The following is a 56,934-nucleotide window of genomic DNA, read 5'->3' as shown; positions in this document are numbered from 1 at the left end:
CAGGCCTCAACGGCGCCGCCTCTTCGCTCCGCCGCTTCGCAAATGCAGAGCAGATCGTCTTAGACCGTGCGCCCATGGCCAGCCTCGAACTCAGTCAATTCCGCCGCATCGTGGTCAAGGTCGGCTCAGCCCTGCTGGTCGATTCCGATGCCGGCGAAGTCCGGGCGTCCTGGCTCGCGGCGCTTGCGGCGGACCTCGCGAAGCTTCACCGCGAGGGGCGCGACGTCCTGATCGTCTCCTCCGGCTCGATCGCGCTCGGCCGTAGCCGGCTCAAGCTGCCGCGTGGCCCCCTGAAGCTCGAGGAGAGCCAGGCCGCAGCCGCCGTCGGCCAGATCGCGCTGGCGCGCATCTGGTCGGAGGTTTTAGGGGCCCACGGCATCGGCGCCGGGCAGATTTTGGTGACGCTCCAGGATACCGAGGAGCGCCGCCGCTATCTCAATGCGCGCTCGACCATCGGCAAGCTGCTGGAGTGGCGCGCGATCCCCGTCATCAACGAGAACGACACGGTGGCGACCACCGAAATCCGCTATGGCGACAACGATCGTCTCGCCGCGCGCGTCGCCACCATGGCGAGCGCCGACCTGCTCGTGCTGCTGTCCGACATCGACGGGCTCTACGACGCGCCGCCGAAGAACAACCCGAACGCAAAGCTGATTCCGGTGGTCGACAGCATCTCCTCGGAGATCGAGGCCGTGGCGGGAGATGCCGAGTCCGAACTGTCGCGCGGCGGCATGCGCACCAAGGTCGAGGCCGCGAAGATCGCGACCACCGGCGGCACGCACATGCTGATTGCGTCGGGCAAGATCGAGCACCCCTTGCAGGCGATCGCCGACGGCGGCCGCTGCACCTGGTTCCTGACGCCCGCCAATCCCGTGACCTCGCGAAAGCGCTGGATCGCGGGCTCGCTGGAGCCGAAGGGCACGCTGACCATCGACGCCGGCGCGGTCGCCGCGCTTCGCGCCGGCGCCAGCCTGCTGCCGGCCGGCGTCATCAAGGTCGAGGGCCAATTCGCCCGCGGCGATGCCGTGATCGTGCGCGGCCCCGACATGCGCGAGATCGGCCGCGGCCTGAGCGCCTATGACGCCGACGATGCCGAGCGGATCAAGGGCCGCTCCTCGCCGGACGTGATGGCCATCCTCGGCATTAGCGGGAGGTCCGAGATGATCCACCGCGACGATCTGGTGGTGGGCGGGTAACGCCCGGAACGCCCCGTTACGGCGGCTAGGCCATTGGCCGATCCCCGCGCGCCCCCGATAGGCACCAGCCATACCCTCCCCGCCCTTCGCAAATGCGGGATTTCCGTGCTAGGACACCGCCTTAGCAGAAGGTTGAAGTCCCATGGCCGCCCCCCTCAAAGCCCTCGACGGCACCGCCGATCGCACTGCCGATCGCACTGCCGATCTCCTGGCGCTGATGACCGATCTCGCCGCCCAGGCCCGGGCTGCGGCGCGCGTGCTGGCGCTGGCGCCGGCGGAGCAGAAGAACCGGGCGCTGGAGGCCATGGAGCGGGCGATCCGCAAGAGCGCGGTGGCCATCCTCGCGGCCAATGCCGAGGACGTCGCCGAGGCGCGCGCCGGCGGCGACGCGACAGGCGCCTTCATCGACCGCCTGACGCTGACGCCCGCGCGCGTCGAGGCGATGGCCGAGGGCATCGCCATCGTGCGCGGCATTGCCGATCCCGTCGGCGTCGTCACCGAGAGCTGGCAGCGGCCGAACGGCATGACCATCGAGCGCGTGCGCGTGCCGCTCGGCGTCGTCGGCGTGATCTTCGAGAGCCGGCCCAATGTCGCGGCCGACGCCGGCGTGCTGTGCCTGAGATCCGGCAATGCCGTGATCCTGCGCGGCGGCTCGGACAGTTTCCGCTCCTGCCGCGCCATCCACGAATGCCTGGTGCAGGGTCTTCGCGAGGCAGGACTGCCTGAGGCTGCGATCACGCTGGTGCCGACGCGCGACCGCGCGGCGGTCGGGATGATGCTTGCGGGGCTGAACGGCGCGGTCGACGTGATCGTGCCGCGTGGAGGAAAGAGTCTGGTCGCGCGCGTCGAGGCGGAGGCGCGCGTGCCGGTGTTCGCGCATCTCGAAGGCGTCAACCACGTCTATGTCGACGCGAGCGCCGATCTCGACATGGCAAAGTCGATCGTGCTCAATGCCAAGATGCGCCGCACCGGCGTCTGCGGCGCGGCCGAGACGCTGCTGGTCGATCGCGCCGGCGCCGCCAAGAGCCTGAAGCCGCTGGTCGAGATGTTGATCGACGCCGGCTGCGAGGTGCGCGGCGACGACGCCGTGCAGGCGATCGACGCGCGCGTCAAAGCTGCGAGCGAGGCCGACTGGGACACCGAATATCTCGATGCGATCATCGCGGCGAAAGTCGTCGATGGCGTCGACGGCGCGATCGCGCACATCCAGAATCACGGCTCGCATCACACCGATGCGATCGTCAGCAAGGATGAAGCCGCCGCGAAAAAATTCCTGAGCGAAGTGGATTCCGCGATCGTGCTGCACAACGCCTCGACGCAATTCGCCGATGGCGGCGAGTTCGGCTTCGGCGCCGAGATCGGCATTGCCACTGGAAGATTCCACGCGCGCGGCCCTGTCGGTGCCGAGCAGCTCACGAGCTTCAAGTACCGCGTCCACGGCACCGGACAGACGCGGCCGTGACCTCGCAGGGCGGGCATTGAGCAACAATTTCGTCGTGCCGCGCTTTGTGGCGCAAGCGTTGCCGCCTTACACCGATGGCATGCGCATCGGGCTGCTCGGCGGCTCCTTCAATCCGCCGCATCACGCGCACCGCGAGATCAGCCGCTTCGCGCTCACGCGCCTCAAGCTTGATCGCGTATGGTGGCTGGTGACGCCGGGCAATCCCTTGAAGGAGAACGGCGCGCTGCACGCGCTCGGCGAGCGCATGAAGGCCGCGCGCGATGTCGCCGACGACCCACGCATCGAGGTGAGCTGTCTCGAATCCGTCATCCGCACACGCTACACTATCGACACGATCAACTTCTTGCGCCGCCGCGCAAGCGGCCTGCGCTTTGTCTGGATCATGGGCGCCGACAACCTCGCGCAATTCCATCGCTGGCAGGACTGGCAGCGCATCGCGGCCCAGGTGCCGATGGCGGTCATCGACCGCCCGCCGCAAAGCTTTCGCGCCCTCGCCTCACCGGCTGCACAGGCCCTCGCCCGTTACCGTTTACCTGAGAACGAGGCGACGCGGCTTGCGGACCGGCAGGCGCCGGCATGGGTCTTCCTCACCGGGCTGAAGCTCAGCCTGTCGTCCACCACCTTGCGGAACCCGGATGGGAGCTGGAAGGCGGCCGATGAGGCGTGAGGCGGCTCGTGCGGGAAACAGGCTCTGGCATATTGAAACCCTTAACCCCACATGATGTAGTGTAACCAGTGAGTGCCGGATTCGGCGTTCGCGATACAGTGAAAGGAATGGTCCCTGGCCACATCTGTATTGTCCAAGTCTGTTTTACCCAAGGTTGCTAAGCCTACGCGTAAAACATCGACCCAAGCTGCGGCCTTGAAGGCGCAACCCGACGCCGACAAGACGCTGAGCCTGATCCTCTCCCGCCTCGAGGATATGAAGGCGGAAGAGACGGTCACCATCGACCTTCGCGGCAAATCGGCGTACTCCGACTACATGATCGTCACGACGGGCCGGGTTAACCGGCACGTTGGCGCGATCGCGGAAAACGTCACGAAGAGCCTCAAGGAAACCGGCATCAAGAACATCCATGTCGAGGGCTTGCCCAATTGCGACTGGGTGCTGATCGATTCCGGCGATGTGATCGTGCACGTGTTCAGACCCGAGGTCCGTGAGTTCTACAATCTCGAGAGATTGTACACGCAGGGCCCTGGGGCGGCGAAGGCGATCTAGAGGCTAGAAGAGGCCGATTTCGAATCGGCTGACGCGCATGCTAGCGTCATGCGCGCGCGTGGTGCGCGCGGGTTGAAAACGCGGCTCTCAAGACGCGGTTCTAAAGACGCGGTTCTAAAGACGTCATGCGTGTTGCAGTCATTGCGGTTGGCCGGCTGAAGCAGGGCCCCGAACGGGAGCTTGCCGATCGTTATCACGAGCGGTTTGACGAGGTTGGCCGCAAGCTCGGTTTCCGCGAGCTCACCATTCATGAAATTCCGGAAAGCCGCGCGCGCGACGCCGCGACGCGCATGGCCGAAGAGGCCGCGGCAATCAGTTCGCATATTCCCGACAGGTCGGTGATCGTGGCGCTCGACGAGCGCGGGCAAAATCTCGATTCGACCGTATTCGCACGGAATCTCGGCCGCTGGCGCGACGAGGGTAGCGTGCATACAATATTCGTCATCGGCGGAGCGGACGGACTTTCGCCCGAATTGCGCCGTAAGGCCAAGCTCGTGATCGCGTTCGGCGCGGCGACCTGGCCGCACCAAATGGTCCGCGTCATGCTTCTGGAACAGCTTTATCGGGCCGCAACCATCCTGGCCGGCCATCCCTATCATCGCGCGTGATTCGCGCCTCAACGAGCACCTTTTCCGACGCGATGCGGGCTCAGCTTTTCAACCTGTTGCTGATCACAGGCTTTGCCGGCAGCCAACTTGCGCCGGCGGCAGCACAGACTGCCAAGCCTGCGTCGCAGACTGCCGAAGTCTCGGCCGATGCGATCAAGCAGCGCGAGCAGGAGCTCGAGGCCGCGCGGCAGCGGCAGAAGAGCGCCGAGGAGGTGCAGGCCAAGCTGAAGGCCGAGATCGCCTCGCTCGGCCAGGACCGCACCCAGCTCAACCAGCAATTGATCGACACGGCCGCCAATGTGCGAGGTGTCGAGACCAAGATCGGCGAGGCCGAATCACGGCTGACCGCGCTGAGCGGGCGCGAGCAGGAGATGCGCAATTCACTCAATTCGCGGCGCGCCGACATCGTCGAGGTCTTGGCCGCGCTGCAGCGCGCCGGCCGGCGGACGCCGCCCGCGCTCCTGGTGCGCCCCGAGGACGCGCTGCAATCGTTGCGCACGGCGATGCTGCTCGGCGCCGTGGTTCCGGAACTGCGTGGCCGCGCCGAAAAGATCGCAAGCGAGCTCGGCGAGTTCGTGGTCCTGCGCAAGACCATCGCAACCGAGCGCGACCAGCTCGCCGCCGACCGCGACAAGGTCCGCAACGATCAGACGCGACTTGCCGCGCTGGTCGACGAGCGGCAGCGCCAGCAGGCCTCGCGGGAAAAGGACCTCGACGCCGAGAATGCGCGCGCCATCGCGCTCTCCAGGCAGGTGGGTGACCTCCAGGGCCTGATCGCCAAGATGGAACAGGACCTGCAAAGCGCCGCCAAGGCGGCCGAGGCCGCAAAGCAGGCCGAGGCAAAGGCGGCCGCCAATGCCAAGCCGGGGCCGGCCACCTTCAAGGACCGTTCCCGGACCAGTCCGGCGATCGCCTTCGCCTCCGCCAAGGGCCTGCTGCCGCTACCCGTGAACGGTACCAAGATCAGGGATTTTGGCGGTTCCGACGGCGTGGGCGGCGTACAAAAGGGCATTTCTTTGGTAAGTCGGCCCGGCGCCCAGGTCACGACACCCTGTGACGGCTGGGTGGTCTATTCCGGTCCCTTCCGCAGCTATGGACAACTCTTGATCCTTAACGCAGGGGGCGGGTATCATGTCCTGATCGCCGGGATGGAGCGCATTTCGGTAAACATCGGACAGTTTGTGCTCACGGGGGAGCCGGTCGCGATCATGGGGTCGACATCCCAAGTCGCCTCCATTCTCGCCACGAATGCGAGTCAACCCGTGCTCTATGTCGAGTTCCGCAAAGACGGCACTCCTATCGATCCAGGCCCATGGTGGGCCGCAAATGAAGGCGAGAAGGTTCGCGGATGATGCGCAAGACTTCAGTTATCCTCCTCAGCGCGGCAACCGGCGCGGCGCTGACGCTGTTCGTGACCCAGCCCCGCGCGGTGTTCATGGGTTCGAGCGCGCGCGCCGCGACCGCGGACACGTATCGCCAGCTCAATCTGTTCGGCGACGTGTTCGAGCGCGTGCGCTCCGACTATGTCGAGAAGCCCGACGACACCAAGCTGATCGAATCGGCGATCTCCGGCATGCTCTCCGGGCTCGATCCGCACTCCAGCTACATGGACGCCAAGAGCTTCCGTGACATGCAGGTGCAGACCCGCGGCGAGTTCGGCGGCCTCGGCATCGAGGTCACCATGGAGGACGGCCTGATCAAGGTGGTCTCGCCGATCGACGACACCCCGGCCTCGCGCGCCGGCGTCATGGCCAACGACATCATCACCAATCTCGACGACGAGGCGGTGCAGGGCCTGACCCTGAACCAGGCGGTCGAGAAGATGCGCGGCCCCGTCAACACCAAGATCAAGCTCAAGATCATCCGCAAGGGCGTCGACAACCCGATCGACGTCACGCTGGTGCGCGACAACATCCGCGTCCGTTCGGTGCGTGCGCGCGTCGAGGCCGACGACATCGCCTATATCCGCATCACCACCTTCAACGAGCAGACCACCGAGGGCCTCAAGAAGGAGGTCGCCAATCTCTCGACCCAGATTGGCGACAAGCTGAAGGGCTACATCATCGATCTCCGCAACAATCCCGGCGGCCTTCTCGAAGAAGCGGTCACCGTGTCCGACTCCTTCCTGGAGCGCGGCGAGATCGTGTCGACCCGCGGCCGCAACGCCGAGGAGACGCAGCGCCGCTCCGCCCATCCGGGCGACCTGACCAAGGGCAAGCCGGTGATCGTGCTGGTCAACGGCGGCTCAGCCTCGGCTTCGGAAATCGTCGCCGGCGCACTGCAGGATCATAAGCGCGCGACCATCGTCGGCACGCGCTCGTTCGGCAAGGGCTCGGTGCAGACCATCATCCCGCTCGGCAGCGGCAACGGCGCATTGCGGCTGACCACGGCGCGCTACTACACGCCGTCGGGCAAGTCGATCCAGGCCAAGGGTATCGTGCCCGACATCGAAGTGCTGCAGGACGTGCCGGACGAGCTGAAGTCCCGCACCGACACCAAGGGCGAGGCTTCGCTGCGCGGCCACCTCAAGAACGACGGCGACGAGAAGACCGGCTCGCAGTCCTACGTTCCGCCGGATGCCAAGGATGACAAGGCGCTCAAGATGGCCGACGATCTCCTGCACGGCATCAAGAACAGCGCCTCCGCGGCGCCCGCACCTGGCGACAACAAGGCGGCCGCCGACAAGCCCAAAGCAGCGAACTGACGCCACGCGGCAACCTAGACGTTTCGAAAGGGCGGCTCCTCGAGCCGCCCTTTTTGCTGGGAAGCTGTACCCCGGTAGACCCCCGGCCTGCCGCCGCTTGACCGCGTCGTGGTATCGTCATTGCCGAGTGATTCGGGATCTCGCATGACTGAAACGGCCGATGATCTGAGCGCCCCGCTCGGACAGGACAAGCCGCGCCGGAAACGCCGGCTGCGGTTGCCGTTCACGGGACTGCAGGTGATCGCCGGCCTGCTTCTCCTGTTCCTCGCGACCTTTGCCGGCTTTGCGATCTTCAACAAGGATCCGCTCGGCGGCGAGCCGATCACGCGCGTTGCCATCCGCGAGCAGAAGACGGCCGAGGACAAGCCGGCGGCGGCCGCGCCCGAAAGTTCGGGCCATGAGACCAAGGCGGCGCCGAAGCAGACTGCGCCCGGCGACCAGAAGACCGTCACCATCATCGACGGCTCCAGCGGCGCCCGCCATGACGTCGTGATCGGCAGCGGCGGCGAGCCTGCAGACAAGGGCGAGCCTGCCGCCGCAGCGCCGCCCATCATGTCCGGGATCGACCAGCGGCTGCTCGAGAAGTCGCGCTACGGCATGATCCCGGTCGCGGCCGCCGACCTGAAGCCGTTCACGGCCTATGCGGCGGAAGCCGACCGCGCCAAGGCGGCGAAGACGCCCGTTGTCGCGATCGTCATCGGCGGGCTCGGCGTCGGTGCTGCCAAGACCGCTGATGCGATCATGAAGCTGCCGGGCGCGGTGACGCTGGCCTTCACGCCTTATGGATCAGATCCTGGAAAACTCGCCGAGCGCGCCCGCGCCCAGCGCCACGAGATCTTCCTCCAGATCCCGATGGAGCCCTACGACTTCCCCGACAATGATCCGGGCCCGCAGACCCTGCTGACTTCGCTGAGCACCGAGCAGAACATGGACCGGCTGTACTGGCATTTGAGCCGGATGCAGGGCTATGCCGGGCTCGCCAATTTCATGGGCGCACGCTTCATCGCCACCGACGCGGCGATGCAGCCGATCGTGCGCGAGGCGGCCAAGCGCGGGCTCGGCTTCTTCGACGACGGTTCCTCGCCGCGCAGCGTCGCGCCCCAGGCCGCAGCAAGCCAGGCCATGCCGTTCGGCAAGGGTGATATCGCGATCGACGCGGTGCCGACCGGCGCCGAGATCGATCGCGCCCTGAACAAGCTCGAATCCATCGCCCGCGAGCGTGGCGTCGCCATCGGCATCGCGTCCGCCCTCCCCGTCTCGATCGAGCGGTTAGGTTCCTGGATCAAGACGCTTCCGGACCGCGGTGTCCTCTTGGTGCCATTGACAACCGCGATGTTGAAATCAAAATCCAGCTGAATCAACGGATTGGCACAACAGGTCCCACGGGGCCGAAAGGGTCGACCACGAGTGGTGAGAGGTTTGGCGGAATGACGCGTTACGAGGATCTGCCCTACCGGACCTGCGTCGGTGTGATGCTGCTCAACAAGGACGGACTGGTCTTCATCGGGCGCCGCGCCGGCGGCATCGAGCATGTTGACGAAACCCATGTCTGGCAGATGCCGCAAGGCGGCGTCGATCCCGGTGAGGATACCTGGGAAGCCGCCATGCGCGAGCTCTATGAGGAGACCAGCGTGCGCTCGGTGGAACGGCTCGGCGAGGTCGCCGACTGGCTCACCTACGACATTCCGCGCACGGTCGCGGGCCGCGCCTGGAAGGGCCGTTACCGCGGCCAGCGCCAGAAATGGTACGCCATGCGCTTCACTGGCAAGGACAGCGAGATCGACGTCGCCCACCCCGGTGGCGGCGGCCACAAGGCGGAATTCGTCACCTGGCGCTGGGAGCCGATGAAGAATCTTTCCTCGCTGATCATTCCCTTCAAGCGCCCGGTCTATGATCGCGTGGTGCAGGAATTTGCCGCGCTGGCGCACGATTAATTTGCACCGTCATTCCCGGAATGACGGAGAGAAAAGCGCTCATGACAAATCAAAAACCCTATCGTCCCAATGTCGGGATCGCGCTGTTCAATGCCGACGGCCTGGTGCTGATCGGCCATCGCTTCCGCGGTGACGGCCCCGAGATCATCCTGCCTGGCCTCGACTGGCAGATGCCGCAAGGCGGCGTCGACGAAGGCGAGAACCTGCACGATGCTGCCATGCGCGAGCTCTGGGAAGAGACCAGCGTCAAGAGTGCCGAATACCTCGGCGAGACCGACTGGCTCGCTTACGAATTTCCGCCCTATGACGGACCGCAAACGCATCGCCTGGCGAAATTCCGCGGCCAGCGGCAAAAATGGTTTGCGCTGCGTTTCACGGGGCGTGATGAGGAGATCGATCCGCTGACGCCGCGCAACGGCCAGCCCGCGGAATTCGACGCCTGGCGCTGGGAGCGTCTCGACCGTGTCGCCGATCTCGTGGTGCCGTTCCGCCGCGAGGTTTATCGCGCCGTGGCGCAGCAGTTCACACGCTTTGCGTCCCGCTAGTTCGGTCCCACCGTGAACGGGCCGATGGCGATGACGTGGCAATCGCTGTCGCGCTTGGCGCAATCGGCGAGCGCCGTATTGACGGCGCCCTGCTCGTCACTGGCTTTCAGGCCGAGGCCCGGACGTCCCGTGGTGCCGACGGCCACCGCGTTCCAGCCCCCCGCATCGCCAAGCTTGCGCACGACGTCATCGCGCGCGTCAGCCGCGATCGAGGCATTGCCTGCGGCGTGGAAGAACCCGGTGACCTTGAACAGGCTCGGAATCGGCACGACGAAATTGTCGTCGACCGCGACGATCATGCAGGCGGCACCGGCGATCGCGCCGCAGGATTCCAGTGCGCGCCGCGTCGCCTCGTCGGGCGACGACGCGCCGATATTCATGAAATACTGACCGCCGCCAGGGCCGAGCGCGAGCGCCCGCGACTTGGCCGCCGGGGCGAACATGGTCTCGAGCCGTTGCTTGCCGGGATCGCGCATCAGCGGCACGTCCTTCGACGTGAATGCACGCTCGGTCATTGCGTCATGCCGCATGAAGGGCTGCGGCGGCATCGGCGGCTTGCCGTGCGCATAGACCACGTTGTTGCCGACCGCGTAGATCTCGCAGCGGCGCGGCGATTGCGCGGTATCGGCCCGCTTCTGGCACTGTTCGATGGCGGCGTTTCGTGCGGCGTCCTCGCTCGGCTGATTGAGCGCCGCGCCGGTGAAGCCGGCAATGTTCAAGGCGAACGCTTTGTAGTCGGGCGCCGGCCCGTATTCGTTGCCGAGATAGCCACGGACACGGTCGCTGACGAACGGGACGATGTCGGCCGGAAACTTGGCGGCTGCTGAGGCAACCGGCGGCGACGGGGCCGGACTTGGTGAGGCTGCTGCGGTCGCGGTCGGGGTTGTTGTCGGGGTCGCAGTCGGCGCGCTTGCGGCTGCCTTTGCCGCCAGGCTGGCCGACGGCGCCGCGCTGGTCGGCGTGGCAGCTGTACTTGGCACCGCGCTCGAGGTCGCAACCGCCATCGACGACTGCTCCAGCTTGGTGAAATAGAGAAAGCCCGCGACGCCGATCGCGACGATGGAGACCACCGCGACCACCAGAGGCCACATCCAGTTCGGCGTCGGAGCGGCCTTCGCGCCCGGCTTCTTGACCTGCGGCGTCGAATAACTTCCGTCCTCGCGGCGCATCGCGACCATGTAGGCGTGCACGGGGGTCGGAATGTTCTTGACCTCCTGCGCGCCGATATCGGCGAACTGCACCGAGAGCTTGTTGGCGACCTGCTCGTGCACGGCGCGCGAGACGCAGATGCCGCCGACTTCGGCGAGCCCTTCGAGGCGCGCGGCGATGTTGACGCCGTCGCCCAAGAGATCGCCGTCACGCTCGACCACGTCGCCAATGGTGATGCCGATGCGGAACGACATCTGCCGGCTCGGCGGGTAGGCCATGTTGCGGGTCCGCAAGGACTCCTGGATGTCGATCGCGCAGCGCACCGCATCCACTGCACTCGGAAATTCCGCGAGAACGGCATCGCCGGCGGTGTTGAAGATACGCCCGCCGGCTTTGGCGATGAAATCGTCGACGACCGCCCGATAGGACGCCAGACGCCGCAGCGTCTCCTCTTCGTCTTCCGCGACCAGCCTGGAATAGCCGGCAATATCGGCTGCGAAGATCGCCGCGATCTTGCGTTTCATCTGCACCAGCCCCGGAACTCCAATTGCAGCGGCAGAATGCCGTTATCCAAGACGCGGTGCAATAAGGTTTCAGCGCCCGTCACTTCGATGACGAGCGCTGAATTCATTCAGAAATTTTTGTGCGAGCCCCGGAGCGGTGCCCCGGGGCTTAGTGCATCGCCGTCGTGTTGAGCTGATGCTGGATGCTCTTGTAGTGGTCGAGGCGCGCGATCGCGAGATCGAGTTCACCGCCTTCCTTCTCCGAGAGCTTCTCCTGCATCTGCGTGATGGTATCGGCGAACTGCGCCCGGTCGAGCTCGTCGATCGAGGTGGCGACGTCGGCGAGGACCGTCAGGCGATTGTCGGAGACTTCGGCGAGACCACCGGTCACGATGACCTTCTGCTTCTGGCCGCCGGCGATGATGGTCAGGATGCCCGGTCGCACCGCAGCCACGACGGGCGCATGTCCGGCGAGCACGCCGAAATCACCTTCCCAGCCGGGAATGTCGACCTGATCGACCTCGCCGGAGAAGGCGAGCTTTTCGGGAGAGACGAGATCGAAGTGGAAGGTGGCCATGATGTTTCCGCTTGCTTCGGTTGTCACCCGCGGGCTTGACCCGCGGGTCCATCCATCAAAGTTCTCTTTCGATGGATCGCCGGGTTGTTAGGTTGAAGACGCGCTTCGCGCTTTTGCCCGGCGATGACGAGTTGAGACGGCTTAGGCCGCTTCAGCGGCCAGCTTCTTGCCCTTCTCGACCGCCTCTTCGATGGTGCCGACCATGTAGAAGGCGGCTTCCGGGAGGTGGTCGTACTTGCCTTCGCAGAGGCCGCGGAAGCCCTTGATGGTGTCCGCGAGGTCGACGAACTTGCCGGGCGAGCCGGTGAAGACTTCGGCGACGTGGAACGGCTGCGACAGGAAGCGCTCGATCTTGCGGGCGCGGGCCACCGTCAGCTTGTCCTCTTCCGAAAGCTCGTCCATGCCGAGAATGGCGATGATGTCCTGGAGCGACTTGTAACGCTGCAGCACCTGCTGGACCTGGCGAGCGGTGTCGTAGTGCTCCTGCCCGACGACGAGCGGCGAGAGCATGCGCGAGGTCGAGTCGAGCGGGTCCACCGCCGGGTAGATGCCCTTTTCCGAGATCGCGCGCGACAGCACGGTGGTCGCGTCAAGATGCGCGAACGAGGTTGCGGGCGCCGGATCGGTCAAGTCGTCGGCCGGCACGTAAATGGCCTGCACCGAGGTGATCGAGCCCTTCTGCGTGGTGGTGATGCGCTCCTGCAGCGCGCCCATGTCGGTGGCGAGCGTCGGCTGATAACCCACCGCCGAAGGAATACGGCCAAGCAGCGCCGACACTTCCGAGCCGGCCTGGGTGAAGCGGAAGATGTTGTCGACGAAGAACAGCACGTCCTGGCCCTGGTCGCGGAAGTGCTCGGCGACGGTCAGACCGGTGAGGCCGACGCGGGCACGCGCGCCCGGCGGCTCGTTCATCTGGCCGAACACCAGCGCGCACTTCGACTTCACGCTCGGATCCGGATTGTGCGGATCGGCGTTGACCTTGGATTCGATGAACTCGTGATAGAGGTCGTTGCCCTCGCGGGTGCGCTCGCCGACGCCGGCGAACACGGAGTAACCACCGTGCGCCTTGGCGACGTTGTTGATCAGCTCCTGAATCAGCACGGTCTTGCCGACGCCGGCGCCGCCGAACAGGCCGATCTTGCCGCCCTTCGCGTACGGAGCAAGCAGATCGACGACCTTGATACCAGTGACGAGAATTTCAGCTTCCGTCGACTGGTCGGTATAGGTCGGCGCTTCCTGATGGATCGCGCGAATGCCCTCGGCCTTGATGGGACCAGCTTCGTCGATCGGCTCGCCGATGACGTTCATGATGCGGCCCAGCGTGCCGTCACCCACGGGAACCGAGATCGGCTGACCGGTGTCGGTCACTTCCTGACCGCGCACCAGACCTTCGGTGGCGTCCATCGCGATCGTGCGGACGGTCGATTCGCCGAGGTGCTGCGCGACTTCCAGCACCAGGCGGTTGTTGCCGTTCTTGGTCTCCAGCGAGTTGAGAATGGCCGGCAGGTGGCCTTCGAACTGCACGTCGACAACGGCGCCCATGACCTGGGTGACGCGACCGATCTGGGTGGCTGCTGTAGCCATTTACTGTCTCCTTCGATCCGAATTTCGCTTCCGGTCAGACTGCTTCTGCGCCGGAGATGATTTCGATGAGTTCCTTGGTGATCTGAGCCTGACGCGTGCGGTTGTAGACCAGCGTCTGCTTGCGGATCATTTCGCCGGCGTTGCGGGTGGCGTTGTCCATCGCCGACATCTGCGCGCCATAGAACGAAGCGTTGTTCTCGAGCAGCGCGCGGAAGACCTGCACCGCAAGATTGCGCGGCAGGAGGCGGGTGAGGATCTCGTCCTCTTCCGGCTCGTATTCGTAGGACGTCGTGCTGGCGCCGGCGGCGGGCTCCTCGACGACCAGCGGGATCACCTGCTGGGCGGTCGGGATCTGTGCAATCACCGACTTGAATTGCGAGTAGAACAGCGTGCAGACGTCGAACTCGCCGGCCTCGAAGCGCGCCAGCACCTTCTTGGCGATATCCTCGGCGTTGACGAAGCCGAGCTGGCGGACAGCGCGAAGATCCAGGTGCTCGACGATCTGCTTGTCGAACAGGCGACGGAGCTGCTCATAGCCCTTGCGACCGACGCAAAAGAATTTGACTTCCTTGCCCTCGTTCTGGAGGGCCAACGCGCGCTCGCGCGCCAGACGCACGATCGAGGAGTTGAATGCGCCCGACAGGCCGCGCTCGCCGGTGCAGACCAGGAGCAGGTGGACCTGATCCTTGCCGGTGCCCGTGAGCAGCGCAGGCGCGCCGGGCGAGCCCGCCGCGGCGCTGGCGATATTGGCGATCACGGCAGACATCTTGTCCGCATAGGGCCGCGCCGCTTCGGCGGCACTCTGGGCGCGGCGCAGCTTCGACGCCGCCACCATCTGCATGGCCTTGGTGATCTTCTGCGTCGCCTTGGTGGAGGCGATGCGGACCCGCATGTCTTTGAGAGACGCCATTCTTCGTTCACCCCGACGGTCCGACTTCTAGTCCAACCGCAACCCTATCCATTCGTCATGCCCGGGCTTGTCCCGGCCATCCACGTCTTGCTCTCCACGCGGAAGCGCGTGGATGGCCGGGACAAGCCCGGCCATGACGGCTTTTTGTTAGGCGAAGGACTTCGCGAAGCCTTCGACCACGCCTTTCAGCTTGGCCGCCGTGTCGTCCGAGAGGTCACGGCTGTCGCGGATCGCATTGAGGATCTCGACGTTCTTGCCGCGCAGCAGCGACAACAGGCCGTCCTCGAACGCCCGCACCTTGTTGATCGGCAGCGGATCGAGATAGCCGTTGGTGCCGGCCCAGATCACGCAGACCTGCTCTTCCATCTTCAGCGGCGAGAACTGCGGCTGCTTCAGAAGCTCGGTCAGGCGCGAGCCGCGGTTGAGCAGGCGCTGGGTCGAGGCGTCGAGGTCGGAGCCGAACTGCGCGAACGCCGCCATTTCGCGGTATTGCGCGAGCTCGCCCTTGATCTTGCCGGCGACCTTCTTGGTGGCCTTGGTCTGCGCCGAAGAGCCGACGCGCGACACCGACAGACCGACGTTCACCGCGGGGCGGATGCCCTGGAAGAACAGATCGGTTTCCAGGAAGATCTGGCCGTCGGTGATCGAGATGACGTTGGTCGGAATGTAGGCCGACACGTCGTTGGCCTGGGTTTCGATGACCGGCAGCGCCGTCAGCGAGCCCGAGCCCTGGTCCTTGTTGAGCTTCGCCGCGCGCTCGAGCAGGCGGGAGTGCAGGTAGAACACGTCGCCCGGATAGGCTTCGCGGCCCGGCGGGCGGCGCAGCAGCAGCGACATCTGGCGGTAGGCGACGGCCTGCTTGGACAGATCGTCATAGATGATGACGGCGTGCATGCCGTTGTCGCGGAAGTACTCGCCCATGGTGCAGCCGGTGAAGGGGGCGATGTACTGCATTGGCGCCGGATCGGAGGCGGTGGCGGCGACGACGATCGAATATTCCAGCGCTCCCTGCTCTTCCAGCACCTTCACGAACTGGGCGACGGTCGAACGCTTCTGGCCGATCGCGACGTAGACGCAGTAGAGCTTGATGTTCTCGTCGGGCTGCGCGTTGAGCGGTTTCTGGTTCAGGATGGTGTCGAGCGCGATCGCGGTCTTGCCGGTCTGGCGGTCGCCGATGATCAGCTCGCGCTGGCCGCGGCCAATCGGGATCAGGGCATCGATCGCCTTGAGGCCGGTCGCCATCGGCTCGCTCACCGACTTGCGCGGAATGATGCCGGGCGCCTTGACGTCGACGCGCATGCGCTTGTCGGCCTGGATCGGACCCTTGCCGTCGATGGGATTGCCGAGCGCGTCGACGACGCGGCCGAGCAGACCCTTGCCGACCGGCGCGTCCACGATGGCGCGGGTGCGCTTGACGGTCTGGCCTTCCTTGATCTCGCGGTCGGCGCCGAAAATCACGATACCGACGTTGTCGGTTTCGAGGTTCAGCGCCATGCCGCGGGTGCCGTTCTCGAACTCAACCATTTCACCGGCCTGGACGTTGTCCAGACCATAGACGCGGGCGATACCGTCGCCGACGGACAGCACCTGTCCGACTTCGGAGACTTCAGCTTCCTGGCCGAAATTCTTGATCTGGTCCTTGAGGATCGCGGAAATTTCCGCGGCGCGGATGTCCATCAGCCTGCCTCTTTCATCGCGTGCTTGATCGAATTGAGTTTGGTGCGAAGCGAACTATCGATCATTCGGCTGCCAAGCTTGACGACGAGGCCACCGATGATCGAGGGATCGACTTTCACGTTGAGCGCGACGTCCTTGCCGGTCACCGATTTGAGGGCGGCCTTGAGGGCGTCGAGATTCTTGTCCGAGAGCGGCTCCGCGACGGTCACGTCGGCAGAGGCCTCACCTTTATATTTGGCGACCAGCGCGCCGTAGGCGCGGATGACGTCGGCCACCGCGAACAGCCGGCGGTTGGCGGTCAGCACCTTGAGGAAATTGGCGGAAATGCCTGATATGCCGGCCTTGTCCAGCACCGCGGACAGCGCCTTGGACTGGCTGTCTGCCGAGAACACCGGGCTGCGGACGAGGCGCTTCAGATCGGCGCTGTCGTTGAGCATGGTGCCGAACCGGTCGAGATCGGCTTTGACCGCATCGACCACATTCTGGTCGCGGGCCAGTTCAAACAAGGCCGTTGCATAACGGCCGGACACACCTGAAACGGACGTATCTTCTGCAGCCACAGACGCGCTCTTTATAGCTGTCAAACTCGCAAGGGAAAAACCGTCGCCACGAAGCGGCGCCTAGCGATCCAAGCCCTTGGAATTCAAGCGGGACTTCGATTTTCGACCGACACAGGGAAGTGCCGGGCTCGTTAAAATCGCGGCTTTGCTAACATAGCAGGGGCGCAGGTGCAACATGACGCCAAATTAAAGGCTGCGGCTCTCCGTCCCTGCTGTGGGCACGGTCACAGCGCGCCACCCGGCACCACGCCACCATCCTGCACCCACCCAAAAGGGGTCGCCCGGTCGGTCCGACAGGAATTAGTTCCTGCCTTTTTCGCATACCGGCCATGAACACAGCTCGCAGAGACGTGAGGTCGGTCGCCGCCGCTTCACTTGGTCAATTACTTATCAAATTCTCAACGCGTCGGTTGAAAACTTGGCTTTACAGTATTTACAAGTAATCGTTTGGTTAACCAATCGTTAAAGGCGGCGATAACAAAATATCCGACGAAAATCCGATCGGATAACAAGATGTCTCATCCGGACACATGACGAAATTACTGCCCAATTCATGCCGCATTGCGACGTGAAACGCGCAATCGCTCACAAACTGATGGGGGCTCCACTAGCCACATATGTGGCAATACTAGCGTAGGGACCAATAAATGTTGTCATTGAACACGGGGTGCGCAACCCGACCGCGGACGGCGATCGCTTTCGTCGCTGCCACTCTCGTCATCGGTGGAACTGCCACCGAAGCTTCCGCCAAATCCCGGCATCACCATTATCGGCACCACCACCATCACGAGGCCAGCACCAGCGACACGTCCAATACGGGTTCCTGGATGAACGCCAACGCCTCCGTGGCGCCCTCTTCGGGTTCCGGCCACACATTCTCGGGCATGGCCTCCTATTACGGCAATGAGTCCGGCAGCCGCACAGCGTCGGGCGCACGCTTCAACCAGAACGCCATGACCGCGGCGCACCGTTCGCTGCCGTTCGGCACCAAGGTGCGCGTCACCCATGGCGGCCAGAGCGTCATCGTCACCATCAATGACCGTGGCCCGTTCGTTCGCGGCCGTGTCCTCGACCTCTCTACCGGTGCTGCCCGCGCCATCGGCCTGACCGGCGCCGGCGTCGGCCGCGTAACCGCCGAGGTCGTCTCGTAACATTCGACGCGCGAAGCGCGCGAAAAACAGCCCGCCGTCTTGGGGGACGGCGGGCTTTTTCTTTTGCTGTCACTGCGAGCGCAGCTGCCGCCTCACCCTCCGCAGTCATTCCCCGCGAAAGCGGGGAATCCAGTACGCCGCGACCTATCGATTGAACAATTGCTGCTTCGGAATACTGGATCGCCCGATCAAGTCGGGCGATGACAGTTGAGCATGCTGCGCCCGCAACGACGGGAATGGAGTCGCGCGCGTCGCTACAAAAAGCTCTGCGGGTCGACGTCGGTCTCGAGCTTGAGATTGCCTTTCGGCTTCGGCGCCACGGCAAGCCAGTTGCGCAAATAGTCCGAGAGATCGAAGCCGCGCGCGGATTTCACCAGGATCCGGAAACGGTAACGGCCCTTGATCACGGCGAGCGGCGCTTCCGCAGGTCCCAGCACCTTCACGCGTTCGTCGCGCGGCGCCACCGCAACGAGCCGGCGCGCAAATCCTTCCGCACTCGGGCGGTCGCCGGCGGAAATGATCAGGCCCGCGAGCCGCCCGAACGGCGGGTAGAGCGTGCGCTCTCGCAGCTCGATCTCGCTGTTGTAGAACGCCTCGCGATCGCAGGCGATCAGCGCCTTCATCACGGGATGCTCGGGCTGATGGGTCTGGAGATAGCCGACGCCACGGCCCTGCTCGCGGCCGGCACGGCCGATCACCTGGTTGAGCAACTGCCAGGTACGCTCGGCTGCGCGCGGATCGCCGTTGGAAAGGCCGAGATCCGCATCGACGACGCCGACCAGATTGAGCCGCGGAAAATTGTGGCCTTTTGCCACGAGCTGCGTGCCGATGATGATATCGACACGGCCCTCGGCAATGTCGTTCAGCTCCGAGCGCATGGTCTCGATCGAGGTGATGAGATCGCTCGACAGCACCATGGTGCGGGCTTGCGGAAACAGCGACGCCGCCTCCTCCTGCAAGCGCTCGACGCCGGGCCCGACCGCGACCAGCGATTCCTCGGCCGCGCAATGCGGGCAGACGTTCGGCCGCGGCATCGAGAAACCACAGTGATGGCAGACCAGCCGCTGGCGGAATCTGTGATCGACCAGCCAGGCATCGCAGATCGTGCAGGAAAAGCGATGGCCGCAGGCGCGGCATAGCGTCAGCGGCGCGTAGCCGCGGCGATTGAGGAACAACAGCGCCTGCTCGCGCCGCTCGATCGCGGCCTTCATCTCGCCGGCGAGCCGCGGCGAGATGAAGCGGCCGCGCGCCGGCTGCTCGCGGCGCAAATCGATCGCCTCGATATGCGGCATGTGCTGGCCGCCGAAGCGCGAGGGCAGCGCGATGCGCTGGTAGCGTCCCTTGCGCGCGTTGACCTCGGATTCGACCGACGGCGTCGCAGAGGCCAGCACGATCGGAATTTTTGCGATATGCGCCCGCACCACCGCCATGTCGCGGGCGTGATAATGCACGCCGTCATCCTGCTTGTAGGCCTGGTCGTGCTCTTCATCGACGACGATGAGGCCGAGATTGGCGTAGGGCAGAAACAGCGCCGAGCGCGCGCCGACCACGACCGGCGCGCTGCCTTCCGAGATCGCCGCCCAGTTGCGCGCGCGGGTGCGCGGGGTGAGCTCCGAATGCCATTCCAGCGGTCGCACGCCAAACCGTTGCGCGAAGCGGTCGAGGAACTGGCCGGTGAGCGCGATCTCCGGCATCAGGATCAGCGACTGCTTGCCGCGGCGGATGGTCTCGGCGACCGCCTCGAAATAGACCTCGGTCTTGCCGGAGCCGGTGACGCCATCGAGGAGGGCGACATGAAAGGTGCCGTTGGCCGCGAGCGCGCGCATCGCATCGACCGCGGCGCGCTGGAGGTGCGTGAATTCCGGCTGTCCGTAGGCGGGATCAGGCGCCGGGGGCGGAGGCGGCGGCGGCAACGGCTCGACCGTCAGCGTGCCTTCGTCGACCAAGCCGTCGATCACCCCGGCCGAAACACCTGCCTCCTTCACGACATCGGATTTGCCGTGCAGCAGACGGTCCGACAACACCTCGATCACACGCTGCCGCGCCGGCGTCAGGCGCCTTGGCGGATCGCCGACCAGCCGCACGCCGGCGCGCGTCCGCTCGGGCCCGAGATTTTCGCCCATGCGCAGGCACATGCGCAAAACCATGCCGCGCGGACCGAGCGTGTAGTTGGCGACCCAGTCGACCAGCGCGCGCAGCTCGCCCTTGAGCGGCGAAACGTCGAGCTTCTCGCTGACGTCCTTCAGACGGTTGTGCAGGCGCGGATCCGGATTGGCGTTCTCCGCCCACACCACCGCCAGCACCTCGCGCGGGCCGAGCGGCACACTGAGGAGATCGCCCGCCTTCAACTCCATGCCGCGCGGCACGCGGTAGGAATAGGTCTGGTCGAGCGCGACCGGCACCAGCACGTCGACCATGCGGGTCGAAATGGCCTGGGGAGCGGTCGTGCTGCGCGACGAATGATCCATGGACGGAGAATCGGAACCTAAAGGCCTTGAAGCTAGCGCCGTGGGGCGGCCTTAGCGAACAGTAAACGGGTGTGATGCGATATACTGAGCGGAACCATTACGTCCAGAGCGCATGAGCAAAGCGGCCGCCCCGAAAATCGAGCTCGCCAGCGCCGATCCTGACATCGCGCAGGAGATGATGCGCTGGCTGTCGCATCTCGGCGCCGAGCGGCGGCTGTCGCCGAAGACGCTGGAGGCCTATTCCCGTGACCTCAGGCAGTGCCTGGATTTCCTCTGCACGCATTGGGGCGAGCGCGTGACGCTGAAGCGCTTCGCCGCGCTCGAGGCCAGCGACATCAGGGCCTTCATGGCGATGCGCCGCGCCGACGACGTCGCCGGCCGCTCCCTGATGCGCGCGCTTGCAGGCCTGCGTTCGTTCGGCCGCTTCCTGGAGCGCGAAGGCAAGGGCAAGGTCGGTGCGCTCTCGGCGATCCGCGCGCCGAAGGTGGCCAAGAGCCTGCCGAAGCCGCTGCCGATGGTTTCAGCCAAACGCGTCACTGACGCCGACGAGCGCGCCGGCGAAGAGCGCGAGACCTGGATCCTGGTGCGCGACGCCGCCGTGATGGCTCTCTTGTACGGCTCGGGCCTGCGCATCTCGGAAGCTCTGGGGCTGAAGCGACGCGACGTGCCGCGCCCCGGCGAAGGCGATGTGCTCGTCGTCACCGGCAAGGGCAACAAGACGCGCATGGTGCCGGTGCTGCAAAATGTGCTGGCGCTGGTCGCCGAATATGTCGCGATGTGCCCGCATCCGCTTGCAGCCGAAGGACCGATCTTCGTCGGCGCGCGCGGCGGGCCGCTGAGCCCGCGCATCATCCAGCTCGCGATGGAGCGACTGCGCGGCGCACTTGGCCTGCCCGACAGCGCCACGCCACATGCGCTGCGGCATTCCTTTGCCACGCATCTTCTGTCACGCGGCGGCGACTTGCGCGCGATCCAGGAATTGCTCGGCCATTCCTCGCTGTCGACCACGCAGATCTATACCGGCATCGATTCCGAACGGCTGCTCGAAGTCTACGCCAGCGCACATCCGCGGCGCTGAGCATTTATTTCTGATTATTTCCAAGCAGCCTTGTTCGTCGAAATGCGGCATTGCGACAACAGATGCACAAAAGTCACATCAGCCCGTCACACTTGGCTTGATGGACAAGATTTAAGGTTACGCCTTGTGGTGGAATGCTACGTTCCGTAGCTGACGGTGGTGCCGGCACGTTCTGGCCGCCGCTGCAGTGATGGGGCGTTCAATGAAGAACAAAAACTCTCCTGTGGTCATCGTGGGACTCCTGGCCGGCCTTGCCGTGCTGATGCCGACCAGCGCTTACGCCTATCTGGATCCCGGCACGGGCGCCTTCGCCGTACAAGGGCTGATCGCCGGCATTGCCGGTGGCATCATCGCCGTCCGCTCCTATGGAAAGCGGATCCTGGGCTTCTTCGCCCGCTCCAAGACACCGCCGGAGGTTTGGTCCAACGGATCCCCCGACCGTGATGCGTGATCCAGGCTCGTTCCGCGATCCCTCCGGATATATCTTCTCGTCAGGCGATCGCATCTTTCGCGCGGTCAATGACGAGGCCCATCGAAATTTCCTGCTCCTGAAATCGTCCGGCGCCTACGACGACCTGATCGAGAAGGGATGGATTATCGGAGCCGAGGAAGTCAGCCCCGACGAGGCTGCGGCGAACAAGCCCCCCGGAGCTTGGCATCTTCTGGAGCATCCAAGACTTCCGTTCGTCTCCTACCCCTATGAATGGCCGTTCGCGCTGCTCAAGCGCGCTGCGCTGTTGCATCTCGACATTCATTTGCGCGCGCTCGAGTTCGATCTCACGCTCTCGGATGCGAGCGCCTACAATGTTCAGTTCTTCGGCGTCAGGCCCGTGTTCATCGATATTCCGTCCTTCGTGCCGTACCGGAACGGCGACTACTGGATCGGCCAGCGCCAATTCGTCGAGCAGTTCGTCAACCCGCTGCTGCTGCGCGCCCTGTTCGGCATCTCGCACAACGCATGGTATCGCGGCGCTCTGGAAGGCATCCCGACCAGCGAGATCGTCGCGCTGATCAGTTGGCCGAAGCGCTGGCTGGCGCCCGATGTGCTGACCAACATCACGCTGCCCGAGCTGTTGCAACGGCGCGCGCGGCGACGCGCAGACGGTCCCTCGCGCGAGGGGAAGCCGTTGCCCAAGGCCGCGCTGCAAATGGTGCTGCGGCGCCTGCGCGGCTGGGTCGCCGGCCTTGTCCCGAAAGACGTCGGGCCCACCGAGTGGCAGCAATATGAGAGTGCGAACACATCGTATGCGGACGACGAGGAGGACGGGAAGCAGGAATTCATCGGCTGCTTCTCGCGCCGGCATGCTCCGCTGCACGCATGGGATGTCGGCTGCAACACGGGCCGGTATTCGCAATCGCTGCTCCAGAACCAGACGCGCTCGGTCATCGGGCTCGACGCCGACCTCAATGCGCTGGAATCCGCGGTCCTACGCGCGACCGACGCCGGCCTATCCTTCCTGCCGCTCTTCAGCGACGCGGCGAATCCCAGCCCCGGCCAGGGCTGGGCGGAGACCGAACGATCGGGCCTGACGTCGCGACGCGGCGCGGACGCGGTGATCGCGCTTGCCATCGTGCATCACCTTGCGATCGGCCGGAACGTGCCGCTGTCGTCGGTGGTCGAATGGCTGGTCACGCTCGCGCCACGCGGCGTGATCGAATTCGTCCCGAAATCCGATCTGATGATCCAGCGCATGTTGCGGCTGCGGCGCGACGTTTTCGACCGCTATGACAGCGGTCAGTTCGAGCAGGCCCTCGGCCGCCACGCCCGAATCGTGCAGCGCCTCGAGCTCACGCCCTACGGCCGCACGCTATACGAATTCGAAAGACTTGCGAGCTGAACCGGCATGCCGCTGCACCTCCAGGAAAAATCCAATCTGCTGCGCGCGTTGCTGACTGCGACCATCCTGTCGACCTTACCGCTGCTCGACTTCTACGCCGCGAACATGGCCGAGCTGGCGAGCCCCTGGCGGGTGCTGCACTACGCCGCCGGCACGCTGGCCGCCGCTGCAATCCTCGCGACGGGCCTTGCGCTGTTGCTGCGGAAGATTCCGCTGTGGCGGATCCTGCTTGCGACCGGGCTGATGGTCTTCATGTTCTTCGCCTATGATGTCAACCTGATCCAGCACGAGCTGAAGGCCCATCTCGGCGACTGGGCGCCCGCGGCCTGGACCGCGGTGGCGATCGGCACCGGCGCCCTCGCGCTGCGCTTGCTGCGCGAGACTGTGGCCATCACGATCTGCCTTGTCGTATCGCTCGCATTTTCGGCGCCGGCGCTTGCCCGCATCGCGACGATCCTGACGCGGGAGCACCGCGCCCAGGCGCACACCGCTGATAGTAGCGAGCCGGCGGCGGCCAGGTTCAGGATCTCGCCCAATATCTATTGGATCGTGCTGGACGGCTATCCACGGGAGGATGTCCTCAAGGAGGAGTTCGCGTTCGACAACGGCGACTTTATCCGGTCGTTGGCCGCGCTCGATTTCGTCGTGCTCGGCAAGAGCCGCTCCAATTTCCCTTCCACCGTCAACTCGATCTCCAGCACGCTCAATTCCGACTACACCGTCACGGGTGAAGGCGATGCGCTCGAGCCGCTTGCGGTGGAGACGATGCAAGCCATAGTGCGCGGCAAGAGCCGGACGGTGTCTCGCCTCACAACGGCCGGATACAACTATGTCCACTTCGAGAACGGCTACGACTACCTGACCGAATGCGCACCTGACGCGCCGAAATGCGTCCGCGGCAATCTCGGGCTCGACGAGCTCGACATCGCCATCCTGTCCAACACGCCGATCGTCGATCTCATCCTCGAACACCAGCAATCGGCGCCATTCGCCTGGGGCGGCGTGAACGACCTGACCGCGAAACTCGACGCCGTCCGCGCGACGCCGTCACCCTTCTTTCTATATGCGCATGTGCTGGCGCCACATCCGCCGATCCGCTTCACGGCAGACTGCGGCTTTCGCGCCGGCGATCCCGACCTCCAGCACTGGATTCCGACGAAACGTCCGGCCTTCATCGATCAGCTTCGCTGCACCAATTCGCAGACGCTGACGTTGTTGCAGAAGATCGTCCAGTCCGATTCCGACGCGCTGATCATCCTCCAGTCGGACCATGGCACCGCGTTCCGCGGCCAGCTCAAGCGGCCGCCGACCGACTGGTCCGATGCCGACCTGCATGAAAGATTCGGCGCATTGAACGCGATGCGACTGCCTGCGCAATGCCGCGCGGCGGCAGCCGACGACCTCACGCTCGTCGATACATTTCCGCTGGTGTTCTCCTGCCTTGCCGGCAGCACGTTCGAGCGGCATTCTCCGCGATTTTTTGTAACGCCGTATGACGACAACGCGGATTTCGGCCGCGCCGTCGAATATCCGTCCGAACGAGTGAGATGAACGGTGGATAGCGTGGGCAGCCGCGGACATGCGGCGATGTTCGGTGCGGCTTTACCTCTTGCGCAGCTCGCGCGGTTCGGTCAATCGTACCGGCGGATCCAGGAGGGACATTATGAGCGCACACGAAAGCATGGAGCACGCGGAGCATGCCGAGCACGCATCCGGCGAGAACAAGAAGATCGCCCTTCTGATCGCGGTGCTGGCGCTGTTCCTTGCGATCTCGGAGACGCTCGGCAAGGGTGCGCAGACCGAGGCGATCAGCAAGAATGTCGAGGCCGCCAATCTCTGGGCGTTCTTCCAGGCCAAGAGCATCCGCCGCACCGTGGTGCAGACCGCGGCCGAGCAGGGCAAGCTCACGCTGGGCACGGCGTCCGACGACGCCAACAAGGCGGCTATCCAGAAGCAGATCGAGGACTGGCAGAAGACCGCGGCGCGCTATCGCTCCGAGCCGGAGACCGGCGAGGGCACCGAGCAGCTTGCCGAGAAGGCCAAGCACGCCGAGCACGAGCGTGACGAGGCGACGGCAAAGTACCACCACTTCGAGCTGGCCTCGGCCGCCTTCCAGATCGGCATCGTGCTGGCCTCCGCCACCATCATCACCGGCATCATTGCGCTCGCCTATGTCGGCGGCATCCTGACGCTCGCCGGCATGGTGATGACCGCGCTCGGCCTGTGGTGGCCGCATCTGTTGCATTTGCACGGGTAAAGGGGCGGGCGCGAGACGCGTACCACACATACCGCTGGCATGCCCCGGCTTGACCGGGGTATCCGGAGCGGCGCCCCCTCGCCGCTCATCGTCGATGTCTCTGAGATACTGGATTGCCCGCTTTCGCGGACAATGACACCGAGTGCATGGCGGATAGCTACCGCGCCTCGTGCACGCTCTTGCGGAAACGCTGGATCAGGCGGAGCGCCCGGGAGGACCATCCCTCGCCATTGCCGGTGAGGGCATTCTTGATGCGCAGCTTGATCGGCTCGACCAGCGCCGTCGATTTGGCGCGGATCATCATCACGAAATCATAGAGCCGCTCGAACCACGCCATCTCCAGCAGCTTGTCGCGCGTCACGTCGAACACGAAGGCGGTGACGCCGACGCCGAGCAGTTTGGCGAACAGGATCGTGAACACCGCGCTCATCCAGTATTCGTGGGTGAGCAGCCAGAGCCCGACCAGCTTGAGCGGAAACAGCGGGATGATCGGTACGGCGAAGACGATCAGCGTCATCGCCGGCGATAGCGCATCGACTCGTTCGGTCAGCCATTGCTTGAACTGCGCGAGCGGGATCGCGGCGACGACACGCGCCACGATCGGCTCGAGATGATCCCACAGCCAGGCTTCGATCAAAAAGATGATCGCCAGCAGGACCCAGACCGGTTGAAGAAGGCGGCGCAGCATGTCTTTCCCGCCCGATTCGGCTCGGCGCGTCGCCTACATATGGATGGCCCGCTTGCCGACTGCAAGCGCGGCTTCCTTGACGGCCTCGGAGCGGGTCGGATGCGCATGGCAGGTACGGGCGAGGTCTTCCGCGCTGCCCCCAAACTCCATCAGCACACACGCCTCGTGGATCATTTCGCCGGCTTCACGGCCGATAATGTGCACGCCAAGCACGCGATCGGTCTTCGCATCTGCGAGAATTTTCACGAACCCGTCGGTGGTCTGGTTGACCTTGGAGCGGCCGTTGGCGGTAAAGGGAAACTTCCCGACGGTGTAGACCACGCCCGCTTGCTTCAGCTCTTCCTCGGTCTTGCCGACGGAGGATACTTCCGGCGTGGTATACACCACACCTGGGATCACGTCGTAGTTCACGTGACCAGCCTGGCCGGCGAGGATCTCCGCCACCGCAACGCCTTCGTCCTCCGCCTTGTGCGCGAGCATCGGGCCGGCGACGACGTCGCCGATGGCATAGACGCCCTTCAACGTGGTCGCGAAATGGGCATCGATCTGGACGCGGCCGCGATTATCAAGCGCAACGCCGGCTTCCTTCAGCCCGAGACCGTCGGTGTAGGGCACACGGCCGATGCAGACCAGCACGACATCAGCCTCGATGGTCTCGGCCGCACCGCCCGCGGCCGGCTCGATCTTCGCAAGCAATGCCTTGCCGTTGGATTCGACGCCGGTGACCTTCGAGCCCAGCTTGAACGCGAATCCCTGCTTTTCAAGGATGCGTTGAAATTGCCGTGCGACTTCGCCGTCCATGCCCGGCAGGATGCGATCGAGGAATTCGACGACCATGACTTCGGACCCGAGCCTGCGCCACACCGAGCCAAGCTCGAGCCCGATCACGCCGGCGCCGATGACCAGCAACCTGCCCGGCACCTTCTCCAGCGACAGTGCGCCGGTCGACGACACGATGCGCTTCTCGTCGATCTCGATGCCCTTCAGCCGCGCGATGTCCGAGCCGGTGGCGATCACGATGTTCTTGGTCTCGATGACCTGCGACTTGCCGTCCGCGGAGACCTCGACCTTGCCGGTGCCCAGGATCTTGCCGCTGCCCTTGAGCACGTCGACCTTGTTCTTCTTCATCAGGAATTCGACGCCCTTGACGTTGCCGTCAATGCCCTGCTGCTTGAAGTTCATCATCGCCGGAAGCTCGAGCTTCGGCGTCGAGACCGACACGCCCATCTTGGCGAAGGAATGTGCGGCTTCCTCGAACATCTCCGAAGCATGCAGCAGGGCCTTCGATGGCATGCAGCCGATGTTGAGGCAGGTGCCGCCGAGCGTGGGGTTCTTTTCGACCACGGCGACTTTCATGCCGAGCTGGCTCGCGCGCACCGCGCAGACATAACCGCCCGGTCCGGTGCCGATGACGACGAGATCGTAGGTAGCCATGAGAGGAAGTCCCGTAATTTAGCGTGAGAAGACGTGTCAGCGTCCGCCGGACACGTCGAGAATGGCTGAGGTGACGTAGGAGGCATCGTCGGACATCAGCCAGACGATGGCATTGGCGATTTCCTCGGCGGTGCCGACGCGCTTCATCGGCACCATATGGGCCAGACGATGGGCGCGGTCGGGCTCGCCGCCGGCGGCGTGGATTTCGGTATCGATCAGGCCCGGGCGGATGCCCGCGACGCGAATGCCTTCGCCGGCGACCTCGTAGCCGAGGCCGACGGTGAAGGAATCGATCGCGCCCTTGGAGGCGGCATAGTCGACATAGGTGTTCGGCGAGCCGAGCTTGGCAGCGACCGACGACAGGTTGACGATCACGCCGCCCTTGCCGCCATGCTTGGTCGACATGCGTTTGACCGCCTCGCGCGCGCAGAGGATGGAGCCGGTGACGTTGACCGCCATCACACGCTGGATGCGCTCGGCCGACATCTCGTCGACGCGCACCCCGCTCTTGCCGACAATGCCGCCATTGTTGACGAGAGCCCCTAACGTGCCGAACTGGTCGGCGGCCTTGAACAGCGCGAGGATATCGCTTTCCTCGGCAACATCGCACTTCACCGCGATTGCCTTGCCGTTCTTGGCTTCGATCGCGGCTACGACCTCGTCGGCAGCCTGCTTGTTGCTTGCATAGCCGACGACCACGCGAAAGCCGCGCGCCGCCGCTGCCAGCGCAGTGGCGCGGCCGATGCCACGGCTGCCGCCGGTGATGATCGCAACCTTGTCCGTCACGCTCGCCTCCATCCTTGCGCACAGGCCGTCGCCCCTGCAGGCGACGGCACTTTCAAGACTTTGGGTGTCAGAGGTCCAGCACCAGCCGCGCCGGATCTTCCAGGCTCTCCTTGACACGGACCAGGAATGTCACGGCTTCCTTGCCGTCGATCACGCGGTGATCATAGGACAGCGCCAGATACATCATCGGGCGGACCTCGACCTTGCCGCCGATCACCATCGGCCGCTCCTGGATCTTGTGCATGCCGAGGATGCCGGACTGCGGCGCGTTCAGGATCGGCGTCGACATCAGCGAGCCATAGATGCCGCCATTGGTGATGGTGAAGGTGCCGCCCTGCATCTCCTCGATCTTGAGCTGGCCGTCACGCGCGCGGCGACCGAAATCGGCAATGCCCTTCTCGATGTCGGCGATCGACTTCTGATCGCAGTCGCGGACAACGGGAACGACAAGTCCCTTGTCGGTGCCGACCGCGACGCCGATGTGATAGTAGTTCTTGTAGATCAGGTCGGTGCCGTCGATCTCGGCGTTGACCGCCGGGATGTCCTTCAGCGCCTGCACCACCGCCTTGGTGAAGAAGCCCATGAAGCCGAGCTTGGAGCCGTGCTTCTTCTCGAACACGTCCTTGTAGTGCGCGCGCAGCGCCATGACGTTGGTCATGTCGACCTCGTTGAAGGTCGTCAGCATCGCAGCCGTGTTCTGCACGTCCTTGAGGCGCCGCGCGATGGTCTGGCGCAGGCGGGTCATCTTGACGCGTTCCTCTCGCGCGGCGTCGTCGGCGGGCGACGGCGCACGGACCTGCACGGCAGCGGCCGGCTGGTTGACCGGGGTCGGCGCGGAGGCGGCGCGCTCGATCGCGGCGAGCATGTCGCCCTTGGTGACGCGACCGTCCTTGCCGGAGCCCGGAACGGTCGAGGCATCAATGCCGGTCTCGGCCGAGAGCTTTCGCACCGACGGGGCGAGCGGCGCATCGGCGGGCGCGGCCTTGGGCGCTGCAGGTGCAGGAGCCGCGGCCGGCGCGGCGGCAGCGGCAGGCTTGGCGGGAGCGGCAGCCGGCTTGGCGGCGCCGGCGCCACCCGTGATCTGTCCGAGCAGCGCACCCACCGCAACGGTCGCACCGTCAGCAGCGATGATCTCGCTGAGCGTGCCGGCCGAGGGCGCGGGCACTTCGATGGTGACCTTGTCGGTCTCGAGCTCCACCAAGGGCTCGTCGACGGCGACGGGATCGCCGGCCTTCTTGAACCAGCGCCCGATGGTGGCTTCGGTGACGGATTCGCCGAGCGTCGGCACACGAATTTCAGTCATGGTCTTTTCCTTAAGGAGATCGCTTGTGCGGTCATGAATTGGGATGTCACCGTCGCGCGAATGCGAGCGACCCACTACGCCGCAACCCTCGTCAGAACGAACGTCGCGGAGCACTGGATACCCCGCTCTCGCGGGGCATGACGCAGTCCAAAATTGTTTAGCTCAACGCTTCGTCGAGGAACGCCTTGAGCTGCGCCTGGTGCTTCGACATCAAGCCGGTCGCGGTCGCGGCGGAGGCGGCGCGGCCGACATAGCGCGGACGCCGGCTTACGCCGTTCACCTGGTTGAGCACCCATTCGAGATAGGGCTCGATGAAGTGCCACGCACCCATGTTGCGCGGCTCCTCCTGGCACCAGATCACCTCGGCCTTCTTGAAGCGAGCGAGCTCCTGAACCAGCGCCTTCAGCGGCACCGGATAGAGCTGCTCGACACGCATCAGGTAGATGTCGTCGATGCCACGCTTCTCGCGCTCCTCGTAGAGGTCGTAATAGACCTTGCCCGAGCACAGCACGAGGCGGCGGATCTTCTCGTCCGGCACCAGCTTGGTGGCCTCGCTCGGCTGCATCTGGGCGTCATCATAGAGGATGCGGTGGAACGTCGTGCCCTTGGCGAGCTCGTCGAGCCGCGACACCGCACGCTTGTGCCGCAACAGCGACTTCGGCGTCATCAGGATCAGCGGCTTGCGGATCTCGCGATGGAGCTGGCGGCGCAAAACGTGGAAGTAGTTCGCCGGCGTGGTCGGATAGACCACCTGCATGTTGTCTTCCGCGCACATCTGCAGGTAGCGCTCGAGGCGCGCCGAGGAGTGCTCGGGTCCCTGGCCCTCATAGCCATGCGGCAGCAGACAGACGAGGCCCGACATGCGCAGCCATTTGCGCTCGCCGGAGGAGATGAACTGGTCGAACAGCACCTGCGCGCCGTTGGCGAAATCGCCGAACTGGGCTTCCCACAGCGCCAGCGCATTCGGCTCGGCCAGCGAGTAGCCGTATTCGAAGCCGAGCACGGCTTCTTCCGACAGCAGCGAGTTGATGACCTCGTAATGACCCTGCTCGACGCCGAGATGGTTGAACGGCGTGTAGCGGCTCTCGTCCTCCTGGTCGATCAGCACCGAATGGCGCTGCGAGAAGGTGCCGCGCTCGCAGTCCTGGCCGGACAGGCGGACATGACGACCTTCCTCCAGCAGCGAGCAGAACGCCAGCGCCTCGCCGGTCGCCCAGTCGATACCGACGCCGTTGTCGATGGCCTTGGCGCGGTTATCGAGGAAGCGCTGGATGGTGCGGTGAACGCGAAAACCGTCCGGCACCTTGGTGATCTTGCGGCCGATGTCCTTCAGCGTGGCGGTCTCGACGCCGGTGACGCCGCGCCGCGCATCCTCTTCCTGGTCGGCGATCTTGAAGCCCGCCCACTTGCCGTCGAGCCAGTCGGCCTTGTTCGGCTTGTAGCTGGTGCCGGCCTCGAACTCGGCATCGAGCCGGGCGCGCCAGTCGGCTTTCAGCTTGTCGACCTCACCCTCGGTGACCACGCCTTCGGCGATCAGGCGCTTGGCGTAGAGCGTGAGGGTCGAGGGATGGGCCGCGATCCGCTTGTACATGACCGGCTGGGTGAAGGCCGGCTCGTCGCCCTCATTGTGGCCGTAGCGGCGATAACACCACATGTCGATGACGACAGGCTTGTGGAACTTCTGCCGGAATTCGGTCGCGACCTTGGCCGCGAACACCACGGCTTCCGGATCGTCGCCGTTGACGTGGAAGATCGGCGCGTCGATCATCTTCGCGACGTCGGACGGGTAAGGCGACGAACGCGAATAGCGCGGATAGGTGGTGAAGCCGATCTGGTTGTTGACGATGAAGTGCACCGAGCCACCGGTACGATAGCCCTTCAGATCAGACAGGCCAAAGCATTCCGCCACCACGCCCTGGCCGGCGAACGCCGCGTCGCCATGCATCAACAGCGGCATCACCGAGATGCGCATGTCCGGCGGATCGCCATGCTGGTCCTGCTTGGCGCGCACCTTGCCGAGCACCACGGGATCGACGATCTCGAGATGCGAGGGGTTGGCGGTGAGTGACAGATGGATGCGGTTGCCGTCGAACTCGCGGTCCGAGGACGCGCCGAGGTGATACTTGACGTCGCCGGAGCCTTCGACTGCGTCGGGATTGGCCGAGCCACCCTTGAACTCATGAAACAGCGCGCGGTGGGCCTTGCCCATGACCTGGGTCAGCACGTTGAGGCGGCCGCGATGCGGCATGCCGACGACGATCTCCTTCACGCCGAGATTGCCGCCGCGCTTGATGATCTGCTCGAGTGCAGGGATCAGCGACTCGCTGCCGTCGAGACCAAATCGCTTGGTGCCGGTGAACTTGGTATCGCAGAACTTCTCGAAGCCTTCGGCTTCGACCAGCTTCGTGAGGATGGCGCGGCGGCCTTCGGGAGTAAAGGAGATCTCCTTGTCCGGCCCCTCGATGCGCTCCTGGATCCAGGCCTTTTGCGCGGCATTGCTGATGTGCATGAACTCGACGCCGAGCGTCTGGCAGTAGGTGCGCTCGCAGATCGCGACGATCTCGCGCAGATTGCCGTATTCGAGGCCAAGCACGTGATCGAGGAATATCCTGCGGTCGAAATCGGCCTCGCTGAAACCGTAGGTGCGCGGGTCGAGCTCCTCGCGGTTGCGCTGCGCCTCGATGCCGAGCGGATCGAGCTTGGCATGGAAATGGCCGCGCATGCGGTAGGCGCGGATCAGCATCAAGGCGCGGACCGAATCGCGGGTAGCCTGGAGCACGTCGGCCGAGGAGAGATCGGCCCCCTTGGCCTGCGCCTTGGCGGCGATCTTGGCGCCAACCGTCTTCTCGACCTGGGCCCAGTTGCCGTCGAGCGCCGAGGTCAGATCGTCCTGGGGCGTGACCGGCCAGTTGTCCCGGGCCCAGGACGGCCCTTCCGCATTCTTGCGGACGTCGGCCGGCTGGTCCTTCAGGCTCTGGAAGAATTCCTGCCACTCGACGTCAACCGAGGCGGGGTCTTGCTCGTAGCGGGCGTAGATTTCGTCGATGTAGGTGGCGTTGGTGCCCTGCAAAAAAGATGAGAGGGCAAAGGCTGCGTTCGCGTCCTGGCGAGACATACTTGAGTTCCTGGCGATTTCGGTTCGCGCAAATGAAAACGGCGCTGACCCCGATCCTCCGGCAGCGGATCGGCGTATCAGGCACCGTTTACCCTATCTGTTGCGAACTTTCGCCCGGAAAAGCACCAAGAACTGAATTAGCTTTTCAACTTTTCGGCAAGGGTATGTCCGAGCCGTGCGGGGGACGGAGAGACAGTAATCCCGGCCGATTTCATTGCTTCGGTCTTGGAACCGGCGTCGCCCTTGCCGCCCGAGATGATCGCGCCGGCGTGGCCCATGCGGCGACCCGGAGGTGCGGTAACACCAGCGATGAACCCGACCATCGGCTTCTTGCGACCGCGCTTGGCCTCGTCTTTGAGGAACTGGGCGGCGTCCTCCTCGGCGGAACCGCCGATCTCGCCGATCATGATGATCGACTCGGTCTTGGGGTCGGCCAGCAGCATTTCCAGGACGTCGATGAACTCGGTGCCCTTGACCGGGTCGCCGCCAATGCCGACCGCGGTGGTTTGGCCGAGGCCTTCCTGCGAGGTCTGGAACACGGCTTCATAGGTCAGGGTGCCGGAGCGGGAGACGATGCCCACGCTGCCGGTCTTGAAGATATTGGCGGGCATGATGCCGATCTTGCATTCGCCGGCAGTCATGACGCCCGGGCAGTTCGGCCCGATCAGGCGCGACTTGGAGCCGACGAGCGAGCGCTTCACGCGCACCATGTCAATCACCGGAATGCCCTCGGTGATGCAGACGATCAGCGGGATCTCGGCATCGATGGCCTCGCAGATCGCGTCCGCTGCGCCCGGCGGCGGCACGTAGATCACCGACGCGTCGGCGCCGGTCTTCTCGCGCGCCTCGCGCACGGTGTCGAACACCGGCAGGCCCAGATGCGTCGCGCCGCCTTTGCCGGGCGAGGTGCCGCCGACCATCTTGGTGCCGTAGGCAATCGCGGCCTCGGAATGGAAGGTGCCGTTCTTGCCGGTGAAGCCCTGGCAGATGACCTTGGTGTTCTTGTCGATCAGGATGGACATGAGGTCTGCTTTCGCGAACTAACTTTAGTGGATGCGACGATAGACGCCGGTGAGCACGTCGGCCCAGCCTTCCGCGTCCGGCGAGAACTGGATCTTCAACGAGTAGGAATTGTCGTCGATGATCTCGTAGACGTGGCGCGCATTGCCGCGCAGCGAGCCGCGCACCAGCGTCAGGGTCTTGCCGACCCAGCCGCCGGAGGCGGGCGAGGGCGGCGTGTAGCCGAGCGAGTCGTACCAGAACAATTTGTAGGTCCGGTCGTCGCGGTCGTAGGTGAAGATGCCGTGGGTGGCAAAGATCTCCTTGCCATCGCGCATCTGGACACCGTCCTGGATCAGATAGAAGCCGTTGAGATCCATGCGCGCCACCGTGCGCGAGGTCGCCGGCCCGCCGGCATTCCAGCGCGACGGGTAGACCATCTCCTCGCCATCCCATTCACCGGCGAACGCAGCGAGACGCGCGTGTTCCGGCAGCGGAGATGATTGAGCGAGATGATCCTGGGGCATGGCCTAGCCTCCCTTGACGGCCTTCACGATCTTCTGCGCGGCGTCATCGAGATTGTCGGCCGGCACGACGTTCAGGCCTGATTCACGGATGATCTTCTTGCCGAGCTCGACATTGGTACCTTCGAGGCGGACCACCAGCGGGACGCTGAGGCCGACTTCGCGCACCGCAGCCGTGACGCCTTCGGCGATCACGTCACACTTCATGATACCACCGAAGATGTTGACCAGAATGCCCTTCACGTTCGGGTCGGCGGTGATGATCTTGAAGGCGGCGGCGACCTTTTCCTTGCTGGCGCTGCCGCCGACGTCGAGGAAGTTGGCCGGCGCCATGCCGTAGAGCTTGATGATGTCCATCGTCGCCATGGCAAGGCCGGCGCCGTTGACCATGCAGCCGATATTGCCGTCGAGCGTGACGTAGTTGAGATCGTATTTCGAGGCCTCGATCTCCTTGGCGTCCTCTTCGGTCTCGTCGCGCAGCGCCACCACTTCGGGATGACGGAACAGCGCGTTGTCGTCGAAGGAGACCTTGGCGTCGAGCACGCGAAGCTGGCCCTGCTTGGTCACGACCAGCGGGTTGATCTCCAGCATCGACATGTCCTTGGCGACGAAGGCGGCAAAGAGCTGCGCGGTGAGCTTTTCCGCCTGCTTGGCGAGATCGCCGGACAGGTTCAGCGCCTTGGCGACGGTGCGGCCGTGATGGCCCATGATGCCGGTCGCCGGATCGACCGAGAAGGTGACGATCTTCTCGGGCGTGTTGTGCGCGACGTCCTCAATGTTGACGCCGCCTTCGGTCGACACCACGAAGGAGACCCGCGAGGTCTCGCGGTCGACCAGGATCGAGAGGTAGAATTCCTTGTCGATGTCGGAGCCGTCCTCGATGTAGAGGCGGTTGACCTGCTTGCCGGCGGGGCCGGTCTGCACGGTCACGAGCGTGGCGCCGAGCATCTGCTTGGCGAACTCGGCAACTTCACCTGCCGACTTGGCGATGCGGACGCCGCCCTTGTCGCCGGCCGAAGCCTCCTTGAACTTGCCCTTGCCGCGGCCGCCGGCATGGATCTGGCTCTTCACCACCCAGACCGGGCCCGGGAGAGCTTTCGCCGCCGCCTCCGCGTCAGCCGCCTTCAGGACCGGAACGCCCTTGGAGATCGGCACGCCGAACTCATTCAAAAGCGCTTTGGCCTGGTACTCATGGATATTCATCTGGTCGCTCCCTGAACCCGCGCGTGGTGACCTCGGGGGTTCACCTCTACTTGCCGTCTGGCATACCATATACCAGCACGACTGCAACCCGGAATCTTCTGGACTCTGGACTGCCGGACCCGGGAACCGCCCGAACGGGGCCCCGGACATGAAAGCGCCGAGGATCGGGTCCGATCCTCGGCGAGATTTTTTCCGATCAGCGGCCCAGAAGGTCGGGCGCGATCTTCTTGCAGGCGTCGACCAGGCCGGACACCGCGCCGACCGACTTGTCGAAGGCCTCGCGGTCCTTGCCGGCGAGCTCGATCTCGACGACGCGCTCGACGCCCTTGGCGCCGATGACGACGGGCACGCCGACATACATGTCCTTCACGCTGTATTCGCCGTTGAGATACGCGGCACAGGGCAGCACGCGCTTCTTGTCCTTCAGATAGCTCTCGGCCATCGCGATCGCGGAAGCCGCCGGCGCATAGAAGGCCGAGCCGGTCTTCAGCAGGTTGACGATCTCGGCGCCGCCGTTGCGGGTGCGATCGACGATCTCGTCGAGGCGCGCCTGCGAGGTCCAGCCTATCTTGACGAGGTCGGGCAGCGGAATGCCGGCGACGGTGGAGTACTTCACAAGCGGCACCATGGTGTCGCCGTGGCCGCCGAGCACGAAGGCGGTGACGTCCTCGACGGAGACGTTGAACTCGTCGGCCAGGAAATAGCGGAAGCGCGCCGAATCCAGCACGCCGGCCATGCCGACGACCTTCTTGTGCGGCAGGCCGGAAGCCTTCTGGAGCGCCCAGACCATCGCGTCGAGCGGGTTGGTGATGCAGATGACGAACGCGTCGGGGGCGTACTTCTTGATGCCGGCACCGACCTGCTCCATGACCTTGAGGTTGATGGAGAGGAGGTCGTCGCGGCTCATGCCGGGCTTGCGCGGCACGCCGGCGGTGACGATGCAGACCTTGGCGTTGTCGAGCGCCTCGTAGGAGTTCGCGCCGGAATAGCGCGCGTCGAAACCGTCGACCGGCGAGGACTGTGCGATGTCGAGCGCCTTGCCCTGCGGCACACCCTCGGCGATGTCGAACATCACCACGTCGCCGAGTTCTTTCAGGCCGATGAGATGAGCCAACGTTCCGCCGATCTGACCGGAGCCAATCAAAGCAATCTTGTCGCGCGCCATGTGAACCTGTCCTTTAGACACGTAAGGAGGGGAAAACTGAGACGGGTGGTTATCCCTTTCGCCTCCCCCGTTCAAGTCGCCGAATGCTCAATTGTCGGGCTTGCCGAGAATCGGGGCGCGCAACGATAACGCCGTCATTCCGGGGCGTCCGCGCCATTGCGCCGGCCAACCCGGAATCCCGAAGTTGTGGTGCGGGACTCCGGGTTCGCGCTGACGCGCCCCCGGGGAATGACGGCGTGGTGAAATAGGACTTAAGTCTCGACCAGGCCCTTGGTGGAGCCGCTGGCGGTGGAATCCTTGCGGCCGTGCGGCTGCGCCAGATAGGATTCCGAGCTCATCTCGATCAGGCGCGAGGACGTCCGCTTGAATTCGTTGGCCTCGTTGCCTTCGTTCGCCAGGTACAGCGACACCGGATCGGCTTCCGCCGAGGCCATCAACTTCACGGCATTGTCATAGAGCGCGTCGATCAACGTGATGAAGCGCTTGGCGGCGTTGCGCTCGGCGACGTCCATCACTGGAATATGGTCGACCAGGATGGTGTGATAGTCGTGCGCGAGCCTTAGGTAGTCGGATGCGCCAAGCGGCTTCTCGCAGAGGTCGGCGAACGAGAACCGCGCCACGCCGTGCGCCGAACACGGCACGTGCAGGATGCGACCCTTGATCGAAATATCGCGCGACTTGCATTTGGCATGGCCGGTCATCTTCGCCCAGGCGCGATCGAGCGCGGCATCGGCGTCGGCATCGGCCGGCACCAGCCACATCTTCACGCCCTGAAGTTTCTCCAGCCGGAAATCGGTGCGCGCATCGAGCCGCAGCACGTCCATGTGATCATTGATCTGCGCGATGAACGGCAGGAACAGCGCGCGGTTGAGTCCGCCCTTGTAGAGATCGTCGGGAGCGACGTTCGACGTTGCAACCACCACCGTGCCGAGCTCGAACAGTTTTGCGAACAGCCGGCCCAGGATCATCGCATCCGCGATGTCGGTGACGTGGAATTCGTCAAAGCAGAGCAGCCAGCTCTCCTCGAAGATCGCGTTCGCCGTCAGCGCGATGACATCTCCATCGGCGATCTCGCCGCGCGCGATGTTCTGGCGATAGCCGTAGATGCGCTCATGCACCTCGGCCATGAATTCGTGGAAATGCGCGCGGCGCTTGTGCGCGACGGCGGAGTGCTGAAAGAACAGGTCCATCAGCATCGTCTTGCCACGCCCGACCTCGCCATGGATGTAGAGCCCGCGGGGCGCATCGTCCTTGTCGCCGTTTTTGAAGAGACGGCCGAACAGGCCCTGCTTGCGCTGCGGCTTGTAGTTCGCAAGCCGCTGGTCCAGCGCCGCATAGGCCTCTACGACTTCGGCCTGGGCAGCATCCGGCTCGATCGCGCCAGAGGAGACCAGCGCCTGGTATTCGCTTCGGAACGATGAATTGGGGGTGGAGAGCATGGCCCCTTACCGCCAGAGACCGGCCGAAAATGCAAGCCGAGAATTGGTGCCAGGGGGTATGCGCTGGTGGGGTTACGGCGCCGTTAAGGCGCCGTATTCTGGAATGCCAGCGTCAACGGAGGCTTCCGGCGGCGTCGACGGCCTACGCGCACAGGTCGTAGGAATCCTCGACGATGTACGGCCCGCCGCCGGTGGATGCGCGCGAGGAGAACAGCACGAAACGTTCGGCCGTGAACACCTTGCTCGGGAAATAACCGCGCAGCGAGAGATAGTCCGCGACGTCCTGGTCCGAGGCATCGTGCAGCCGCGCCAGCGTGACGTGCGGGATGAATTTGCGCCCCTCCGGATCGAGGCCGATGCGCTGCATCATCCGCTCCAGCTCGGCCTGCAATTCCATCAGCGGCTTGCTCGGCGCGATGGTTGCGACCACCGCGCGCGGCTTGCGGCCGCCGAAGCTCGTGAGCCCCTGCACCTTCACCTCGAACGGCTTGCGGTCGACGCGAAACAGCATCGAGGCGATCTCGTTGGCGGAAATGCCGTCGATGTCGCCGATGAAGCGCAAGGTGACGTGATAATTTTCGGGATCGATCCAGCGGGCGCCGGGAAGGCCGCCCCGCAAGTTGGAAAGCGTCTGACCGACCTCGGCCGGGATTTCCAGACCAGTAAACAAGCGTGGCATCGTTGAGCACTCCCGATGCTTGGACATGCGCCTTGAAAAGGACCATATCCAAATTAGAGCCGGTGACGAATCACCGGTAACCTGATTCCTATCGCAGTTATGTGACTCTGCGAAGCAGTGCGCGGGCTACCCCGGGAAAACCCTGGGAATTAGGGTTAGTATTGCCTGCTTTTCAACGCCGTTGCCCGCTTATCGTGCCGAGGAATGCCTCGACGGTAGGCATCATGTTCTTGACGATGATGTCGACGCCCGCAGCGGTGGGATGAATGCCGTCGGCCTGGTTGAGCTTGGCATCGGCCGCGACGCCGTCGAGGAAGAACGGATAGAGCGGCACCTCGAATTTCTTCGCCAGATCCGGATAAATCGAATTGAAGCGCGCGGCATAGTCGGCCCCGTAGTTCGGCGGCGCCAGCATGCCGCACAGCATCACCGCGACGCCGCGCGCCTTCAGCCGCGCCACGATGTCGCTGAGCGCTGCGCGCGTAACGTCGGGGTCGAGCCCGCGCAGCGCATCGTTGGCGCCGAGCTCGACGATGACCCCTTCGGTTCCCTCCGGCACCGACCAATCGAGCCGGTCGCGGCCACCGGACGAAGTGTCGCCGGACACCCCGGCATTGATCATATCGACGGCTACACCCTTGTCTTGCAAGGCCTTTTGGAGCTTCATGGGAAATGCGTCCTGGCCCTGCAGGCCGAGGCCGGCGCTCAAGGAATCGCCGAGCACGACGAGCTTGACCGGCGGTTTGGCCTGCGCATCGGCGCTGGCAATCCCCGTCATCAAACCGATCATCAACACGGCTATGTGCATGAACAATCCGTAACGCCTCTCGACCGGATGTGCGGAGTTGCCATATGACCGGACCATGGACAGTCGCATCGAATCCTCTTCGCTGGCCGGCACGACGCCGGACACCATCTCCATCGCCAACGTCAATCTCTCACTGGGTACGGGCGCGGCACGCGTTCACATTCTCAAGGATATCAGCCTTCGGGTCGGCCGTAGTGAAGCGATCGGCCTGATCGGCCCGTCAGGCTCGGGCAAATCCACGCTACTGATGGTGATGGCGGGGTTGGAGCGTCCTGATAGCGGAGAGGTGGTGGTCAGCGGCACGCCTTTCAATGCCCTCGACGAGGACGCGCTCGCCCGCTTCCGCGGCCGCGAGGTCGGCATTGTCTTCCAGTCGTTTCACCTGATCCCGACCATGACGGCGCTGGAGAACGTCGCGGTGCCGCTCGAGCTCGCCGGCAATCCGGATGCGGCCAAGCGCGCCGCGCAGGAGCTGCAATCGGTCGGGCTCGGCGATCGCCTGCATCACTATCCCTCGCAACTTTCCGGCGGCGAGCAGCAGCGTGTCGCGCTCGCCCGCGCGCTGGCGCCGGACCCTGCGATCCTGGTCGCCGACGAACCCACCGGCAATCTCGACGAAGCGACAGGCAAGCAGATCGTCGATCTCATCTTCGGCAAGCATGCCGAGCGCGGCATGACCCTGGTGCTGGTGACCCATGATTCCTCGCTCGCGCATCGCTGCGATCGCGTGATCCGCCTGCGCTCCGGGCGCATCGATACGCAATATTCCCAGCCATGACCCTCGCCGCCGAACCGTTCGCGCCAAAACCGTTCGCGCGAAGCGGCGCGGCCGCGCTGTCGCTGCGCTATGCGCTACGCGAACTGCGTGGAGGCCTGCGCGGCTTCTACGTCTTCATCGCCTGCATCGCGCTCGGCGTGATGGCGATTGCCGGTGTCGGCTCGGTCGCGGCGAGTCTCAGCGAGGGCTTGGCGCGCGAGGGACGTACGCTGCTCGGCGGCGACGCTTCGTTCGTGCTGTTCCAGCGCGAGGCAAAGCCAGAGGAGATCGCTTTCCTGCGTTCGCGCGGCACGGTGTCGACCGCCGCAACCTTGCGCGGCATGGCGCGCGCGGCCGACGGCAAGCTCGCGCTGGTCGAGATGAAGGCGGTCGACGGCAATTACCCGATGCTCGGCCAGTTGACGCTGACGCCGCAATTGCCGCTGTCCGATCTTCTGGCGCAGCGCGACGGCGCGTTCGGTGCCGCCGCGGATCCGACGCTGCTGGCGCGGCTTTCCCTTGGGAACGGCGACCACGTCACCATCGGCAATGCGACCTTCCAGATCCGCAGCGCGGTCGAGGCCGAGCCCGACAAGCTCGCCGGCGGCATCGGCTTCGGCCCGCGTTTCCTGATCAGCGAGCAAGCCTTGCGCGCCACCGGCTTGATCCAGCCCGGCAGCCTGGTGCGCTGGGTGTATCGCGTCAAACTGCCTGACAGTGCCAACAGCGAGCGCGCCACCGAGGCGTTTATCAGCGACGCCCGCAACGCGGCGCCGCAGGCTGGCTGGGAGATCCGCAGCCGCTCCAATGCATCGCCGCAACTCGAGCGCAATATCAGCCGCTTCACCCAGTTCCTGACGCTGGTCGGCCTCGCCGCCCTCTTGGTCGGAGGCGTCGGTGTCGCCAATGCCGTGAAGAGCCATATCGACCGCCGGCTCGAGGTCATTGCCGCGTTCAAGGCCGTTGGCGCCACCGGACGCGACGTGTTCGGCATTTATTTTGTGCAAGTCATCCTGCTCGCCGGGATCGGCTCGATGATCGGGCTCGCACTTGGCGCAGCGCTTCCCTTCGCCATCGTCGGCCTGTTCGGAAAGCTGTTGCCGCTGCCGGTGATTCCGGCCGTGCATGCCGACGAGCTGGCGCTCTCCTTCGTCTATGGCCTGCTCACCGCGCTCGCCTTCGGCTTGTGGCCGCTCGGACGCGTCCATGACGTGCCGGTGGCCGCGCTGTTTCGCGACACGATCAGCGCCGAATGGCACCGGCCGCGCTGGCGCTATCTCGCCTTCATGGCCGTGGTGGTCGCGCTGCTCGTCGCGGTCGTGATCGGGCTCTCCTTCGACAAGCGCATCGCCACGGTGTTCGTGCTCTCGTCTGTCGTGGTGTTTGCGGTGCTGCGCGGCATTGCAGGCCTCTTGATGACGATCGCGCGGCGATTGCCGCGCACACGGCTACCGATGCTGCGGCTCGCGATCGCCAACATCCACCGTCCCGGCGCGCTGACCCCGTCGGTGGTGCTGTCGCTGGGGCTGGGGCTCGCCGTGCTGGTCACCATCACTCAGATCGACGGCAATCTGCGCCGGCAGTTTCTCGCGGCGCTGCCGGATCGGGCGCCATCGTTCTACTTCATCGACATCCCGAGCGCGCAGGCCGAGCAGTTCGACGGCTATCTGCGCCAGATCGCGCCGGGGGCGAAAGTCGAGGACGTGCCGATGCTGCGCGGCCGCATCGTCGCCGCGCGCGGCGTCAAGGCCGAGGAGCTGAAGCCCGCGACCGACGCCGAATGGGTGCTGCAGAGCGACCGCGGCCTGACCTATACCAGCGAGCTGCCGAAGGGCTCCAAGGTGGTCGAGGGCGAATGGTGGAGCGCCGACTATTCCGGCCCCCCGCTGGTCTCGATGGAGAAGAAGATTGCCGACGGGCTCGGACTCAAGCTTGGCGACGAGGTCGTCGTCAACGTGCTCGGCCGCGACATCCCGGCGAAGATCAGCAATTTGCGCAACATCGACTGGCAGGGGCTCGGCATCAATTTCGTTCTGGTGTTCTCGCCCAATGCCTTCAAGGGCGCGCCACATACCCACATCGCGACGCTGACCGAGCAGGGCGGCGATGCCGCCGGCGACGGCAGGATCATCAAAGAGGTCGCCGACGCCTATCCGATGGTGACGAGCGTGCGGGTCCGCGAGGTCATGGAGACGGTCGGCTCGGTCGTCACCAATCTCACGCTCGCGATCCGCGGCGCCAGCGCGGTGACGTTGATCTCCGCCATCCTGGTGCTGGGCGGCGCGCTCGCCGCCGGCCATCGCCACCGGGTCTATGACGCCGTGATCCTGAAGACGCTGGGTGCAACGCGGCTGCGGCTGCTCGGCGCCTATGCGCTCGAATATCTCCTGATCGGGCTTGCCACCGCCGTGTTCGGCGTCATTGCGGGCAGCATCGCGGCCTGGATGATCGTGACCCGGCTGATGACGCTGAGTTTCGTCTGGCAGGCCGGCAGCGCGGCCGGCGTGGTCGCCTCCGCGCTCGTCGTCACGGTCGGACTCGGGCTTGCCGGCACGCTGCTGGCGTTGAACCAAAAGCCCGCCACGGTGTTGCGGAATTTGTGACAATTTGAAGCGGGTGGCTGCGCGGTACCCCAATCCCCCGGATTTTCGGGGTTAACGACGTCCGCGCGCCAGACTTGCGCCATGGCGACATTCAGCCGCGCGTGAACGCTTGCAGCGAATGTGTTAGTTTCCCACATATCGAGTGGGTGCGGATGCCCGATTGTTAGCCAAAATTAATGTCGGCAGGCATGGGTATCCGGGATAGAATTTTGACGACCCGGCGGCATCAACCCTTGTGCCGGCCGGCCAACCAATGGGAATTCGACCATGTCGGACCTAGACCGCAACTACGCTTCTCCTTTCGGCAGGGCCGCCGGGCGTGTCGACGCCGCGACGGTCGATGCTGGCCTGCGCGCATACATGCTGCGCATCTACAATTACATGAGCATCGGTCTGGCCATCACCGGCCTCGCCGCGCTCGGTGTCTACATGGCGGCCGTGACCAACGACCCGTCGGGCGCCGCCGCCAAGATCGGCAACGCGTTCCTGACGCCGTTCGGCTACGCGATGTTCGTCAGCCCGCTGAAATGGCTGTTCATCCTGGCGCCACTCGCCATGGTGTTCGTGATCTCGGCCGGCATCAACCGCCTGGCCCCCTCGACCGCCCAGATCCTGTTCTGGGTGTTCTCGGCGCTGATGGGCATCTCGCTGTCCTCGATCTTCCTGGTGTTCACGCACACCTCGATCGTGCGGGTGTTCTTCATCACCGCGGCCACCTTCGGCGCGCTGAGCCTCTACGGCTACACCACCAAGCGTGACATGACCGGGATGGGATCGTTCCTGTTCATGGGGCTGATCGGCATCATCATCGCAAGCCTCGTCAACCTGTTCCTGGCGAGCTCGGCGCTGCAGTTCATCGTGTCGGTGGGCGGCGTGCTGGTGTTCGCGGGCCTCACCGCCTGGGACACCCAGCGGCTGAAGAACGACTACATCTACGGCTACGCCTCGGCCGGCGGCGACATTGCCGAACGCGCGGCGATCACCGGTGCGCTGTCGCTGTATTTGAACTTCATCAACCTGTTCACGCTGCTGCTGCAGCTCCTCGGCCAGCGCGACTAGGCTCTGAGACGAGTGAACGACACGAACCCCGGCCGCAAGGCCGGGGTTTTTGTTTGGCTAGGAGCACGCCACACACCCACTGTCATCACCCGCGAAAGGCGAAAGCGGCTTCGCTCTTTCGGCAAACGCGCGGAGCCTTTAAGCTACCTCCATGTCCGCACCTGAAATCAGGCCCACAACCGAGGCCGACCTTCCCGCCATCACCGCCATCTACGAGCACGCCGTGCGCCACGGCACCGCGACGTTCGAGCTCGAACCGCCCGACCTCGCCGAGATGACGCGCCGCTACAAGGCACTGACGGATGGCGGCTATCCCTATTTCGTCGCCGAGCTCGATGGCCGCATCGCCGGTTACGCCTATGCTGGCGCCTACCGGCCGCGGCCGGCCTATCGCTTCACGGTGGAGAACTCGATCTATCTCGAGCCGTCATTCCATCGCCGCGGCATCGGCTCGGCGCTGTTGCAGCGGCTGCTCGTCGAATGCGAGGCGCGCGGCTTCCGCCAGATGATCGCCGTGATCGGCGATTCCGCCAATGCCGGCTCGATCGGCGTGCACACCAGCGCCGGCTTCAAGATGATCGGCACGCATCCCAATGTCGGCCTGAAGTTCGGCCGCTGGCTCGACACGGTGATGATGCAGCGCGACCTCGGCGAGGGCGCAACGAGCGTGCCGGAGAAGTAGGCCCGGATTCGTAGGGTGGGCAAAGCGGAGCGTGCCCACCTCTGGTGTCAAAAATCCGGGAGACAGAACTGGTGGGCACGGCGCAAGAGCGCCCTTGCCCACCCTACGCAGCAACGCTACGGCGGCTGCACGAGCGGCTAAACCACCGCGAGCTTCCGATCTATCACCAGCAACACGCGATCGAGCTCGTGGCCGCGGCGCAGGATCAGGCCGGTCGCCGAGATCACGCTGTACATGCCCTGCTTGCGCGCGAGCCGCGGGTCTTTCTCGATGCGGTAAAGCGGCACTTCGGAGGCGCGGCGATAGACCGAGAACACGGCGCGGTCTTTCAGGAAGTCGATGGCATAGTCCCGCCACTCGCCGTCGGCGACCATGCGGCCATAAAGGTTGAGGATGCGATGCAATTCGAGCCGGTTGAACGTCACCCGGCTCGGTTGGGAACCCGCAGCGGCGCTACGCGCCACTGCGCGCTGCTCGCTCGGATCGGCATCCTCCGACATCAGACTCATGCGAAGCGCCTCCTGTGGCGTTGACGGATGACCGGCGGTCGCGAAAGCGTCCTCGCCCCGCGGATCATGACAGTTACATGATTGCGCCAACCGCGGCCGGCCGCAAGAGGCGCCAACCGCGCGGCTGCACATCGCGCCGCAAACACACCTCCTGGCTGTGGAACTCGCTCGCGACATACCGTCACGGGATCGTTAGCAGGAATCATAGTCTCGCCTCTTTTCCGCCTAGCGCCTGCCGCCCTGCATTGCGAAAAGATTCGTGTGCGTTGGCCCGGTCCTTTCGGTTCCGGATTCCTCAGCCCCCAGCCCCCCGGGGTCGTCGGGATCGGGCCTGTTCGCACGAAGGAAGGACCAACGCGAGTTGGTCCTTTTTTGTTGTGTCGGGATGGTTCTGCGTTCCCTCATCCTGAGGAGCCGCGCCTTGCGCGGCGTCTCGAAGGATGAAGGCCCGGGTGCGGCAGCGCGGCCTACATGGTTCGAGACGGCGCTGGCGCGCCTCCTCACCATGAGGATCCAGAGAGACCGCTTGTCAGGAAAAATTCGAAGCTACGAGATCAATGCAGCGACGTGTACGCTGCGCCCAGCATGGGCCCGGGCTTCTCGCGACTGCCATCCTGGACATAGACCACCGCGCCGTCGACGCCCTCGCGCGATAGGTTCTCCAGCGGCACAGTCCAACTTTCCGAAGTGCCGTTCCAGTCACCGACCTTCAGCAGGTTACGCACCACGTTGTGGTAAGTGATCTGCTGCCCGCGGTTTTCGCCGCGTCCGATCGAGATCGGCACCGCTTTGGTGATCGAGCAGATCCAGACTTCACCATGCGAGACCGCTGCCTCCTTGCTCGCCGCCACCGAGACGTTGAGCTGCTTGCCTGCGAGAGACATCGACACCGGCACGCTCATCACGGTGTCGCTTTTCGCAGTCTTCGCGATCGCGCTCTCGATGCCGGCGCGGTCGCTGCCGATGACATGCGCCGAGCCGTTGACCACGACCTGCGGCGTGTAAACCTCGCGGTCGCCGCGCATGCGCGAATAGGCCCGCTGTCGCGCCGAGAAGCGTGAATCCGCCAGCGTGTCCTTCCAGCCGAGATAATCCCAGTAATCGATCGGCATGCTGAGTGCGATGATCGAGGGATCGTTCGAGAGTTCACCGATGATCTTGTCGGCGGGCGGACAGGACGAGCAGCCCTGAGAGGTGAAGAGTTCGACGACCGCGCGGGGATCGGCGTGGGCAGGACGGATGACCGCGATGATCGCGCAGACGCCCAGTGCACCTGACCAGATCGCACCGGACCATCGCGAAATCAGATTAGAGGCCATCATTGTCATGTTGAACGCTGCACACTTTAGCTGATGTCGAGGGGAAATCTCATTGCGAGTTGGTCACCGTAGTCTTACGGACAAATCCTGCGCGCGCAGTGCGCTCCGCATCGTCCGAGACGAAGATCTCTGCCCGGACGAGCCCATCTGGAACATACCGCAAACGAACAAAGGCGGCCCTTGATAGGCCGCCTTCGCTTAACGTTCTACTCACTTCGCAGTGAGCCATAGTTCACAAATCCGCGCTTACGCCGCGAGTTTGCGCAGGACGTAGTGCAGGATACCGCCGTTGCGATAGTAGTCGAGCTCGTCCAGCGTATCGATGCGGCAGAGCAGCGAAACGCGCTGCAGCGAGCCGTCGGCCGAGACGATCTCTGCGGTCAGCTTCTGGCGCGGCTTGAGGTCGCCGACGAGGCCGCGCAGCGTGACCTTCTCATCGCCCTTCAGGCCAAGCGACTGCCAGGAAGTGCCTTCCTCGAAGGTGAGCGGCAGCACGCCCATGCCGACCAGGTTGGAGCGATGGATGCGCTCGAAGCTCTGGCAGACCACGGCGCGAACGCCGAGCAGACGTGTGCCTTTCGCCGCCCAGTCGCGCGAGGAGCCGTTGCCGTATTCGGCGCCGGCGAACACCACCAGCGGCACGTTCTCCTGCTGATACTTCATCGCGGCGTCGTAGATCGACATCTGCTCGCCGTCGGGCCAGTGCTTTGTCAGGCCGCCTTCAGGGATGTTTCCATCCGCGCCCTTGAGCATGAAATTCTTGATGCGGATGTTGGCGAAGGTGCCGCGCATCATCACTTCATGATTGCCGCGCCGCGTGCCGTACTGGTTGAAGTCGGCGGGGCGCACCTGATGCTCGCTGAGATACTTGCCGGCCGGAGAAGTCAGCTTGATCGAGCCCGCCGGCGAGATGTGGTCGGTGGTGATCTTGTCGCCGAACATCGCGAGGATACGCGCCTCGACGATGTCGGTGACCGGCTCCGGCTCCTTCTTCATGCCTTCGAAGTACGGCGGATTCTGCACGTAGGTCGAGCTCATGTTCCAGCGATAGGTCTCGCTCTCGACCGTCTTGATCTTGCGCCAGTTGGTGTCGCCCTTGAACACGTCCGCATACTTCTTCTTGAAGATCGACGCGGTCACGAACTTCTTCATGAAGGCGTTGATCTCCTTGGTCGTCGGCCAGATGTCCTTGAGGTACACCGGCTTGCCGTCCTTGCCTTCGCCGAGCGGCTCGGTGGCGAGGTTCTTCGTGACGCTGCCGGCGAGCGCGTGGGCGACGACGAGCGGGGGCGAGGCGAGATAGTTCGCCTGCACGTCCGGCGAGACGCGGCCTTCGAAGTTGCGGTTGCCGGAGAGCACGGCGGCCGCGACGATGCCGTTGTCGTTGATCGACTTCGAGATCTCTTCCGGCAGCGGACCGGAATTGCCGATGCAGGTGGTGCAGCCGAAGCCGACCAGGTTGAAGCCGACCTTGTCGAGATCGGCCTGCAGGCCCGAATTGGCGAGATATTCGGCGACGACCTGGCTACCCGGCGCGAGCGAGGTCTTCACCCAGGGTTTTGCCTTCAGGCCCTTCTTGGCCGCGTTGCGCGCCAGCAGGCCCGCGCCGATCAGCACACTCGGATTCGAGGTGTTGGTGCAGGAGGTGATCGCCGCGATCACGACGTCGCCATGACCGAGCTCGAAGTTCTTGCCCTCGACTGCGTAGCGCTTCTCGGCATCATCGCCCTTCTTGTACTCGTTGGCCATCGCGAGGCTGAAGCCTTCCGACACGGAGGGCAGCGCGATGCGGCCTTCGGGACGCTTCGGACCGGCCATCGATGGCACGACGTCGCCGAGATCGAGCGTCAGCGTCTCCGTGAACACCGGATCCGCCGACTTGGCGGTGCGGAACAGGCCCTGCGCCTTGGCATAGGCCTGCACCAGCGCGACGCGCGGTGCGGCACGGCCGGAGGTCTTGAGGTAATCGATCGCGGCGGCATCGACCGGGAAGAAGCCGCAGGTCGCGCCGTATTCGGGCGCCATGTTGCCGATCGTGGCCTTGTCGGCGACCGAGAGGTTATCGAGGCCGGGACCGAAGAACTCGACGAACTTGCCGACGACGCCGAGCTTGCGCAGCATCTGCGTGACCGTCAGCACGAGATCGGTCGCGGTGACGCCTTCCTTCAGCGAGCCCTTCAGCTTGAAGCCGACCACGTTCGGCAGCAGCATCGACAACGGCTGGCCGAGCATGCAGGCCTCAGCCTCGATGCCGCCGACGCCCCAGCCGAGCACGGCGAGGCCATTGACCATGGTGGTGTGGGAATCAGTGCCGACCAGCGAGTCGGGATAGGCCACCTCGAACGTGCCGGTCTTCTTGCCGACCGTCATCTTCTCTTTCTTGGTCCAGACGGTCTGGGCGAGATATTCGAGATTGACCTGGTGGCAGATGCCGGTGCCAGGCGGCACCACGGAGAAGTTCGAGAACGCCTTCTGGCCCCACTTCAGGAATTCGTAGCGCTCCTGGTTCTGCTTGTATTCCTCGGTGACGTTCTTGGCGAAGGCCTTGTTGTCGCCGAAGAAGTTCACGATCACGGAGTGGTCGATGACGAGATCGACCGGCACCAGCGGGTTGATCTTCTCGGCATCGCCGCCGAGCTTCTGCATCGCGTTGCGCATTGCGGCGAGGTCGACCACCGCCGGAACGCCGGTGAAATCCTGCATCAGCACGCGGGCCGGGCGGAAGGCGATCTCATGCTCCAGCGATTTTTTGCGCAACCACTTCGAGACGGCGACGATGTCCTCTTTCTTGACCGAACGGCCGTCCTCGTTGCGCAGCAGGTTCTCGAGCAGGACCTTCATCGAATAAGGGAGCTTGGAAATCCCCTTCAGACCATTCTTCTCGGCGGTCGGCAGGCTGTAATAGACATAGGTCTTGGCGCCGACCTTGAGGGTCTTTTTGCATTTGAAGCTGTCGAGCGAGGTCATGTAGGAAATCCCAATTGTTAGTTATACCCGGCAGAGGGTACTTTAACACCGTCAGCGAATCCGGCTGGGTCGCTTGCAGGAGCGAGTGGAGTGCTGCATCAAGTTCCGGGCTTATAGAAGCTTTCTAACCGCACCGCCACAAGGACGATCGTGCCGCAGCAATCCGGGAGCCTCAAATTCTGCTGCGCTACCCCAAGTTTTCTTGAGGGCCACCGGTGAAGGGGGCGACCAGAGGTGACATGCAGCTCTCAGGGCGTGGCATCAGATGCGTGCGGGGCGGCCGCGAGGTGTTTGCCGGCCTCGATTTTGTGGCCGCCTCCGGCGAGGCGCTGGCGGTTGTAGGGCGCAACGGCTCCGGCAAGACGTCGCTGCTGCGGCTGATTGCGGGGCTGCTGATTCCGGCCGGCGGCACGATCGAGCTTTCCGGCGGCGACACCGAGCTGAGCCTGGCCGAACAGTGCCATTATCTCGGCCACCGCGACGCGCTGAAGCCGGCGCTGAGCGTGGCGGAAAATCTCGCATTTTGGGCCGACTTTCTGGGCGGCGAGCGCTTCGACGGGGCGATGAGCCTGTCGACCGTCGGCCTCGACCATGCCACCCATCTGCCGGCCGCTTTCCTCTCTGCCGGCCAGCGCCGCCGCCTGTCACTGGCCCGCCTGCTGACGGTCCACCGCCCGGTCTGGCTGCTGGACGAGCCAACCACCGCGCTCGATGGCGCCGGCCAGGACATGTTTTGCGGGTTGATGAGGCAGCACCTGGAGCGCGGGGGAATGATCATCGCCGCCACTCACATGCCGCTGGGGATCGACTCACGGGAGCTGCGGATCGGGGGTGCGGCGTGAGGATGGCCGACCCTCAGCTTTTCGAACGGCCGGGCGCGGCTCTCGCACCCGGGAAGCAGCCGTCGCCGCGGGCTCCCTCGCCTCTCCCCCTTGCGGGAGAGGTCGGCGCGCAGCGCCGGGTGAGGGTTCTCTCCTCTGGGGGAGTCTCCGTTGTCGAGACACCCTCTCCCCGACCCTCCCCCGCAAGCGGGGGAGGGAGCGCACCGCCTTTGGGGTACGATGGGAGCCGCCCATGACCGCCCTCTCCGCCCTGATCCGCCGGGACATCCGCATCGCGCTCCGCGTCGGCGGCGGGGCGTTGATTGGAGTGCTGTTTTTCCTGACCGTGGTGGTGCTGATGCCGTTTGCGGTGGGGCCCGATCTGGCGCTGTTGTCGCGGCTGGGGCCGGCGATCCTGTGGCTCGGGGCGCTGCTCGCGAGCCTGCTGACCCTCGACCGTCTGTTCATGGCCGACCACGAGGACGGCTCACTCGACCTGATCACGATGAGCCGGACGCCACTGGAACTCGCCTGCGCCGCCAAGGCGCTGGCGCATTGGCTGGCCGCGGGCCTGCCGCTGATCGTCGCAACCCCCGTGCTCGGCCTCCTGCTCAATCTCGACATGGTCGCAACCGGCGCGGTGGCCCTGACGCTGCTGGCGGGAACGCCGGCCCTGACCTTCACCGGCATGATCGGCGCGGCACTGGCGGTGACGCTGCATCGCGGCGGGCTGCTGATGGCCGTTCTCGTGCTGCCGCTGTCAATTCCGGTGCTGATCTTCGGCGTCGCGGCCTCCCAGGCGGTGATCGTCGGGCCAATGTCATTCGGCGCGCCGTTCTCGATCCTGTGCGCGCTGTCGCTGGTCAGCCTGGTGATCGGCCCCTTCGCGGCCGCCGCAAGCCTCCGGCACGGGCTGGACTGATCTTGACCCCGATCAACTTTCGCTTCGCACTTTCGTGCTGATTGCCTGCGGCCCCTCGCCATGATTATCAGGTGACCATGACACTGATCGACCTCGCCAACCCCTCGCGGTTCCTTGCGCTGACGGCGCGCGTGCTGCCGTGGCTTGCGGCGGCGACCGTGATCCTGCTCGCGCTTGGCCTCTATCAATCGGCGCTGGCGCCCGACGATTATCAGCAGGGCGCTACCGTGAAGATCATGTTCATCCACGTGCCCAATGCGTGGCTGTCGATGTTCGTCTGGGGCGTGATGAGCGTGGCCTCGCTCGGCACGCTGGTGTGGCGGCACCCGCTCGCCGACGTCGCCGCGAAGGCCGCCGCGCCGATCGGCGCTGCCTTCACGTTCCTCGCGCTGCTGACCGGCTCGCTATGGGGCCGGCCGATGTGGGGCACCTATTGGGAATGGGACGCACGGCTGACCTCGGTGCTGATCCTGTTCCTGATGTATCTCGGCCTGATGGCGCTGTGGCGCGCGGTCGAGGATCCCTCGCGCGCGGCGCGCGCCGCTGCGGTGCTGACACTGGTCGGCGCGATCAACCTGCCGATCATCAAATTCTCAGTCGATTGGTGGAATACGCTGCATCAACCCGCCTCGGTGATGCGCATGGGCGGCTCGACGCTCGACAAATCGTTCCTGATTCCCTTGCTGGTGATGGCGGTCGCGTTCACGTTTTTGTTCATCACGCTGCACCTGGCGGCGATGCGCAACGAGATCCTGCGACGCCGCGTCCGCTCCCTGCAAATGATGCAGGCGAGCCGCATAGCGTTTTCGAACGAGTTGAGCACCGGTTCGCGTGAAGGAAACGCGTCAAACGAAATTGGGGCCGCATAACATGGCGCTCGGCCCCTACGCATCCTTCATCGTGACATCCTATCTCGCCGCAGCCATCGTGGTGGCGATCCTGATCGGCTGGATCCTGATCGACTATCGCAACCAGACAGAGCGCCTGCGCGAGCTCGAAAAGAGCGGCGTCATCCGACGCTCGGGCCGAAGCGCGACGGAGTTGCGATGAGCGAGCAGTCGACCTCGGCCACGCCGGCGCGCAGCGCCTTCCTGGTGATGCTGCCGCTGATCGCCTTCATCGGCCTTGCGCTGCTGTTCTGGGTCCGGCTCGGCAGCGGCGATCCCTCGCGCATTCCCTCTGCACTCATCGGCCGGCCGGCGCCGCAGACCACGCTGCCGCAGCTCGACGGCCTGCAAGTGGGCGGCGCGCAGGTGCCGGGACTCGACCCGGCTGCGTTCATCGGCAAGGTCAGCCTGGTCAATGTCTGGGCCTCCTGGTGCGTGCCCTGTCACGACGAGGCGCCGCTCTTGACCGAGCTTGCCAAGGACAAGCGCTTCCAGCTCGTCGGCATCAATTACAAGGACACGCCCGACAATGCGCGCCGCTTCCTCGGCCGCTACGGCAATCCGTTCGGCGTCGTCGGCACGGATGCCAATGGCCGCACCTCGATCGAATGGGGTGTCTACGGCGTGCCGGAAACCTTCGTCGTCGGGCGCGAAGGCAAGATCGCCTACAAGCTGGTCGGCCCGATCACGCGGGAGAATTTGCAGAGCGTGCTGCTGCCGCAGCTCGAGAAGGCGTTGAAGACGGGAAGCTGACGCCGTCGTCAGTGCGAGTGAGAATCCAACCCCGCATACCCGCTGTCATGCCCCCGGCTTGAGTGATCTGTCCGGTCTAAACACTTGACCGGACCATCCAGTACGCCGCGGCTTATCGATTCACCACGGACGTCTCAGAGTACTGGATCGCCCGATCAAGTCGGGCGATGACGGTTGAATGTGTGGCCAGCCTACCGCTTCCGCACATCTCCCGCTTCGGCCTCGCTCGCCTCCAGCGACACTGGCGCAATGTGGTAACGCTTGGTCAGCGGCATCTGCGCGATCGCGAAGATCATCGTCAGCGGCGTCACGCCGAAAACCTTGAAGTTGACCCAGAAGTCCGTGCTCTGGGTGCGCCAGACGATTTCGTTGAGCACCGCCATGCCGGCGAAGAACAGCGCCCAGCGGAAGGTCAGGATGCGCCAGCCCTGCGGCGTCAGGTTGAACATCTGGTCGAACATGATGGCGATGAAGGAGCGGCCGAACAACAGTCCGCCGCCGAGCACCGCTGCGAACAGGCCGTAGATGATGGTCGGCTTGACCTTGATGAAGGTCTCGTCGTGCAGCACCAGTGTCAGCGTGCCGAACACCAGCACGATCGCGCCGGTGACCAGCGCCATGATCGGCACGTGGCGAGTCACCACGTAGGAAGCGATGATCGCCGCCACGATTGCGACCATGAACGCGCCGGTCGCCGCGAACAGGTTGAATCTTGAATTCACGAAGAAGAACACGAGCAGCGGGCCGAGCTCGGTTGCCAGCTTGAACAGCGGATGCGGCTGGGTCTTGTCCATTTCAACTCTCAATTCCGGCGATCGCGCGGGCAAAATCGCGCGCGGTGAACGGCGCGAGATCGTCGACGCCTTCGCCGACGCCGATGAAATGCACCGGCAGTTTGAATTTCTCGGCGAGCGCCACCAGAATTCCGCCGCGCGCGGTGCCGTCGAGCTTCGTCATCACGAGCCCCGTGACCCCAGCGGTGCGGTGGAACGCCTCGACCTGCGACAGCGCGTTCTGACCGACGGTGGCGTCCAGCACCAGGAGCACCGCATGCGGCGCCGAGCTATCTACCTTGCGGATCACGCGCACGACCTTTTCAAGCTCGTTCATCAGCTCGGCCTTGTTCTGCAAGCGGCCTGCGGTGTCGATCAGGAGCACGTCAGTTCCCTGCTCCTTCGCCGCCGTCAGCGCATTGAAGGCGAGGCTAGCCGAATCCGAACCTTGCGCGCCTGATATGACCGGCGTCCTGGTGCGCTCGCCCCAGATCTTGAGCTGCTCGATTGCGGCTGCACGAAACGTATCGCCGGCCGCCAGCATCACCTTGCGGCCTTCGGAGGCGAATTTCGCGGACAGCTTGCCGATGGTCGTGGTCTTGCCGGAGCCGTTGACGCCGACCACGAGGATGACGAAGGGCTTTTTCACCGCATCGATCTCGAGCGCTTTTGCAACCGGAACCAGCACCTTCTCGACCTCGGTGGCGACGACGTCCTTCACCTCATCCGCCGAGATCGCCTTGTCGTAGCGTCCCGCACCGACCGCGTCCGCGATGCGCACCGAAACCTCGGTGCCGAGGTCGGCGCGCAGCAGCACGTCCTCGATGTCGTCGAGCATGGCGCGGTCGAGCTTGCGCTTGGTGACGAGGTCGGCGACCGCGGTCCCGAGCGAGGCCGACGTGCGCTTGAGCCCGTTGGACAGGCGGCGCCACCAGCTCAGTTTGGGGGTGTCGGTGGTATCGTTCATGATGGCGTGTTAGCCGTTCCGGCTCCTAAACGAAAGTCTCCAACGAAAGTCCTGATATTGCTCGATGTTCCCGAGTTGACCGCGGATGAAATTCTGGCGCGCGTGCTTCACCGCGACGGGCTGATGCTGGTGATCGACAAGCCGGCAGGCCTCCCCGTGCATCGCGGCCCCAAGGGCGGGGCCAACCTGGAAGCTTCCTTCGATGCGCTGCGATTCGGCCTGCCACGGCCGCCGGTGCTGGCCCACCGGCTGGACAAGGACACCTCGGGCTGCCTGGTACTTGGGCGCCATCGCAAGGCCACCGCCTCGCTCGGCCTGTTGTTCAAGCACGGCAAGATCGGCAAGACCTATTGGGCCGTGGTCGAGGGCGGGCCGGCCGAGGACGAAGGCACGATCGACTTACCTCTCGGCCGCCTCAATGCCGAGCGCGGCTGGTGGCAGAAGCCGGACCCGGAAGGCCAGAAAGCGATCACCAACTGGATGGTGATGGGCCGCGGCGAGGGCCTGACCTGGCTCGCCATGGAACCGGTTACCGGCCGCACCCATCAATTGCGGGTACATTGCGCGGCGCAGGGCTGGCCGATCGTCGGCGACAACATCTACGGCAATGGCCCGCGCTTCGGCGAGCCACGGCTGCATCTGCATTCGCGCGAGATCGTGGTCCCGATCTCCCGCAACAAGGAGCCAGTGCACGTCCTCGCGCCGGCGCCGCCGCACATGCAGGAGCGGCTCAGGACCTGTGGCTGGAACGGGGAAGGGGAATAAGCGCCCCGGTCGTTCACCTCTCCCGCTTGCGGGAGAGGTCGGCGCGGAGCGCCGGGTGAGGGCTCTCTCCTCTTGGGGGTTCACGATTGCGGAGACACCCTCTCCCCACCCCTCTCCCGCAAGCGGGAGAGGGAGCGCAGTTCCTCCGCGGCGACATCTCGCTGAAGCTACTCGGCCGCAGCCATCCCACCGATGGTTTACGAAACGTTCAGTGCTCGCCTCTAATGATAGCGGTTGCTTAGAACAAGCTTCTTCGAACCGGCTCAGGACGAGCAACGCTTCATGCCGCAGGCCCAGCCATCGATCATCGACGAAGTCGAAGGTGCGATTCGCGCCGGCTCGGACGAGAAGCGTCTGGAAACGGCGCGGCGCGTCACCGACCTGTTCCTGTCCTCCGCCGGCAGCTTCAATGACGAGCAGATTGCGCTGTTCGACGACGTGCTCGAGCGGCTGATCAAGACCATCGAGCTGCGCTCGATCGCCGACATGGGCGCGCGCGTCGCGCTCGCCGAGATCAGCGCGCAGCTTGCACCGGTCGCACAAGCGCCGCCGTCCGTGATCCGCCGCCTTGCCGGCAATGACGAGATCAGGATCGCCGGCCCCGTGCTTCAGGAATCGGCCCGCCTCGACGAGGCCGAATTGCTCAACATTGCGGCCACCAAGGGCGAGCAGCATCTGCTCGCGGTCGCCGGCCGCTGGTGGCTGAAGGAAATCGTCACCGACGCGCTTCTGGCACGCCGCTATCCGAGCGTCAGCCGACGCCTTGCCGCCAATCCCGGCGCCCGGCTTTCTGCGAGCGGCTTTGCCGTCATCGTCGGGCAGGCCGAACAGGACCCCGAACTGACCGTGAGCGTCGGCGTGCGCGTCGATCTGCCCTCGGACCTGCGCCGACAATTGCTGCGCTCGGCGACCGACGCGGTTCGCACGCGCCTGTTGTCACGCGCCCCGCCGCATCTGTTCGAAGAGATCCAGAACGCCATCGCGAGCGTCGCCACCGGCGTCGATCGCGAGATGTCGGGGATCCGTGATTTCGTCGGCGCCAGACGCGCCGTCGCAAAGCTCAAGGAGACCGGCCAGCTCAACGAGGCAACACTGCTCGGCTTTGCCGCGCAGCGACGCTATGAGGAAACCGTCGCTGCGCTGGCAGCATTATCCGGCTCCACCGTCGAGGTGATCCGGCCCTTGATGCAGAGCCTGCGCGATGACGGCCTGCTGGTGCCCTGCCGAGCGGCGCTGCTGAGCTGGGAGACCACCAGCGTCGTGCTGGAAAGCCGCTACGCCACCGGCAAGATGAAGCCCGCCGATCTTGCGAAGGCGAGGGGCCATTTTGGACGAATGACACCGGAGAATGCCCGGCGTACCCTGAGATTCTGGCAGGTGCGGGCGTCGTAGGCCGGGCATTTGGCAGCGCGTTGCGTCGAATCTTCGGTGTCGTGCTGGCGAAAGCCAGGACGACGTTGGGAATGTAGGCGATCACCAACGTCGACGGTGTCATCACCCGGAAAGCGGGTGATCCAGATGCTATGGGGTAAGCGGCGACTGGGGTAAGCGGCGGTGAGGGTGTGGACACCCCTCGAACGCCGTGAT

51 protein-coding genes are annotated in these 56,934 nt (G+C 64.7%); 27 read left to right on the top strand and 24 right to left on the bottom strand.

What is annotated here, in order from left to right; all coding sequences use genetic code 11:
- The first annotated feature begins 74 nt into the window (after positions 1–74).
- From proB to SO180_RS20255, 10 genes are all read left to right on the top strand, one after another.
- Positions 75–1,196, top strand: a complete 1,122-nt coding sequence (gene proB / locus SO180_RS20300) for a glutamate 5-kinase (RefSeq protein WP_449380612.1) — start codon at positions 75–77, stop codon at positions 1,194–1,196.
- 142 nt (positions 1,197–1,338) lie between these two features.
- Positions 1,339–2,658: a glutamate-5-semialdehyde dehydrogenase gene (locus tag SO180_RS20295; protein ID WP_449380611.1), complete on the top strand. Its 1,320-nt coding sequence runs from the start codon at positions 1,339–1,341 to the stop codon at positions 2,656–2,658.
- A 16-nt stretch (positions 2,659–2,674) separates the two neighbouring features.
- Positions 2,675–3,325: a nicotinate-nucleotide adenylyltransferase gene (locus SO180_RS20290; RefSeq protein ID WP_449380610.1), complete on the top strand. Its 651-nt coding sequence runs from the start codon at positions 2,675–2,677 to the stop codon at positions 3,323–3,325.
- Between the two features lie 195 nt (positions 3,326–3,520).
- A complete protein-coding gene (rsfS, locus tag SO180_RS20285) occupies positions 3,521–3,877 on the top strand; it encodes a ribosome silencing factor (RefSeq protein ID WP_092289999.1) in 357 nt (118 codons plus the stop codon).
- Positions 3,878–4,002: 125 nt separating this feature from the next.
- Entirely contained in the window at positions 4,003–4,485 is a 483-nt protein-coding gene (gene rlmH / locus SO180_RS20280; protein WP_449380609.1) for a 23S rRNA (pseudouridine(1915)-N(3))-methyltransferase RlmH, read from the top strand.
- Positions 4,486–4,517: 32 nt separating this feature from the next.
- Positions 4,518–5,837 carry a murein hydrolase activator EnvC family protein gene (locus SO180_RS20275; protein WP_449380608.1) on the top strand — a complete coding sequence of 440 codons (1,320 nt, stop codon included), beginning with the start codon at positions 4,518–4,520 and terminating at the stop codon, positions 5,835–5,837.
- The gene (locus SO180_RS20270) at positions 5,834–7,189 is read left to right on the top strand and encodes a S41 family peptidase (RefSeq protein WP_449380607.1); all 1,356 of its coding nucleotides are present in this window, start codon (positions 5,834–5,836) and stop codon (positions 7,187–7,189) included. The genes SO180_RS20275 and SO180_RS20270 overlap by 4 nt, the downstream gene beginning before the upstream one ends.
- Positions 7,190–7,333: 144 nt before the next feature.
- Positions 7,334–8,545, top strand: a complete 1,212-nt coding sequence (locus SO180_RS20265) for a divergent polysaccharide deacetylase family protein (RefSeq protein WP_449380606.1) — start codon at positions 7,334–7,336, stop codon at positions 8,543–8,545.
- A 71-nt stretch (positions 8,546–8,616) separates the two neighbouring features.
- Positions 8,617–9,123 carry an RNA pyrophosphohydrolase gene (locus SO180_RS20260; protein ID WP_449380605.1) on the top strand — a complete coding sequence of 169 codons (507 nt, stop codon included), beginning with the start codon at positions 8,617–8,619 and terminating at the stop codon, positions 9,121–9,123.
- A 41-nt stretch (positions 9,124–9,164) separates the two neighbouring features.
- Positions 9,165–9,668: an RNA pyrophosphohydrolase gene (locus tag SO180_RS20255; protein ID WP_449380604.1), complete on the top strand. Its 504-nt coding sequence runs from the start codon at positions 9,165–9,167 to the stop codon at positions 9,666–9,668.
- Here SO180_RS20255 and SO180_RS20250 read toward each other — a convergent pair.
- The 6 genes from SO180_RS20250 to SO180_RS20225 form a co-directional block, all read right to left on the bottom strand.
- Complete coding sequence (locus tag SO180_RS20250; RefSeq protein WP_449380603.1) at positions 9,665–11,341, bottom strand: adenylate/guanylate cyclase domain-containing protein; 1,677 nt, start codon at positions 11,339–11,341, stop codon at positions 9,665–9,667. The two genes, SO180_RS20255 and SO180_RS20250, sit on opposite strands and share 4 nt — an antisense overlap.
- Positions 11,342–11,489: 148 nt before the next feature.
- Positions 11,490–11,897 (bottom strand): F0F1 ATP synthase subunit epsilon, encoded by a 408-nt coding sequence (locus SO180_RS20245; protein WP_449380602.1) that lies wholly within the window; start codon positions 11,895–11,897, stop codon positions 11,490–11,492.
- A gap of 141 nt (positions 11,898–12,038) precedes the next feature.
- Positions 12,039–13,481, bottom strand: coding sequence for a F0F1 ATP synthase subunit beta (gene atpD, locus SO180_RS20240; RefSeq protein WP_284272803.1), 1,443 nt, complete (start codon positions 13,479–13,481; stop codon positions 12,039–12,041).
- A gap of 34 nt (positions 13,482–13,515) precedes the next feature.
- A complete protein-coding gene (locus tag SO180_RS20235) occupies positions 13,516–14,391 on the bottom strand; it encodes a F0F1 ATP synthase subunit gamma (protein WP_449380601.1) in 876 nt (291 codons plus the stop codon).
- 147 nt (positions 14,392–14,538) lie between these two features.
- Positions 14,539–16,068 carry a F0F1 ATP synthase subunit alpha gene (gene atpA / locus SO180_RS20230; RefSeq protein ID WP_449380600.1) on the bottom strand — a complete coding sequence of 510 codons (1,530 nt, stop codon included), beginning with the start codon at positions 16,066–16,068 and terminating at the stop codon, positions 14,539–14,541.
- Positions 16,068–16,628, bottom strand: coding sequence for a F0F1 ATP synthase subunit delta (locus SO180_RS20225; RefSeq protein WP_449380599.1), 561 nt, complete (start codon positions 16,626–16,628; stop codon positions 16,068–16,070). Before SO180_RS20225 ends, atpA begins: the two co-directional genes overlap by 1 nt.
- Positions 16,629–17,275: 647 nt before the next feature.
- On the opposite strand from SO180_RS20225, the gene SO180_RS20220 reads away from it, so the two are divergent.
- Positions 17,276–17,779 carry a septal ring lytic transglycosylase RlpA family protein gene (locus SO180_RS20220; protein WP_449380598.1) on the top strand — a complete coding sequence of 168 codons (504 nt, stop codon included), beginning with the start codon at positions 17,276–17,278 and terminating at the stop codon, positions 17,777–17,779.
- A gap of 254 nt (positions 17,780–18,033) precedes the next feature.
- On the opposite strand, the gene SO180_RS20215 is transcribed toward SO180_RS20220, so the two are convergent.
- Positions 18,034–20,247, bottom strand: coding sequence for a primosomal protein N' (locus SO180_RS20215; protein WP_449380597.1), 2,214 nt, complete (start codon positions 20,245–20,247; stop codon positions 18,034–18,036).
- Positions 20,248–20,359: 112 nt separating this feature from the next.
- Between SO180_RS20215 and SO180_RS20210 the strand changes: the two genes are divergently transcribed.
- The 5 genes from SO180_RS20210 to SO180_RS20190 all read left to right on the top strand — a co-directional run bounded on the left by SO180_RS20210 (position 20,360) and on the right by SO180_RS20190 (position 25,420).
- The gene (locus tag SO180_RS20210) at positions 20,360–21,325 is read left to right on the top strand and encodes a tyrosine recombinase XerC (RefSeq protein WP_449380596.1); all 966 of its coding nucleotides are present in this window, start codon (positions 20,360–20,362) and stop codon (positions 21,323–21,325) included.
- Positions 21,326–21,527: 202 nt separating this feature from the next.
- On the top strand, positions 21,528–21,776 hold the full coding sequence (locus SO180_RS20205; RefSeq protein ID WP_449380595.1) for a hypothetical protein: 249 nt from the start codon (positions 21,528–21,530) through the stop codon (positions 21,774–21,776).
- The gene (locus tag SO180_RS20200) at positions 21,769–23,163 is read left to right on the top strand and encodes a class I SAM-dependent methyltransferase (RefSeq protein WP_449380638.1); all 1,395 of its coding nucleotides are present in this window, start codon (positions 21,769–21,771) and stop codon (positions 23,161–23,163) included. Before SO180_RS20205 ends, SO180_RS20200 begins: the two co-directional genes overlap by 8 nt.
- Before the next feature lie 6 nt (positions 23,164–23,169).
- Positions 23,170–24,714, top strand: a complete 1,545-nt coding sequence (locus SO180_RS20195; RefSeq protein ID WP_449380594.1) for a sulfatase-like hydrolase/transferase — start codon at positions 23,170–23,172, stop codon at positions 24,712–24,714.
- 112 nt (positions 24,715–24,826) lie between these two features.
- The gene (locus SO180_RS20190; RefSeq protein WP_449380593.1) at positions 24,827–25,420 is read left to right on the top strand and encodes a DUF4337 domain-containing protein; all 594 of its coding nucleotides are present in this window, start codon (positions 24,827–24,829) and stop codon (positions 25,418–25,420) included.
- A 157-nt stretch (positions 25,421–25,577) separates the two neighbouring features.
- Here SO180_RS20190 and SO180_RS20185 read toward each other — a convergent pair whose 3' ends face one another.
- From SO180_RS20185 to SO180_RS20130, 12 genes are all read right to left on the bottom strand, one after another.
- Positions 25,578–26,108 carry a hypothetical protein gene (locus tag SO180_RS20185; RefSeq protein ID WP_449380592.1) on the bottom strand — a complete coding sequence of 177 codons (531 nt, stop codon included), beginning with the start codon at positions 26,106–26,108 and terminating at the stop codon, positions 25,578–25,580.
- Positions 26,109–26,141: 33 nt separating this feature from the next.
- Entirely contained in the window at positions 26,142–27,542 is a 1,401-nt protein-coding gene (gene lpdA, locus SO180_RS20180) for a dihydrolipoyl dehydrogenase (RefSeq protein ID WP_449380591.1), read from the bottom strand.
- Between the two features lie 36 nt (positions 27,543–27,578).
- Positions 27,579–28,340: an SDR family oxidoreductase gene (locus tag SO180_RS20175; RefSeq protein WP_449380590.1), complete on the bottom strand. Its 762-nt coding sequence runs from the start codon at positions 28,338–28,340 to the stop codon at positions 27,579–27,581.
- A 55-nt stretch (positions 28,341–28,395) separates the two neighbouring features.
- Entirely contained in the window at positions 28,396–29,631 is a 1,236-nt protein-coding gene (gene odhB, locus SO180_RS20170; protein ID WP_449380589.1) for a 2-oxoglutarate dehydrogenase complex dihydrolipoyllysine-residue succinyltransferase, read from the bottom strand.
- Positions 29,632–29,788: 157 nt separating this feature from the next.
- Positions 29,789–32,746: a 2-oxoglutarate dehydrogenase E1 component gene (locus SO180_RS20165; protein ID WP_449380588.1), complete on the bottom strand. Its 2,958-nt coding sequence runs from the start codon at positions 32,744–32,746 to the stop codon at positions 29,789–29,791.
- 137 nt (positions 32,747–32,883) lie between these two features.
- Positions 32,884–33,768 carry a succinate--CoA ligase subunit alpha gene (gene sucD / locus SO180_RS20160; RefSeq protein ID WP_449380587.1) on the bottom strand — a complete coding sequence of 295 codons (885 nt, stop codon included), beginning with the start codon at positions 33,766–33,768 and terminating at the stop codon, positions 32,884–32,886.
- A gap of 24 nt (positions 33,769–33,792) precedes the next feature.
- On the bottom strand, positions 33,793–34,272 hold the full coding sequence (locus SO180_RS20155) for a DUF1579 family protein (RefSeq protein ID WP_449380586.1): 480 nt from the start codon (positions 34,270–34,272) through the stop codon (positions 33,793–33,795).
- Between the two features lie 3 nt (positions 34,273–34,275).
- Entirely contained in the window at positions 34,276–35,472 is a 1,197-nt protein-coding gene (gene sucC / locus SO180_RS20150; protein WP_449380585.1) for an ADP-forming succinate--CoA ligase subunit beta, read from the bottom strand.
- Positions 35,473–35,668: 196 nt separating this feature from the next.
- Entirely contained in the window at positions 35,669–36,637 is a 969-nt protein-coding gene (mdh, locus tag SO180_RS20145) for a malate dehydrogenase (RefSeq protein WP_449380584.1), read from the bottom strand.
- A 251-nt stretch (positions 36,638–36,888) separates the two neighbouring features.
- Entirely contained in the window at positions 36,889–38,076 is a 1,188-nt protein-coding gene (gene zapE, locus SO180_RS20140) for a cell division protein ZapE (RefSeq protein WP_449380583.1), read from the bottom strand.
- A 142-nt stretch (positions 38,077–38,218) separates the two neighbouring features.
- The gene (thpR, locus tag SO180_RS20135; RefSeq protein WP_449380582.1) at positions 38,219–38,755 is read right to left on the bottom strand and encodes an RNA 2',3'-cyclic phosphodiesterase; all 537 of its coding nucleotides are present in this window, start codon (positions 38,753–38,755) and stop codon (positions 38,219–38,221) included.
- A gap of 172 nt (positions 38,756–38,927) precedes the next feature.
- Positions 38,928–39,563 carry an arylesterase gene (locus SO180_RS20130; RefSeq protein WP_449380581.1) on the bottom strand — a complete coding sequence of 212 codons (636 nt, stop codon included), beginning with the start codon at positions 39,561–39,563 and terminating at the stop codon, positions 38,928–38,930.
- A gap of 55 nt (positions 39,564–39,618) precedes the next feature.
- On the opposite strand from SO180_RS20130, the gene SO180_RS20125 reads away from it, so the two are divergent.
- From SO180_RS20125 to SO180_RS20110, 4 genes are all read left to right on the top strand, one after another.
- Positions 39,619–40,341: an ABC transporter ATP-binding protein gene (locus SO180_RS20125; RefSeq protein WP_449380580.1), complete on the top strand. Its 723-nt coding sequence runs from the start codon at positions 39,619–39,621 to the stop codon at positions 40,339–40,341.
- Positions 40,338–42,923 carry an ABC transporter permease gene (locus tag SO180_RS20120; RefSeq protein WP_449380579.1) on the top strand — a complete coding sequence of 862 codons (2,586 nt, stop codon included), beginning with the start codon at positions 40,338–40,340 and terminating at the stop codon, positions 42,921–42,923. The genes SO180_RS20125 and SO180_RS20120 overlap by 4 nt, the downstream gene beginning before the upstream one ends.
- Before the next feature lie 267 nt (positions 42,924–43,190).
- Complete coding sequence (locus SO180_RS20115) at positions 43,191–43,982, top strand: Bax inhibitor-1/YccA family protein (protein ID WP_449380578.1); 792 nt, start codon at positions 43,191–43,193, stop codon at positions 43,980–43,982.
- A 151-nt stretch (positions 43,983–44,133) separates the two neighbouring features.
- Positions 44,134–44,664 carry a GNAT family N-acetyltransferase gene (locus SO180_RS20110; protein WP_449380577.1) on the top strand — a complete coding sequence of 177 codons (531 nt, stop codon included), beginning with the start codon at positions 44,134–44,136 and terminating at the stop codon, positions 44,662–44,664.
- A 137-nt stretch (positions 44,665–44,801) separates the two neighbouring features.
- Here SO180_RS20110 and SO180_RS20105 read toward each other — a convergent pair whose 3' ends face one another.
- From SO180_RS20105 to acnA, 3 genes are all read right to left on the bottom strand, one after another.
- A complete protein-coding gene (locus SO180_RS20105) occupies positions 44,802–45,173 on the bottom strand; it encodes a DUF2794 domain-containing protein (protein ID WP_449380576.1) in 372 nt (123 codons plus the stop codon).
- Positions 45,174–45,727: 554 nt separating this feature from the next.
- Positions 45,728–46,501: a DUF1223 domain-containing protein gene (locus tag SO180_RS20100; protein ID WP_449380575.1), complete on the bottom strand. Its 774-nt coding sequence runs from the start codon at positions 46,499–46,501 to the stop codon at positions 45,728–45,730.
- A 237-nt stretch (positions 46,502–46,738) separates the two neighbouring features.
- Positions 46,739–49,459 carry an aconitate hydratase AcnA gene (gene acnA, locus SO180_RS20095; protein ID WP_449380574.1) on the bottom strand — a complete coding sequence of 907 codons (2,721 nt, stop codon included), beginning with the start codon at positions 49,457–49,459 and terminating at the stop codon, positions 46,739–46,741.
- Positions 49,460–49,698: 239 nt separating this feature from the next.
- Here acnA and ccmA point away from each other — a divergent pair, with 239 nt between their 5' ends.
- The 5 genes from ccmA to SO180_RS20070 all read left to right on the top strand — a co-directional run bounded on the left by ccmA (position 49,699) and on the right by SO180_RS20070 (position 52,842).
- Complete coding sequence (ccmA, locus tag SO180_RS20090) at positions 49,699–50,301, top strand: heme ABC exporter ATP-binding protein CcmA (protein WP_449380573.1); 603 nt, start codon at positions 49,699–49,701, stop codon at positions 50,299–50,301.
- A 232-nt stretch (positions 50,302–50,533) separates the two neighbouring features.
- Positions 50,534–51,202 carry a heme exporter protein CcmB gene (gene ccmB, locus SO180_RS20085; protein ID WP_011083299.1) on the top strand — a complete coding sequence of 223 codons (669 nt, stop codon included), beginning with the start codon at positions 50,534–50,536 and terminating at the stop codon, positions 51,200–51,202.
- Positions 51,203–51,279: 77 nt separating this feature from the next.
- Positions 51,280–52,071 (top strand): heme ABC transporter permease, encoded by a 792-nt coding sequence (locus SO180_RS20080; protein ID WP_449380572.1) that lies wholly within the window; start codon positions 51,280–51,282, stop codon positions 52,069–52,071.
- Position 52,072: 1 nt separating this feature from the next.
- A complete protein-coding gene (ccmD, locus tag SO180_RS20075) occupies positions 52,073–52,252 on the top strand; it encodes a heme exporter protein CcmD (RefSeq protein ID WP_449380571.1) in 180 nt (59 codons plus the stop codon).
- Positions 52,249–52,842: a DsbE family thiol:disulfide interchange protein gene (locus tag SO180_RS20070; RefSeq protein ID WP_449380570.1), complete on the top strand. Its 594-nt coding sequence runs from the start codon at positions 52,249–52,251 to the stop codon at positions 52,840–52,842. The genes ccmD and SO180_RS20070 overlap by 4 nt, the downstream gene beginning before the upstream one ends.
- 191 nt (positions 52,843–53,033) lie before the next feature.
- Here the strand turns inward: SO180_RS20070 and SO180_RS20065 are convergent, their stop codons facing one another.
- Together SO180_RS20065 and ftsY are read right to left on the bottom strand one after the other, a co-directional pair.
- Positions 53,034–53,636 (bottom strand): septation protein A, encoded by a 603-nt coding sequence (locus SO180_RS20065; protein WP_027523529.1) that lies wholly within the window; start codon positions 53,634–53,636, stop codon positions 53,034–53,036.
- Between the two features lies 1 nt (position 53,637).
- Entirely contained in the window at positions 53,638–54,582 is a 945-nt protein-coding gene (gene ftsY, locus SO180_RS20060; RefSeq protein ID WP_449380569.1) for a signal recognition particle-docking protein FtsY, read from the bottom strand.
- 57 nt (positions 54,583–54,639) lie between these two features.
- Here ftsY and SO180_RS20055 point away from each other — a divergent pair, with 57 nt between their 5' ends.
- Together SO180_RS20055 and SO180_RS20050 are read left to right on the top strand one after the other, a co-directional pair.
- Positions 54,640–55,347: an RluA family pseudouridine synthase gene (locus tag SO180_RS20055; RefSeq protein WP_449380568.1), complete on the top strand. Its 708-nt coding sequence runs from the start codon at positions 54,640–54,642 to the stop codon at positions 55,345–55,347.
- 282 nt (positions 55,348–55,629) lie between these two features.
- Positions 55,630–56,739, top strand: coding sequence for a DUF2336 domain-containing protein (locus tag SO180_RS20050; RefSeq protein ID WP_449380567.1), 1,110 nt, complete (start codon positions 55,630–55,632; stop codon positions 56,737–56,739).
- Positions 56,740–56,934: the final 195 nt, after the last annotated feature.

Source organism: Bradyrhizobium sp. UFLA05-112 (assembly GCF_053572325.1).
This window is presented reverse-complemented; position numbering and strand designations above follow the sequence as displayed.

What these genes read in the sequence shown, in the direction of transcription:
- SO180_RS20210 (WP_449380596.1), top strand. Translation starts at nt 20,360, where the DNA reads ATGAGCAAAGCGGCCGCCCCGAAAATCGAGCTCGCCAGCGCCGATCCT.
- SO180_RS20195 (WP_449380594.1), top strand. Translation starts at nt 23,170, where the DNA reads ATGCCGCTGCACCTCCAGGAAAAATCCAATCTGCTGCGCGCGTTGCTG.
- ccmB (WP_011083299.1), top strand. Translation starts at nt 50,534, where the DNA reads ATGACCGCCCTCTCCGCCCTGATCCGCCGGGACATCCGCATCGCGCTC.
- SO180_RS20080 (WP_449380572.1), top strand. Translation starts at nt 51,280, where the DNA reads ATGACACTGATCGACCTCGCCAACCCCTCGCGGTTCCTTGCGCTGACG.
- SO180_RS20250 (WP_449380603.1), bottom strand. Translation starts at nt 11,341, where the DNA reads ATGAAACGCAAGATCGCGGCGATCTTCGCAGCCGATATTGCCGGCTAT.
- mdh (WP_449380584.1), bottom strand. Translation starts at nt 36,637, where the DNA reads ATGGCGCGCGACAAGATTGCTTTGATTGGCTCCGGTCAGATCGGCGGA.
- SO180_RS20130 (WP_449380581.1), bottom strand. Translation starts at nt 39,563, where the DNA reads ATGCACATAGCCGTGTTGATGATCGGTTTGATGACGGGGATTGCCAGC.
- SO180_RS20100 (WP_449380575.1), bottom strand. Translation starts at nt 46,501, where the DNA reads ATGACAATGATGGCCTCTAATCTGATTTCGCGATGGTCCGGTGCGATC.
- SO180_RS20110 (WP_449380577.1), top strand. Translation starts at nt 44,134, where the DNA reads ATGTCCGCACCTGAAATCAGGCCCACAACCGAGGCCGACCTTCCCGCC.
- atpD (WP_284272803.1), bottom strand. Translation starts at nt 13,481, where the DNA reads ATGGCTACAGCAGCCACCCAGATCGGTCGCGTCACCCAGGTCATGGGC.
- odhB (WP_449380589.1), bottom strand. Translation starts at nt 29,631, where the DNA reads ATGACTGAAATTCGTGTGCCGACGCTCGGCGAATCCGTCACCGAAGCC.
- SO180_RS20050 (WP_449380567.1), top strand. Translation starts at nt 55,630, where the DNA reads ATGCCGCAGGCCCAGCCATCGATCATCGACGAAGTCGAAGGTGCGATT.
- SO180_RS20235 (WP_449380601.1), bottom strand. Translation starts at nt 14,391, where the DNA reads ATGGCGTCTCTCAAAGACATGCGGGTCCGCATCGCCTCCACCAAGGCG.
- SO180_RS20165 (WP_449380588.1), bottom strand. Translation starts at nt 32,746, where the DNA reads ATGTCTCGCCAGGACGCGAACGCAGCCTTTGCCCTCTCATCTTTTTTG.
- ccmA (WP_449380573.1), top strand. Translation starts at nt 49,699, where the DNA reads ATGCAGCTCTCAGGGCGTGGCATCAGATGCGTGCGGGGCGGCCGCGAG.
- SO180_RS20295 (WP_449380611.1), top strand. Translation starts at nt 1,339, where the DNA reads ATGGCCGCCCCCCTCAAAGCCCTCGACGGCACCGCCGATCGCACTGCC.
- SO180_RS20255 (WP_449380604.1), top strand. Translation starts at nt 9,165, where the DNA reads ATGACAAATCAAAAACCCTATCGTCCCAATGTCGGGATCGCGCTGTTC.
- SO180_RS20200 (WP_449380638.1), top strand. Translation starts at nt 21,769, where the DNA reads ATGCGTGATCCAGGCTCGTTCCGCGATCCCTCCGGATATATCTTCTCG.
- SO180_RS20245 (WP_449380602.1), bottom strand. Translation starts at nt 11,897, where the DNA reads ATGGCCACCTTCCACTTCGATCTCGTCTCTCCCGAAAAGCTCGCCTTC.
- ftsY (WP_449380569.1), bottom strand. Translation starts at nt 54,582, where the DNA reads ATGAACGATACCACCGACACCCCCAAACTGAGCTGGTGGCGCCGCCTG.
- SO180_RS20105 (WP_449380576.1), bottom strand. Translation starts at nt 45,173, where the DNA reads ATGAGTCTGATGTCGGAGGATGCCGATCCGAGCGAGCAGCGCGCAGTG.
- acnA (WP_449380574.1), bottom strand. Translation starts at nt 49,459, where the DNA reads ATGACCTCGCTCGACAGCTTCAAATGCAAAAAGACCCTCAAGGTCGGC.
- lpdA (WP_449380591.1), bottom strand. Translation starts at nt 27,542, where the DNA reads ATGGCTACCTACGATCTCGTCGTCATCGGCACCGGACCGGGCGGTTAT.
- SO180_RS20275 (WP_449380608.1), top strand. Translation starts at nt 4,518, where the DNA reads ATGCGGGCTCAGCTTTTCAACCTGTTGCTGATCACAGGCTTTGCCGGC.
- sucC (WP_449380585.1), bottom strand. Translation starts at nt 35,472, where the DNA reads ATGAATATCCATGAGTACCAGGCCAAAGCGCTTTTGAATGAGTTCGGC.
- SO180_RS20120 (WP_449380579.1), top strand. Translation starts at nt 40,338, where the DNA reads ATGACCCTCGCCGCCGAACCGTTCGCGCCAAAACCGTTCGCGCGAAGC.
- sucD (WP_449380587.1), bottom strand. Translation starts at nt 33,768, where the DNA reads ATGTCCATCCTGATCGACAAGAACACCAAGGTCATCTGCCAGGGCTTC.
- SO180_RS20115 (WP_449380578.1), top strand. Translation starts at nt 43,191, where the DNA reads ATGTCGGACCTAGACCGCAACTACGCTTCTCCTTTCGGCAGGGCCGCC.
- SO180_RS20190 (WP_449380593.1), top strand. Translation starts at nt 24,827, where the DNA reads ATGAGCGCACACGAAAGCATGGAGCACGCGGAGCATGCCGAGCACGCA.
- SO180_RS20260 (WP_449380605.1), top strand. Translation starts at nt 8,617, where the DNA reads ATGACGCGTTACGAGGATCTGCCCTACCGGACCTGCGTCGGTGTGATG.
- rlmH (WP_449380609.1), top strand. Translation starts at nt 4,003, where the DNA reads ATGCGTGTTGCAGTCATTGCGGTTGGCCGGCTGAAGCAGGGCCCCGAA.
- proB (WP_449380612.1), top strand. Translation starts at nt 75, where the DNA reads ATGGCCAGCCTCGAACTCAGTCAATTCCGCCGCATCGTGGTCAAGGTC.
- SO180_RS20215 (WP_449380597.1), bottom strand. Translation starts at nt 20,247, where the DNA reads ATGGATCATTCGTCGCGCAGCACGACCGCTCCCCAGGCCATTTCGACC.
- SO180_RS20065 (WP_027523529.1), bottom strand. Translation starts at nt 53,636, where the DNA reads ATGGACAAGACCCAGCCGCATCCGCTGTTCAAGCTGGCAACCGAGCTC.
- SO180_RS20125 (WP_449380580.1), top strand. Translation starts at nt 39,619, where the DNA reads ATGGACAGTCGCATCGAATCCTCTTCGCTGGCCGGCACGACGCCGGAC.
- SO180_RS20205 (WP_449380595.1), top strand. Translation starts at nt 21,528, where the DNA reads ATGAAGAACAAAAACTCTCCTGTGGTCATCGTGGGACTCCTGGCCGGC.
- SO180_RS20175 (WP_449380590.1), bottom strand. Translation starts at nt 28,340, where the DNA reads ATGGAGGCGAGCGTGACGGACAAGGTTGCGATCATCACCGGCGGCAGC.
- SO180_RS20185 (WP_449380592.1), bottom strand. Translation starts at nt 26,108, where the DNA reads ATGCTGCGCCGCCTTCTTCAACCGGTCTGGGTCCTGCTGGCGATCATC.
- atpA (WP_449380600.1), bottom strand. Translation starts at nt 16,068, where the DNA reads ATGGACATCCGCGCCGCGGAAATTTCCGCGATCCTCAAGGACCAGATC.
- SO180_RS20070 (WP_449380570.1), top strand. Translation starts at nt 52,249, where the DNA reads ATGAGCGAGCAGTCGACCTCGGCCACGCCGGCGCGCAGCGCCTTCCTG.
- SO180_RS20155 (WP_449380586.1), bottom strand. Translation starts at nt 34,272, where the DNA reads ATGCCCCAGGATCATCTCGCTCAATCATCTCCGCTGCCGGAACACGCG.
- thpR (WP_449380582.1), bottom strand. Translation starts at nt 38,755, where the DNA reads ATGCCACGCTTGTTTACTGGTCTGGAAATCCCGGCCGAGGTCGGTCAG.
- SO180_RS20265 (WP_449380606.1), top strand. Translation starts at nt 7,334, where the DNA reads ATGACTGAAACGGCCGATGATCTGAGCGCCCCGCTCGGACAGGACAAG.
- zapE (WP_449380583.1), bottom strand. Translation starts at nt 38,076, where the DNA reads ATGCTCTCCACCCCCAATTCATCGTTCCGAAGCGAATACCAGGCGCTG.
- ccmD (WP_449380571.1), top strand. Translation starts at nt 52,073, where the DNA reads ATGGCGCTCGGCCCCTACGCATCCTTCATCGTGACATCCTATCTCGCC.
- SO180_RS20270 (WP_449380607.1), top strand. Translation starts at nt 5,834, where the DNA reads ATGATGCGCAAGACTTCAGTTATCCTCCTCAGCGCGGCAACCGGCGCG.
- SO180_RS20220 (WP_449380598.1), top strand. Translation starts at nt 17,276, where the DNA reads ATGTTGTCATTGAACACGGGGTGCGCAACCCGACCGCGGACGGCGATC.